57 protein-coding genes (1 of these 57 only partly in view) are annotated in these 55299 nt (G+C 65.9%); 26 read left to right on the forward strand and 31 right to left on the reverse strand.

Annotated features, from left to right (window positions below; translation table 11 throughout):
* Positions 1-78 precede the first annotated feature (78 nt).
* On the reverse strand, positions 79-699 hold the full coding sequence (locus ACFSCT_RS12440; protein ID WP_379143202.1) for an alpha-ketoglutarate-dependent dioxygenase AlkB: 621 nt from the start codon (positions 697-699) through the stop codon (positions 79-81).
* A 183-nt stretch (positions 700-882) separates the two neighbouring features.
* Between ACFSCT_RS12440 and dnaK the strand changes: the two genes are divergently transcribed.
* The 3 genes from dnaK to radC all read left to right on the forward strand — a co-directional run bounded on the left by dnaK (position 883) and on the right by radC (position 4990).
* Positions 883-2799 carry a molecular chaperone DnaK gene (dnaK, locus tag ACFSCT_RS12445; RefSeq protein WP_379143204.1) on the forward strand — a complete coding sequence of 639 codons (1917 nt, stop codon included), beginning with the start codon at positions 883-885 and terminating at the stop codon, positions 2797-2799.
* Positions 2800-2876: 77 nt separating this feature from the next.
* Positions 2877-4058, forward strand: a complete 1182-nt coding sequence (gene dnaJ / locus ACFSCT_RS12450) for a molecular chaperone DnaJ (RefSeq protein ID WP_379143206.1) — start codon at positions 2877-2879, stop codon at positions 4056-4058.
* Positions 4059-4171: 113 nt separating this feature from the next.
* Complete coding sequence (gene radC / locus ACFSCT_RS12455; RefSeq protein ID WP_379143208.1) at positions 4172-4990, forward strand: RadC family protein; 819 nt, start codon at positions 4172-4174, stop codon at positions 4988-4990.
* 267 nt (positions 4991-5257) lie between these two features.
* On the opposite strand, the gene ACFSCT_RS12460 is transcribed toward radC, so the two are convergent.
* Positions 5258-5452, reverse strand: coding sequence for a DUF1127 domain-containing protein (locus ACFSCT_RS12460; protein WP_379143210.1), 195 nt, complete (start codon positions 5450-5452; stop codon positions 5258-5260).
* 293 nt (positions 5453-5745) lie between these two features.
* Here ACFSCT_RS12460 and ruvC point away from each other — a divergent pair, with 293 nt between their 5' ends.
* The 4 genes from ruvC to ACFSCT_RS12480 are packed head-to-tail and all read left to right on the forward strand — an operon-like array spanning position 5746 to position 8409.
* Positions 5746-6237 carry a crossover junction endodeoxyribonuclease RuvC gene (ruvC, locus tag ACFSCT_RS12465; RefSeq protein ID WP_379143212.1) on the forward strand — a complete coding sequence of 164 codons (492 nt, stop codon included), beginning with the start codon at positions 5746-5748 and terminating at the stop codon, positions 6235-6237.
* The gene (gene ruvA, locus ACFSCT_RS12470) at positions 6234-6929 is read left to right on the forward strand and encodes a Holliday junction branch migration protein RuvA (protein ID WP_379143214.1); all 696 of its coding nucleotides are present in this window, start codon (positions 6234-6236) and stop codon (positions 6927-6929) included. The genes ruvC and ruvA overlap by 4 nt, the downstream gene beginning before the upstream one ends.
* Positions 6929-7990 carry a Holliday junction branch migration DNA helicase RuvB gene (gene ruvB, locus ACFSCT_RS12475; protein WP_379143216.1) on the forward strand — a complete coding sequence of 354 codons (1062 nt, stop codon included), beginning with the start codon at positions 6929-6931 and terminating at the stop codon, positions 7988-7990. The genes ruvA and ruvB overlap by 1 nt, the downstream gene beginning before the upstream one ends.
* Positions 7987-8409 (forward strand): PaaI family thioesterase, encoded by a 423-nt coding sequence (locus tag ACFSCT_RS12480; RefSeq protein WP_379143218.1) that lies wholly within the window; start codon positions 7987-7989, stop codon positions 8407-8409. Before ruvB ends, ACFSCT_RS12480 begins: the two co-directional genes overlap by 4 nt.
* A 12-nt stretch (positions 8410-8421) precedes the next feature.
* Here ACFSCT_RS12480 and ACFSCT_RS12485 read toward each other — a convergent pair whose 3' ends face one another.
* The 3 genes from ACFSCT_RS12485 to fsa are packed head-to-tail and all read right to left on the reverse strand — an operon-like array spanning position 8422 to position 10732.
* Positions 8422-9372 carry a tyrosine recombinase XerC gene (locus ACFSCT_RS12485; protein ID WP_379143220.1) on the reverse strand — a complete coding sequence of 317 codons (951 nt, stop codon included), beginning with the start codon at positions 9370-9372 and terminating at the stop codon, positions 8422-8424.
* Complete coding sequence (locus ACFSCT_RS12490; protein ID WP_379143221.1) at positions 9369-10079, reverse strand: DUF484 family protein; 711 nt, start codon at positions 10077-10079, stop codon at positions 9369-9371. The genes ACFSCT_RS12485 and ACFSCT_RS12490 overlap by 4 nt, the downstream gene beginning before the upstream one ends.
* Entirely contained in the window at positions 10079-10732 is a 654-nt protein-coding gene (gene fsa / locus ACFSCT_RS12495) for a fructose-6-phosphate aldolase (protein WP_379143223.1), read from the reverse strand. The genes ACFSCT_RS12490 and fsa overlap by 1 nt, the downstream gene beginning before the upstream one ends.
* Before the next feature lie 74 nt (positions 10733-10806).
* On the opposite strand from fsa, the gene ACFSCT_RS12500 reads away from it, so the two are divergent.
* The 8 genes from ACFSCT_RS12500 (at position 10807) to ACFSCT_RS12535 (ending at position 17865) form a co-directional block, all read left to right on the forward strand.
* A complete protein-coding gene (locus tag ACFSCT_RS12500) occupies positions 10807-13011 on the forward strand; it encodes a primosomal protein N' (RefSeq protein ID WP_379144365.1) in 2205 nt (734 codons plus the stop codon).
* Positions 13012-13094: 83 nt separating this feature from the next.
* A complete protein-coding gene (pgsA, locus tag ACFSCT_RS12505) occupies positions 13095-13724 on the forward strand; it encodes a CDP-diacylglycerol--glycerol-3-phosphate 3-phosphatidyltransferase (protein ID WP_379143224.1) in 630 nt (209 codons plus the stop codon).
* Complete coding sequence (gene moaD / locus ACFSCT_RS12510; RefSeq protein ID WP_379143226.1) at positions 13714-13965, forward strand: molybdopterin converting factor subunit 1; 252 nt, start codon at positions 13714-13716, stop codon at positions 13963-13965. The genes pgsA and moaD overlap by 11 nt, the downstream gene beginning before the upstream one ends.
* Before the next feature lie 4 nt (positions 13966-13969).
* Complete coding sequence (locus tag ACFSCT_RS12515; RefSeq protein ID WP_379143228.1) at positions 13970-14410, forward strand: molybdenum cofactor biosynthesis protein MoaE; 441 nt, start codon at positions 13970-13972, stop codon at positions 14408-14410.
* Complete coding sequence (locus tag ACFSCT_RS12520) at positions 14404-14913, forward strand: hypothetical protein (RefSeq protein WP_379143230.1); 510 nt, start codon at positions 14404-14406, stop codon at positions 14911-14913. Before ACFSCT_RS12515 ends, ACFSCT_RS12520 begins: the two co-directional genes overlap by 7 nt.
* A 54-nt stretch (positions 14914-14967) precedes the next feature.
* Positions 14968-16338 (forward strand): glutamate--cysteine ligase, encoded by a 1371-nt coding sequence (locus ACFSCT_RS12525; RefSeq protein ID WP_379143232.1) that lies wholly within the window; start codon positions 14968-14970, stop codon positions 16336-16338.
* A 90-nt stretch (positions 16339-16428) separates the two neighbouring features.
* The gene (locus ACFSCT_RS12530; protein ID WP_379143234.1) at positions 16429-17415 is read left to right on the forward strand and encodes a Gfo/Idh/MocA family protein; all 987 of its coding nucleotides are present in this window, start codon (positions 16429-16431) and stop codon (positions 17413-17415) included.
* A gap of 6 nt (positions 17416-17421) precedes the next feature.
* Positions 17422-17865, forward strand: coding sequence for a class I SAM-dependent methyltransferase (locus ACFSCT_RS12535; RefSeq protein ID WP_379143236.1), 444 nt, complete (start codon positions 17422-17424; stop codon positions 17863-17865).
* Here the strand turns inward: ACFSCT_RS12535 and plsY are convergent.
* The 4 genes from plsY to ACFSCT_RS12555 are packed head-to-tail and all read right to left on the reverse strand — an operon-like array spanning position 17862 to position 21276.
* The gene (gene plsY / locus ACFSCT_RS12540) at positions 17862-18467 is read right to left on the reverse strand and encodes a glycerol-3-phosphate 1-O-acyltransferase PlsY (RefSeq protein ID WP_379143238.1); all 606 of its coding nucleotides are present in this window, start codon (positions 18465-18467) and stop codon (positions 17862-17864) included. The genes ACFSCT_RS12535 and plsY overlap by 4 nt on opposite strands.
* Positions 18457-19734, reverse strand: a complete 1278-nt coding sequence (pyrC, locus tag ACFSCT_RS12545) for a dihydroorotase (RefSeq protein WP_379143240.1) — start codon at positions 19732-19734, stop codon at positions 18457-18459. Before pyrC ends, plsY begins: the two co-directional genes overlap by 11 nt.
* Positions 19731-20321 (reverse strand): hypothetical protein, encoded by a 591-nt coding sequence (locus ACFSCT_RS12550; protein WP_379143242.1) that lies wholly within the window; start codon positions 20319-20321, stop codon positions 19731-19733. Before ACFSCT_RS12550 ends, pyrC begins: the two co-directional genes overlap by 4 nt.
* Complete coding sequence (locus tag ACFSCT_RS12555) at positions 20314-21276, reverse strand: aspartate carbamoyltransferase catalytic subunit (RefSeq protein WP_379143243.1); 963 nt, start codon at positions 21274-21276, stop codon at positions 20314-20316. The genes ACFSCT_RS12550 and ACFSCT_RS12555 overlap by 8 nt, the downstream gene beginning before the upstream one ends.
* Before the next feature lie 98 nt (positions 21277-21374).
* Between ACFSCT_RS12555 and ACFSCT_RS12560 the strand changes: the two genes are divergently transcribed.
* Positions 21375-22208 (forward strand): uracil-DNA glycosylase, encoded by an 834-nt coding sequence (locus tag ACFSCT_RS12560; protein WP_379143245.1) that lies wholly within the window; start codon positions 21375-21377, stop codon positions 22206-22208.
* A 33-nt stretch (positions 22209-22241) separates the two neighbouring features.
* Here ACFSCT_RS12560 and ACFSCT_RS12565 read toward each other — a convergent pair whose 3' ends face one another.
* The 3 genes from ACFSCT_RS12565 to ACFSCT_RS12575 all read right to left on the reverse strand — a co-directional run bounded on the left by ACFSCT_RS12565 (position 22242) and on the right by ACFSCT_RS12575 (position 25381).
* Complete coding sequence (locus ACFSCT_RS12565; protein WP_379143247.1) at positions 22242-23195, reverse strand: cation efflux transmembrane domain-containing protein; 954 nt, start codon at positions 23193-23195, stop codon at positions 22242-22244.
* 194 nt (positions 23196-23389) lie between these two features.
* Complete coding sequence (gene groL / locus ACFSCT_RS12570) at positions 23390-25036, reverse strand: chaperonin GroEL (protein ID WP_379143249.1); 1647 nt, start codon at positions 25034-25036, stop codon at positions 23390-23392.
* 57 nt (positions 25037-25093) lie between these two features.
* Positions 25094-25381, reverse strand: a complete 288-nt coding sequence (locus tag ACFSCT_RS12575) for a co-chaperone GroES (protein WP_379143250.1) — start codon at positions 25379-25381, stop codon at positions 25094-25096.
* A gap of 164 nt (positions 25382-25545) precedes the next feature.
* Here ACFSCT_RS12575 and ACFSCT_RS12580 point away from each other — a divergent pair, with 164 nt between their 5' ends.
* The 8 genes from ACFSCT_RS12580 (at position 25546) to ACFSCT_RS12615 (ending at position 32167) form a co-directional block, all read left to right on the forward strand.
* Complete coding sequence (locus ACFSCT_RS12580; RefSeq protein WP_379143251.1) at positions 25546-26607, forward strand: TraB/GumN family protein; 1062 nt, start codon at positions 25546-25548, stop codon at positions 26605-26607.
* Positions 26597-26941: a DUF4440 domain-containing protein gene (locus ACFSCT_RS12585; protein ID WP_379143252.1), complete on the forward strand. Its 345-nt coding sequence runs from the start codon at positions 26597-26599 to the stop codon at positions 26939-26941. The genes ACFSCT_RS12580 and ACFSCT_RS12585 overlap by 11 nt, the downstream gene beginning before the upstream one ends.
* 88 nt (positions 26942-27029) lie before the next feature.
* Entirely contained in the window at positions 27030-27638 is a 609-nt protein-coding gene (locus ACFSCT_RS12590; protein WP_379143253.1) for a DUF1345 domain-containing protein, read from the forward strand.
* 113 nt (positions 27639-27751) lie between these two features.
* Positions 27752-28669, forward strand: coding sequence for a manganese-dependent inorganic pyrophosphatase (locus ACFSCT_RS12595; RefSeq protein WP_379143254.1), 918 nt, complete (start codon positions 27752-27754; stop codon positions 28667-28669).
* 68 nt (positions 28670-28737) lie between these two features.
* A complete protein-coding gene (locus ACFSCT_RS12600; protein ID WP_379143256.1) occupies positions 28738-29604 on the forward strand; it encodes a TIGR01459 family HAD-type hydrolase in 867 nt (288 codons plus the stop codon).
* Positions 29605-29757: 153 nt separating this feature from the next.
* Positions 29758-30687, forward strand: coding sequence for a bifunctional riboflavin kinase/FAD synthetase (locus ACFSCT_RS12605; RefSeq protein WP_379143258.1), 930 nt, complete (start codon positions 29758-29760; stop codon positions 30685-30687).
* The gene (locus tag ACFSCT_RS12610) at positions 30687-31127 is read left to right on the forward strand and encodes a YcgN family cysteine cluster protein (RefSeq protein WP_379143260.1); all 441 of its coding nucleotides are present in this window, start codon (positions 30687-30689) and stop codon (positions 31125-31127) included. The genes ACFSCT_RS12605 and ACFSCT_RS12610 overlap by 1 nt, the downstream gene beginning before the upstream one ends.
* On the forward strand, positions 31124-32167 hold the full coding sequence (locus ACFSCT_RS12615; RefSeq protein ID WP_379143261.1) for a threonine aldolase family protein: 1044 nt from the start codon (positions 31124-31126) through the stop codon (positions 32165-32167). Before ACFSCT_RS12610 ends, ACFSCT_RS12615 begins: the two co-directional genes overlap by 4 nt.
* 3 nt (positions 32168-32170) lie before the next feature.
* Here ACFSCT_RS12615 and ACFSCT_RS12620 read toward each other — a convergent pair whose 3' ends face one another.
* The 9 genes from ACFSCT_RS12620 to ACFSCT_RS12660 form a co-directional block, all read right to left on the reverse strand.
* Positions 32171-33676, reverse strand: coding sequence for an inorganic phosphate transporter (locus ACFSCT_RS12620; protein WP_379143263.1), 1506 nt, complete (start codon positions 33674-33676; stop codon positions 32171-32173).
* A gap of 63 nt (positions 33677-33739) precedes the next feature.
* Positions 33740-34201, reverse strand: a complete 462-nt coding sequence (locus ACFSCT_RS12625; protein ID WP_379143265.1) for an NUDIX hydrolase — start codon at positions 34199-34201, stop codon at positions 33740-33742.
* The gene (gene arfB / locus ACFSCT_RS12630; protein ID WP_379143267.1) at positions 34201-34623 is read right to left on the reverse strand and encodes an alternative ribosome rescue aminoacyl-tRNA hydrolase ArfB; all 423 of its coding nucleotides are present in this window, start codon (positions 34621-34623) and stop codon (positions 34201-34203) included. Before arfB ends, ACFSCT_RS12625 begins: the two co-directional genes overlap by 1 nt.
* Positions 34624-34676: 53 nt before the next feature.
* Complete coding sequence (gene pbpC, locus ACFSCT_RS12635) at positions 34677-36737, reverse strand: penicillin-binding protein 1C (protein WP_379144367.1); 2061 nt, start codon at positions 36735-36737, stop codon at positions 34677-34679.
* Between the two features lie 56 nt (positions 36738-36793).
* Positions 36794-37378 carry a GNAT family N-acetyltransferase gene (locus ACFSCT_RS12640; RefSeq protein WP_379143269.1) on the reverse strand — a complete coding sequence of 195 codons (585 nt, stop codon included), beginning with the start codon at positions 37376-37378 and terminating at the stop codon, positions 36794-36796.
* Complete coding sequence (locus tag ACFSCT_RS12645; protein WP_379143271.1) at positions 37375-37776, reverse strand: ketosteroid isomerase-related protein; 402 nt, start codon at positions 37774-37776, stop codon at positions 37375-37377. Before ACFSCT_RS12645 ends, ACFSCT_RS12640 begins: the two co-directional genes overlap by 4 nt.
* Before the next feature lie 103 nt (positions 37777-37879).
* Entirely contained in the window at positions 37880-43441 is a 5562-nt protein-coding gene (locus ACFSCT_RS12650; RefSeq protein ID WP_379143273.1) for an alpha-2-macroglobulin family protein, read from the reverse strand.
* Positions 43442-43713: 272 nt separating this feature from the next.
* Positions 43714-44520 carry an ABC transporter ATP-binding protein gene (locus ACFSCT_RS12655; protein ID WP_379143275.1) on the reverse strand — a complete coding sequence of 269 codons (807 nt, stop codon included), beginning with the start codon at positions 44518-44520 and terminating at the stop codon, positions 43714-43716.
* A 4-nt stretch (positions 44521-44524) separates the two neighbouring features.
* Positions 44525-45811 carry a KpsE/RkpR family capsule polysaccharide export protein gene (locus ACFSCT_RS12660; RefSeq protein ID WP_379143277.1) on the reverse strand — a complete coding sequence of 429 codons (1287 nt, stop codon included), beginning with the start codon at positions 45809-45811 and terminating at the stop codon, positions 44525-44527.
* A 76-nt stretch (positions 45812-45887) separates the two neighbouring features.
* Between ACFSCT_RS12660 and ACFSCT_RS12665 the strand changes: the two genes are divergently transcribed.
* On the forward strand, positions 45888-46715 hold the full coding sequence (locus ACFSCT_RS12665) for an ABC transporter permease (protein WP_379143279.1): 828 nt from the start codon (positions 45888-45890) through the stop codon (positions 46713-46715).
* Between the two features lie 2 nt (positions 46716-46717).
* Here the strand turns inward: ACFSCT_RS12665 and ACFSCT_RS12670 are convergent, their stop codons facing one another.
* The 10 genes from ACFSCT_RS12670 to ACFSCT_RS12715 form a co-directional block, all read right to left on the reverse strand.
* Positions 46718-49735, reverse strand: a complete 3018-nt coding sequence (locus ACFSCT_RS12670; RefSeq protein WP_379143281.1) for a calcium-binding protein — start codon at positions 49733-49735, stop codon at positions 46718-46720.
* 223 nt (positions 49736-49958) lie between these two features.
* Complete coding sequence (locus ACFSCT_RS12675; protein WP_379143282.1) at positions 49959-50555, reverse strand: hypothetical protein; 597 nt, start codon at positions 50553-50555, stop codon at positions 49959-49961.
* Positions 50556-50570: 15 nt separating this feature from the next.
* Positions 50571-51320, reverse strand: coding sequence for a flagellar basal body L-ring protein FlgH (gene flgH / locus ACFSCT_RS12680; protein ID WP_379143283.1), 750 nt, complete (start codon positions 51318-51320; stop codon positions 50571-50573).
* 11 nt (positions 51321-51331) lie between these two features.
* On the reverse strand, positions 51332-51778 hold the full coding sequence (gene flgA, locus ACFSCT_RS12685) for a flagellar basal body P-ring formation chaperone FlgA (RefSeq protein WP_379143284.1): 447 nt from the start codon (positions 51776-51778) through the stop codon (positions 51332-51334).
* Entirely contained in the window at positions 51778-52563 is a 786-nt protein-coding gene (gene flgG, locus ACFSCT_RS12690; protein ID WP_379143286.1) for a flagellar basal-body rod protein FlgG, read from the reverse strand. The genes flgA and flgG overlap by 1 nt, the downstream gene beginning before the upstream one ends.
* A gap of 12 nt (positions 52564-52575) precedes the next feature.
* A complete protein-coding gene (locus ACFSCT_RS12695; protein WP_379143287.1) occupies positions 52576-53292 on the reverse strand; it encodes a flagellar hook-basal body complex protein in 717 nt (238 codons plus the stop codon).
* Positions 53292-53561 (reverse strand): flagellar biosynthetic protein FliQ, encoded by a 270-nt coding sequence (locus tag ACFSCT_RS12700; protein WP_379143289.1) that lies wholly within the window; start codon positions 53559-53561, stop codon positions 53292-53294. Before ACFSCT_RS12700 ends, ACFSCT_RS12695 begins: the two co-directional genes overlap by 1 nt.
* 4 nt (positions 53562-53565) lie before the next feature.
* Positions 53566-53847 carry a flagellar hook-basal body complex protein FliE gene (fliE, locus tag ACFSCT_RS12705; RefSeq protein ID WP_379143290.1) on the reverse strand — a complete coding sequence of 94 codons (282 nt, stop codon included), beginning with the start codon at positions 53845-53847 and terminating at the stop codon, positions 53566-53568.
* An 11-nt stretch (positions 53848-53858) separates the two neighbouring features.
* Positions 53859-54251 carry a flagellar basal body rod protein FlgC gene (flgC, locus tag ACFSCT_RS12710; protein WP_379143292.1) on the reverse strand — a complete coding sequence of 131 codons (393 nt, stop codon included), beginning with the start codon at positions 54249-54251 and terminating at the stop codon, positions 53859-53861.
* Between the two features lie 5 nt (positions 54252-54256).
* Complete coding sequence (locus ACFSCT_RS12715; RefSeq protein ID WP_379143293.1) at positions 54257-54637, reverse strand: FlgB family protein; 381 nt, start codon at positions 54635-54637, stop codon at positions 54257-54259.
* A 90-nt stretch (positions 54638-54727) separates the two neighbouring features.
* On the opposite strand from ACFSCT_RS12715, the gene ACFSCT_RS12720 reads away from it, so the two are divergent.
* Positions 54728-55299, forward strand: partial view of a FliI/YscN family ATPase gene (locus tag ACFSCT_RS12720; protein WP_379143295.1) — the start only. The gene runs 781 nt beyond the window's last position; 572 of the gene's 1353 nt are visible here — the first part of the coding sequence; the start codon lies at positions 54728-54730; the stop codon falls past the right edge of the window.

A 55299-nucleotide genomic window follows, 5' to 3' on the forward strand; every position in this document is an offset into this window, starting at 1 on the left:
CAATCCTCCCTGATCAAAGGGAATCACGATCGACGCTTCTGCGGAAGCCAAAACGATTCAGGGTTGGGACGAAAAGCTTTAGACCGCCGCCCCCGCCATCCGCAGGGTCAGGTTGACCCGGCCGCCGCCGGGCACCAGATCGGAGCTATTGGGCCGGATGCGGTCGATGCCGTGAAAGGCTAGCCGCGCCGGGCCGCCCATGACCACCACGTCACCCGAATGCAGCCACAGGCTTTCGGTCGCGTCGCTGCGCCGCGCCCCGCCGATGCGGAACAGTGCCGCGTCGCCCAGACTGATCGAGACCACCGGCCAGCCGAAATCAGCCTCGTCCTTGTCCTGATGCAGACCCATCCGTGCCGTGTCGCGGTAAAGGTTGATAAGGCAACTGTCGGGGGTCGCATCCAGTCCGGTGACCTGCCGCCAAAGCTCCTCCAGCCGCCGGGGCATCGGCGGCCATGGCCGGCCATCGTGCTGTTTCGGCTCGTACCGGTAACCGCGGCCGTCGGTGGTCCAGCCAAGCGCGCCCGCCGCCGACATGGCGACGGACATCGGCTTGCCCCAGCGGGTCATCTGGCGCACCGGCGGCGCGGCGCGCCAGATCGCGGCGACATCCTCCATCAGCGCCGTTTGCGCCGCCTTGTCGAGATGCGCCGGGTGGATGACAAATCCGCGGATTTCCCGGGTATTCGCTTCGCGCATGCAATTGCCCTTTCTTATGCGGCGCTTTGTCGATGATAGCCGCGACGACGCTTGCGCGCCCAAAATCCGGTTCCTATATAGCCATTCGACGCCGGTCTTTCGCGCCGGCTGCAATCTGGGATTGGCCCGCGGGGGCCGCGAACGGACCCGCCGGGCCCATAATCGCCGCAAGAAAGGTTAGACATGTCCAAAGTTATCGGGATCGACCTCGGGACGACCAACAGCTGCATCGCCATCATGGACGGCAGCCAGCCCCGGGTCATCGAGAATTCCGAGGGCGCGCGCACCACGCCCTCGATCGTTGCCTTCACGGAAACCGAACGCCTGGTCGGCCAGCCCGCCAAGCGTCAGGCCGTGACCAACCCCGCAAACACCATTTTCGCCGTCAAGCGCCTGATCGGCCGCCGCCTGACCGACCCCGAGGTCGAGAAGGACCGCAAGCTGGTCCCCTATGCCATCGTCGACGGTGGCAATGGCGACGCCTGGGTCGAGGCCCGGGGCGATAAATATTCGCCGTCGCAGATCAGCGCCGTGATCCTTCAGAAGATGAAGGAAACCGCCGAAAGCTATCTGGGCGAGAAGGTCGATCAGGCGGTCATCACCGTCCCGGCCTATTTCAACGATGCCCAGCGTCAGGCCACCAAGGACGCCGGCAAGATCGCCGGTCTGGAAGTCCTGCGCATCATCAATGAGCCGACCGCCGCCGCGCTGGCCTATGGGCTCGACAAAAAGGAATCGAAGACGATCGCGGTCTATGACCTTGGCGGCGGTACCTTCGACATCACCATTCTGGAAATCGACGACGGTTTGTTCGAGGTCAAATCGACCAACGGGGACACGTTCCTTGGTGGTGAAGACTTCGACATGCGGATCGTCAATTACCTCGCCGAAGAGTTCAAAAAGGAACACGGCGTCGACCTGACCAAAGACAAGATGGCGCTGCAACGCCTGAAGGAAGCCGCCGAAAAGGCCAAGATCGAGCTGTCCTCCTCGAGCCAGACCGAGATCAACCAGCCGTTCATCAGCATGGACAAGGACAGCGGCACGCCGCTGCATATGGTCATGAAGCTGACCCGGGCGAAGCTGGAAAATCTGGTCGGCGACCTGATCAAGGCCACGCTGAAACCCTGCCAGGCGGCGCTGAAGGATGCCGGCCTGTCCAAGGGCGACATCGACGAGGTGGTTCTGGTCGGCGGCATGACCCGCATGCCCAAGGTCGTTCAGGAAGTGACCGAATTCTTCGGGAAAGAGCCGCATAAGGGTGTGAACCCCGACGAGGTCGTGGCCCTTGGCGCCGCCATTCAGGCCGGCGTTCTGCAAGGCGACGTGAAAGACGTGGTTCTGCTGGACGTGACGCCGCTGTCGCTGGGCATCGAGACGCTGGGCGGCGTGTTCACCCGGCTGATCGACCGCAACACGACGATCCCGACCAAGAAAGGCCAGATCTTCTCGACCGCCGAGGACAACCAGAACGCGGTGACGATCCGGGTGTTTCAGGGCGAACGTGAAATGGCCGCGGACAACAAGATGCTGGGCCAGTTCAACCTTGAGGACATCCCGCCCGCGCCCCGCGGCATGCCGCAGATCGAGGTCACCTTCGACATCGACGCGAACGGCATCGTCTCGGTCAGCGCCAAGGACAAGGGCACCGGCAAGACCCAGAACATCACCATCCAGGCTTCGGGTGGTCTGTCGGACGAGGACATCGAAAAGATGGTCCGCGACGCCGAGGCGAATGCCGAGGGCGACAAGGCCCGCCGCGAACTGGTCGAAACCCGGAACCAGGCCGAAAGCCTGATCCACTCGACCAAGAAATCGCTGGAGGAGCATGGCGACAAGGTCGATGGTTCCACCGTCGAAGCGATCGAACTGGCCATCGGGGCGCTGGAAGACGCGCTGAAATCCGACGACGCCGGCAAGATCAAGGGCGGTATCCAGAACCTGATGGATGCTTCGATGAAGCTGGGTGAGGCGATCTACAAGGCGCAGTCATCGGATGAGGGGGCGGCTGACGCCGGTGCCTCGGATGAACCGCGCGGCGTGGATGACGATATCGTCGACGCTGATTTCGAAGATCTCGGCGACGACAAGCGCAAGTAAGCGTCCCAGGACGGCAAGGCCGGTCCGCGTTGACGCGCGGGCCGGCCTTTGGCTGATGTAACGGAAAGCAAGAAGACATGGCAAAGCGCGATTATTATGATGTGCTGGGCGTGGCTCGGGGCGCTTCCGCCGAGGATATAAAAAAGGCCTATCGCAAGAAGGCCAAGGAACTTCACCCCGACCGCAACAAGGATGACCCGGACGCCGAAGCCCAGTTCAAGGAAGCGAACGAGGCCTATGACGTCCTGAAAGATGAAACCCGCAAGGCGGCCTATGATCGTTTCGGCCACGCAGCCTTTGATGGCGGCATGGGCGGGATGGGCGCCGGACAGCGGGGCGGTGGCGCATACGCCGGCGGCGGCGCCGATTTCGGATCGGCCTTCGCCGACGTGTTCGAGGATCTGTTCGGCGATTTCATGAACGGCCGGCAGGGTGCCGGCGGAGGCCGGGCCCGGGCAAGCCGTGGCCAGGATCTGCGCTACAACCTGCGCATAACGCTCGAGGAAGCCTATAGCGGGCTGCAAAAGTCGATCACCGTGCCGGGCAGCGCGACCTGCACCACCTGCAACGGCACCGGCGCCGAGGGCGGCGCCGAGCCGGTGACCTGCCCGACCTGTTCCGGCATGGGCAAGGTGCGGGCGCAGCAAGGGTTCTTTACCGTCGAGCGCACCTGCCCGACCTGCAACGGCGCCGGCCAGATCGTCAAGAACCCGTGCAAGGTCTGCCACGGGAAAGGCCGGGTCGAACGCGACCGGAATCTGTCGGTCACCATCCCGGCCGGCGTCGAAACCGGGACGCGCATCCGTCTGGCCGGCGAGGGCGAGGCCGGATTGCGCGGCGGCCCGCCGGGCGATCTTTATATCTTCATCGAGGTCCGCGACCACGAGATTTTCATGCGCGACGGCGTGACGCTGGCCTGCCAGATCCCGGTGGCCATGGTCACCGCGGCTTTGGGGGGCGAGGTCGAGGTTCCGACGATCGACGGCGGCCGCTCGCGCGTCAAGGTGCCTGCCGGCAGTCAGTCCGGCCGCCAGATGCGGCTGCGTGGCAAAGGCATGCCGCCGTTGCGGCACGGCTCGGGCGCGCAGGGCGATTTCGGCGATATGCTGATCGAGCTCAGCATCGAGACCCCGGTCAATCTGACCGCACGGCAAAAGGAACTTCTGACCGAGTTCCAGGAGATCAAGGCCGACAACAGCCCGCGATCTTCGGGGTTCTTCAAGAAGGTCAAAGGGTTCTGGGACGGCATGACCGGCTGACGGCTGGTCCGACCAGCACGGAAAGTATCGGGCGCGGCGGAAACATCCGCCGCGCCTTTGCTTTTGGGGATGCGTTAACCGAACCGAAAGGATTTATGGCGCAGCATCGGGGGATGAGCGCGAATCGATCCTTTGGCGAAGGCCCGTTGCCCCTGTTCGAACCCGACCCGGCGTTCGGCGATACCCCCGTGGACGAAGCGGCGGCTGCTGCCCTGATTCCGGCGGGCGCGGGGTCCGGCGCGCGCGGTGGCCCGCGCCTGCCATCCTATATCTCGGACCATCGGGCGCGGTTGCGTGAACGGTTCATGCAGGGTGGCGCCGGCGCCATGCCGGATTATGAACTGCTGGAGCTTGTGCTGTTCCGGGCCATCCCGCGGCAGGATGTCAAACCCCTCGCGCGGCGGCTGCTGGACCGGTTCGGGGATTTCAACCGGGTTCTCTCGGCCTCGAACGCGCGCCTGCTGGACGTCGATGGGGTTGGGCCTGCGGTCGTTCAGGAACTGAAGATCGTCGAGGCGGCGGCACAGCGCCTGTCGCGGTCGCGGGTCATCAACCGGCCGGTCCTGACCAGTTGGGATGCGCTGCTGGATTACTGCCACACCACCATGGCGCATGGAGAGATTGAGCATTTCCGGGTGCTATATCTGGACCGCAAGAACGTCCTGATCGCCGACGAAGAACAGTCACGCGGCACCGTCGATCACGTTCCGGTCTATCCGCGGGAAGTGGTGCGACGGGCGCTGGAACTGAATGCGAGCGCGCTTATTCTGGTTCACAACCACCCATCGGGCGATCCCACGCCTTCCGACGCGGATATCACCATGACCGCGCGGATACGCGATGCGGCCGAGGTGATGGGCATCGTCCTGCACGACCATCTGATCATCGGCAAATCGCGCGAGTTGAGTTTCCGGGCGGAAGGTTTGGTCTGACCGCGACGGGCTGGCTTTGGGCGCGAGGCGGTTCCGGACATGCACGGCGGCGATCACAGGCCGCGCTGGCGTGGTGCTGCCACCCCGATAGCGCGGTAGCCGATAACGCGATACTCGGAAGCGCGGTATCCGACACCGCGATACCCCAAAATGCGAAAAGGCCCTGCCCGAGTGACGGGTGGGGCCTTTGGCAAGACGCGAACAAGCCATCGCGTCGGCATGGGTCTTGAAGTGTACGGGTCTTGAACCGTACAGGTCTTGAAGCGTTCAGCCCCGGCGCGCGATACGCTCGATATCGCCACGGCACAGGCCGATGTCGTCCAGTTCACGGTCGCTCAGACGCGACAGCGATTTGCGGGTCACGCGGGCGTCGTTCCATTCGTTCAGCATGGCAACCAGCTTGCCGGCAAAACCGTTTCCGCGCGCGCCGGTGGCGGCGCGATTGATGTCGATTGCAGTCATTTTCGGTATCCTTACCACCTGTGCCCAGTCCTTGGGCGGCGTTCGTATGCGATGTATATAACCCGGGCAGCGTGCGAAAACCACGGTCTTAACGGCAATGCTGCTATGCAGCATAATCATAAGCATCCGTTTTTGTTGAACTTTTCATGACATCACGCCCGCGTCAGTCGCGCAATAAAATTACTTATGCCGAAACGTCAAAACTCAGACTCGGCAAGAATTTGCATTTTCCGCTGTCGGATGTTCTTGCTTCGTGCTAATTCCATGGAAAAGAAGAACGAATTGGGGGCGGCATGCGGGTTCTGGGGATTGATCCGGGTCTACGCAATATGGGCTGGGGCGTGATCGAGGTCGACGGCCCGCGTCTGCGCCATATCGCCAATGGAATCATCCACTCCGAGGGCAGCGACCTGCCTGCGCGGCTTTCCATACTGTTTCGCGGGCTGGCCGCGATCATCGCCAGCCACGCACCGACCGCCGCCGCCGTCGAACAGACCTTTGTCAACAAGGACGCGGTCGCAACGCTGAAACTGGGTCAGGCGCGCGGCATCGCGCTGCTTGCCCCGGCCGAAGCCGGACTCACGGTCGGGGAATACGCCCCCAACGCGGTCAAAAAGGCCGTGGTCGGTGTCGGCCATGCGGCCAAGCAGCAGGTCGAGCATATGGTGCGGATGCAACTGCCCGGGGTCGCGATCGCCGGATCGGACGCCGCAGACGCGCTGGCCATCGCGATATGCCACGCCCATCATCTTCAGGGGCGCCGCGCCATCCGGGTGGTCGCGTGATCGGGCGGCTGGCGGGAACCATCCTGCATCGCGCGCCGGATCATGTGCTGATCGACGTGCGCGGCGTGGGTTATATCGTTCATGTTTCCGAACGAACGGCGGCCGCGCTGCCGCCGGTGGGCCAGGCCACGGCGCTTTATACCGACCTTCTGGTGCGCGAGGATCTGCTGCAACTGTTCGGCTTCACCTCGATGCTGGAAAAGGAATGGCACCGGCTGCTGACCTCGGTTCAGGGCATCGGGGCCAAGGCATCGCTGGCGATACTCGGCACGCTGGGCGCCGAGGGGTTGGGCCGGGCGATCGCGCTTGGCGACTGGGCCTCGGTCAGAAAGGCGCCCGGCGTGGGGCCGAAACTGGCGCAGCGCGTGGTCCTGGAACTGAAGGACCGCGCGCCGGCGGTGATGGCGATGGGTGGCAGTCTGACGGTCGACACCGGCGATCTGGTGCTGCCGGATGACGCCGGCCCGGCGGCCACCGCGCCCGCCGCATCGGCGAAACCCGCGCCCGCATCCGCCGCGACCTTGTCGGCCAGCGCGACGGCGGACGCCATGTCGGCGCTGACCAATCTGGGCTATGGCCCGTCCGAGGCCGCCGCGGCCGTCGCCACCGTCAGCGGCCGCGATCCCGGCGCCGCCACAGCCACCCTGATCCGCGCCGCGCTGCGTGAACTGGCGCCGAAGGATACCGGCTGATGTCCGATTCCCCGCCCGATCCGATACCCGGCCCGAACCCCGGCCCCGACCCCGTCCTGCGCCCCGATCCGCTGCCCGAGGATGACCGGGCCATGCGTCCGCAGGCGCTGGCCGATTTCATCGGTCAGGCCGAGGCGCGGGCCAATCTGCGGGTTTTCATCGAAAGCGCGCGGATGCGGGGGCAGGCGATGGATCACACCCTGTTCCACGGGCCGCCCGGTCTGGGCAAGACCACGCTGGCGCAGATCATGGCGCGCGAGCTGGGGGTCAATTTTCGCATGACCTCGGGCCCGGTGCTTGCCCGGGCCGGCGATCTGGCCGCGATCCTGACCAATCTCGAAGCGCGCGATGTGTTGTTCATCGACGAGATTCACCGCCTGAACCCCGCCGTGGAAGAGGTGCTTTACCCGGCGATGGAGGATTTCGAGCTGGATCTGGTGATCGGCGAGGGGCCGGCCGCCCGCACCGTGCGGATCGAGCTTCAGCCCTTCACGCTTGTCGGCGCGACCACGCGGCTGGGCCTTCTGACCACGCCGTTGCGCGACCGTTTCGGCATCCCCACGCGGTTGCAGTTCTACGCGGTCGAGGAGCTCGATCATATCGTCACACGCGGCGCCCGGCTGATGAATATCCCGGCCGAACCCGAGGGCACGATGGAAATCGCCCGCCGCGCCCGGGGCACGCCCAGGATCGCCGGGCGGCTGCTGCGCCGCGTCGTCGATTTCGCGCTGGTCGAGGGCGACGGCAGGCTGACCCGGGCGCTGGCCGATAACGCGCTGACCCGGCTTGGCGTCGATGATCTGGGGCTCGACGGCGCCGACCGCCGTTATCTGTCGCTGATCGCCCGGCATTACGGTGGCGGTCCGGTGGGGGTCGAAACCCTGTCCGCCGCGCTGTCGGAAAGCCGCGATGCCATCGAGGAGGTGATCGAGCCGTATCTGCTGCAACAGGGGTTGATCGCCCGGACCCCGCGCGGGCGCATGCTGGCGCGCCGGGGCTGGCGGCATCTGGGATTGGCCGAGCCATCGCCGCAGACCCCGCAGCAGGAGCTGTTCGAATGAGCCTTGATCCCCGGGTCGAACAAAAGGTCCGCGACAGCTTTGCGCGTCAGACCATGATGCAGACGCTGGGCGCGACGATGGCGGCGCTTGGGCCGGGCACCTGCCGGATCACCGCCCCGATCCTGCCCACCTCGCTGCAACAGCAGGGCGCGGGTCATGGCGGCCTGAGCTTCTCGATCGGGGACAGTGCGGCGGGATATGCGGCGCTGACCCTGATCCCGCCCGAGGCCGAGGTGATGACGGTCGAGATGAAGATCAATTTCATGTCGCCGGCGCTGGGCGCGCGGCTGGTGGCCGAGGGGCGGGTCATCCGTCCGGGTCGGCGCATCATGGTCGTGGCGTCCGATGTCTGGGCCGAGGATGAAGCCGGCGCGCGCCGTTATGTCGCGGTGCTGCAAGGCACGATGATCCCGGTCTAGGCGGGCGCGGCCCTAACCGCCGCCGCCTCCGCGCGGATGGGCGTTGCGGTGGATTTCGACCAGTCGCGCATCGTCGACGCCGGTATAGATCTGCGTCGTGGCAAGGCTCGCATGGCCCAGCAGTTCCTGAATGCTGCGCAGATCGCCCCCGGCGGCAAGCAGATGTGTGGCGAAGGAATGGCGCAGCGCGTGGGGGGTCGCACTGGGGGGCAGCCCAAGCTGATGGCGCATCCGCACCATGGCCATGTTGATCAGCGCCGGTCGCAGCGGGCCGCCGCGTTTGCCGCGAAAGATCGGCTGTTCGGCGGCAAGCGGATAGGGGCAGAGCCGCAGATAGTCGGCGACCGCCTGCGCTGCCACCGGCAGCATCGGCACCCGGCGTTCCTTGCCGCCCTTGCCGCGAATGGTCAGCGCATCGCCGAAGGGCCAGTCGGCGCCGGTCAGACCAAGCGCCTCGGATATGCGCAACCCGCAACCGTAAAGCAGCGTCAGGACGGCGGTGTCGCGGGCGGCGATCCATGGTTCGTCATGGTTGTGTTCGGCCAGCGCCAGAAGATCGCGGGTCTGATCGCGGTCAAGCGGCCGGGGCAGACCCTTGGGGACGCGCGGGCCGCGCGTCGACAGCGCCGCCGACAGATCATAGCCCTGCCGGTCGGACAGCCAGCGCAGAAACGACCGTACCGCCGACAACCGCCGCGCCAGTGAGCGCGGCGACAGGCCGTCCTGACGCTGCGCGGCCGCAAAGGCGCGGATGTCACCCTGCCGCAGGGTGGAAAGACCGGCGGGCAGGGCGGGACTGCCGTGATATTCGCCGATGAAGGAAAGAAAGCTCAGAACATCGCCCTGATAGGCGCGGATGGTATGGTGGGACCGGTCGCGCGCGGCGGCCTCGATCCCCAGCCATTCCTGAACCGCCGCCGACATCGCCGGTGCAAGCGCCAGCGCCGGCGGCGTTTTCGTCACGGCGCCAGCCAGCGCACCAGCGCAAGCCGCGTGACCTGCCCCAGAAAGCGCAGCAGGTCGGTGCCCTGCGCGGGCGTGAACCGGCCCCGTTCGACCGAACCCATCAGCAGGATGGCGCGGCGATCGGGCCCGAGCTCCAGCGGCAACAACGCCTCGGACAGGATGGCGCCTTGCGCCGTGTCATGCAGCCGGGCGGTCGAATCACTGGCCCGGCGCAGCACGATATCATCGCCGCGTAAGGGGCGTCTGCCGGCCGACAGCAGCCCCTCGACCGTGCCGGGGGTCAGCACCTCGATCCCCGCGGCGGGGGCCGGCTCGCCCGGCGGCACCTCGGACAGCAGGCGCAGCGATTCGACCCGCAGAAGCGGTGCCACCCGCGCGCCGAGATTTTCGACGAAGCCGGCCAGATCCTGCGGTTCCAGCAGGCTGATCACCGCGCGGTGAATGGTGTTGGTGCCCGACAGGTTTTCATATGCGGCCGAGATCACGCCCTCATGCGCGGCTTCAAGCCGGTCCAGACGCGACTCCAGCGCCTCCATCGCGCGGCCACGGATGTCGATTACATTGCCGCCGACCTCGGAATCGCGGGCCAGCATGAGCGCGCGCATCAGTTCAAGGTCGGACAGGATCAGATCGGGCCGGGCGATCAGCTTCTGGCGCCATTCCGGCGCGATGCCGTCGCCTTCGGGTTTGGCGTTATCCGACATCAGCCGATCTTTTGCCCGGTTTTCGCCCAGTCGGCATTGAACTGTTCCAGCCCCCTGTCGGTCAGCACATGCTTGACCATGCCCTTGATGACCGCCGGCGGCGCAGTGATCACATCCGCGCCGATCTTGGCGCAATCGGTGATGTGGTTGACCGAGCGGATCGAGGCGGCCAGAATCTCGGTCTTGAAATCGTAATTGTCGTAGATCGTGCGGATATCCTCGATCAGCTCCAGCCCATCAAGGTTGATGTCGTCAAGCCGGCCGATGAACGGGCTGATGAAGGTCGCGCCCGCCTTCGCGGCCAAAAGCGCCTGCGCGGGGGAAAAGCACAGCGTGACATTGACCATATGGCCTTCGGATGACAAAGCCTTGCAGGCGGTCAGCCCGGCCCAGGTCAGCGGCACTTTGACCGCGATATTGGGGGCGATCTTGGCCAGCGTCTTGCCTTCGCGAATCATGTCCTTGGCGTCCTCGGCCACCACCTCGGCCGAGACCGGGCCGGCGACCAGATCGCAGATTTCCTTGGTGACCTCGGTGATGTCGCGCCCCGATTTCAGGATCAGCGACGGGTTCGTGGTCACGCCGTCCACCATGCCAAGGTCGTTCAGTTCCTTGATGGCGGCGACATCGGCGGTATCGACAAAGAATTTCATGGCGGCTTCCTTTCGCGGATTTGCAGAAGTGATACCGCAGATGCCGCCGGGCGGAAAGGCCGTGCATGGCTAGGATGACGGCCGAATTTGCGACGGGCGCGCGGATCGCGGTGCTGACCACCGAGGTCGTGGGCGTCCTTGACTATCTGGCGCCCGAGGGTGGCGTTTCGCCGGGCGCGCTGGTTCTGGTGCCGCTGGGTCCGCGCCGTGTGCTCGGCTGCGTCTGGGGCAAGGGGACGGGCGATTTCGATCTGGCCAAGCTGCGCCCGGTTGCGCGCGTGCTGGATGCGGCCCCGCTGACCGATCACATGCGCGAATTTCTTGAGCGTGTCGGCGACTATACCCTGACCCCCATGGGGCTGATGTTGCGCATGGCGACCCGCGCCCCCGATCTGGACCAGCCGCCCGCGCTGCGCCGGGTCATCCGGCGTGCCGGACCCGCGCCGGCGCGGCTGACGGACGCCCGCGCCGCGGTTCTGCGGGTCATCGACGATCACGGCGGCGCCGGCTTCGCCCCGGCCGAGCTTGCCGCGCTGGCGGGTGTCGGGACGAGCGTCGTCAAGGGTCTGGTCGCGGCCGGAACGCTGGTCGAGGAACAGGCCCCCCGAGATACGCCCTATCCCGAACTTGACCCCGATCTGCCCGGAAAACCCCTGGCCGAAGATCAGGCCGCCGCGGCCGCCAGCTTGCGTCAGGGGCTGATCGACGGCGGCTATGCCACCACGCTTTTGCGCGGCGTCACCGGCTCGGGCAAGACCGAGGTCTATCTTGAGGCAGTTGCCGAATGCCTGCGGCAGGGGCGGCAGGCGCTGGTCCTTTTGCCGGAAATCGCGCTGTCGGCCGAGTTTCTGGACCGGGTCGAGGCGCGTTTCGGTGCGCGGCCGGGCGAATGGCATTCCGGCGTTACCCGCAGCGAACGCCGGCGGCTGTGGCAGATGGCGGCCTCGGCCGGGGTCGATCTGGTGGTCGGCGCGCGCTCGGCCCTGTTTCTGCCATTTCGCGATCTGGGTCTGATCGTCGTCGATGAGGAACATGACAGCTCCTACAAGCAGGAGGACGGCGTTCTGTATAACGCCCGGGACATGGCGGTGCTGCGCGGCTCTATCGACGGGGCGCAGGTCGTGCTGGCATCGGCCACGCCCAGTCTGGAAAGCTGGGTGAACGCCGGCGCGGGCAAGTACAACCGGCTGGACCTGCACGCCCGCTGGGGCGCGGCGGACCTGCCCGACATGGGCGCCATCGACCTGCGCGATGCCGATATGCCGGCGGGGCGCTGGATCTCGGCCCGGCTAGCGGCCGAGGTCGGGGCGCGGCTGGAACGCGGCGAACAATCGCTTCTGTTCCTGAACCGGCGCGGCTATGCGCCCGTTACCGTGTGCCGCGCCTGCGGTTTTCAGATCGGCTGCGATCATTGCGATGCCCGCATGGTCGAGCATCGCTTTCAGAACCGGCTTGTCTGCCATCAATGCGGCACCAGCAAGCCCATCCCGACGGCCTGCCCGTCCTGCGGCGCCGAGGGCAGGCTCGCGGCGCTGGGGCCGGGGGTCGAGCGTCTTGCGGAAGAGGTGGTCGAGCGCTTTCCGCAGGCCCGAACGGTGGTTCTGTCCTCGGACCTGTTCGGCAGCGCCCGGGCCCTGAAGCAGACGATCACCGAAATCGCGGCCGGCGGGGCCGATATCATCATCGGCACCCAGATCGTCGCCAAGGGGCATAACTTTCCGTTGCTGACATTGGTCGGGGTGATCGACGCCGATCTGGGCCTGCAAGGTGCGGATCTGCGCGCGGCCGAGCGGTCCTTTCAACTGATGCGGCAGGTTGCCGGACGCGCCGGCCGGCACGGTGCCGGGCAGGACGGCCGGGCGGCGGGGCTCGCGCTTTTGCAGACCCACCAACCCGACCATCCGGTGATCCGCGCGATCCTGTCGGGCGATGATGAGGCGTTCTGGAATGCCGAGGTGGCCGCGCGTCAGGCCGCCGGGATGCCCCCGTTCGGGCGGCTTGCCGGAATCATCCTGTCCTCGCCCGATGCGACCGAGCTAAGCCGGTTCGCGCAGGAGCTTTCCCGCCATGCGCAACCCTTGCGCGACGCCGGCGCCGAACTGCTGGGACCGGCGCCCGCGCCCATCGCCCGCATCCGTGGCCGCCACCGCATGCGGTTTCTGATCCGCGCGCCCCGGCAGGCGCCGGTGCAGGCGGCGATCGCCGCGTGGCTGGCCTCGCTGCGGCCGCCGACCAACCTGCGCGTCGCGGTCGACATCGACCCGCAATCCTTCCTGTAAACAGTCCTTCCTGTAAGCAGTCCTTCCTGTAAGCCGCGTTTAAGGGGCTTTTCCACGGCGGGCAGAGTGACTAGCTTGTTGCCATGAAATGGACCTTGCCCAATGTTCTGACCGTGATCCGTCTGGTGGCCGCGCCGGCGGTGCCGCTGATGTTTCTGTATTTTCATCGGCCATGGGCGGACTGGGCGGCGCTGACGCTGTTTCTGCTGGCGGCGGTCACCGACTGGTTCGACGGCTACCTTGCGCGGCTCTGGAAACAGGAAAGCCGCTTTGGCGCGGCGATGGACCCGATCGCCGACAAGGCGATGGTGGTCATCGCGCTGGTCGTCATCACCGGCTATTCGGGCATGAACCCGTGGCTGATCCTGCCCGCGACGGTGATCCTGTTCCGCGAGGTCATGGTCTCGGGCCTGCGCGAGTTTCTGGGCGACGACGCCAAGCAGCTTAAGGTCACGAAGCTGGCGAAATGGAAGACCACCGCGCAGATGGTCGCGATCTCGGTCCTGTTTCTGGGCACCGGGCTGGCCTATGTCGAGAATGGCCGGCCGCCGCTTTTGGGCGAAGAGGGGTTGCCGGGCAATCTGACCTGGGCCGGGCTTGCGACATGGATGGGGCTTGCGCTGATGTGGGTCGCGGCGGTGCTGACCGCCATCACCGGCTGGGATTACTTCGACAAGGCCCGGCCGTGGCTGCGGGACAATGATGCGCGTTGACGTGCTATATTTCGCCTGGCTGCGCGAGCGGATCGGCCTGCCGCGCGAAGAGGTCGAGACCGAGGCGCGGACCCCGCGCGAACTTGCCGCGCAACTGGCCGCGATGGATGACTGGCATCGCGCCGCCCTGTCCGATCTGGGGGCGGTTCGTGTCGCACTGGACCAGACCCTCAGCGATTGGGACGCGCCTTTGGCGAATGCGCGCGAAGTGGCGTTCTTTCCCCCGATGACCGGGGGCTAGGGCAATGTCGGTTCTGGTGACGGGCGCGCCCTTCGACCCTGCGGCAGAGCTTGCTGCATTCGGCGCGCCCGGGGGCGCCGGGGCGGTGGTCAGTTTCTCGGGGGTGGTCCGGGCCGAGGCCGGCCGCGTCGCCAGCCTTCGGATCGAGCATTACCCCGGCATGACCGAAACCGCGATCACCGCATTCGGCGACGAGGCCGCGGCAAGGTTCAGCCTGTCAGCATGGCGGGTGGTTCATCGCCATGGTCAGCTTGCCGCGGGCGATCCGATCATGATGGTGATCACCGCCGCACCGCATCGCGTCGATGCGTTCCGGGCGGCGGAATATCTGATGGACTGGCTGAAATCCCGCGCACCGTTCTGGAAATGCGAGATCGGGCCGGACGGCGAAGCCCGCTGGGTCGACGCAACGGCCGAGGATGAGACGGCGCTGAGCCGATGGTGATCCGCGCGGAATTGCGGCCATGGGCCGAACCCGCGGGCGCCGCCTGCGCCGCGCTGGCCGGGCTTTGGCTGTTCGGTCTGGGCGGCTGGTTCTTCTGGCCGATCGGCGCCGCGCTGACCCTGCTGGCGCTGGGGTGGCTGGTGGTGGCGTGGCGGCGCATGGTCTTTCGCCGCGATGTGGCCGCGCCGGGACTGGTCGAAATCGACGAAAGCCGTATCCGCTATTTCGGGGCGCGGACGCTGGGCGGCGAGATGAATCTGCGCGATCTGGCCGAAATCCGGGTCATGACGTTGGATGGCAGGCTTTACTGGCGGTTGCGCAGCCTTGATGCTCAGGCGATGCTGATACCGCTGGATGCCGCCGGCGCCGCGGCGCTGCCCGACGCCTTTGCCGCGCTTCCCGGCGCCAGCCTGTCCGAGCTTGCGCGCGGGCTGGAATATGTTCAGACAAATGGCGGGTTCCGTTCGCTCTGGCGTCGGCCGGCCGAAGGCGGCTTGACTTAACCGGGCCGCATTGTCACCTCTGAAAACCTGAATACAACCGAAAGGCCCCCTCCCATGTCCATTCCCCAGCAGGGCGGCGGCCCCATCGAACGGTCCGAGCAGCTTGTCGAATATATCGCCAGCGGCGAGAAGCCGCGCGACGCCTGGCGGATCGGGACCGAGCACGAGAAATTCGGCTATACCACCGACGATCTGTTGCCGTTGCCCTATGACGGCCCGCGCTCGATCAAGGCGATGCTTGAGGGGTTGCAGCAGCGGTTCGGCTGGGAACCGGTCTATGAGAAGGAAAATATCGTCGGGCTGCATCGCGACGGCGCCAATGTCAGTCTGGAACCGGGCGGCCAGTTGGAACTGTCCGGCGCACCGGTCGAGACCATCCACCAGACCTGTGACGAGGTGAACCTTCACCTTTCCGAGGTGCGCGAGATCGCGGACAAGATGGGGGCGGGCTTTATCGGGCTGGGCGCGGCGCCGATCTGGCGGCAGGATCAGATGCCGATGATGCCCAAGGGCCGCTATCGGCTGATGACGGATTATATGGGCCGGGTCGGGGCGCTGGGCACCCAGATGATGTACCGGACCTGCACCGTGCAGGTGAACCTCGATTTCGGATCCGAGGCCGATATGGTCCAGAAACTGCGGGTGGCGCTGGCGCTTCAGCCGGTGGCGACGGCGCTTTTCGCGAATTCTCCGTTTCTGGACGGCAAGCCCAACGGCATGAAAAGCTGGCGCGCGCATATCTGGCAGAATCTGGACGACGCCCGGACCGGCATGCTGCCCTTCGCGTTCGAGGATGGCATGGGCTATCAGCGCTGGGTCGACTATGTGCTTGATGTGCCGATGTATTTTGTCTATCGCGACGGCAATTATATCAACGCCTTGGGGCAGTCGTTCCGGGATTTTCTGGCCGGCCGGCTGCCCGCGCTTCCGGGCGAGGTGCCGACGCTTTCGGACTGGGCAGATCACCTGACCACGGTTTTCCCCGAGGCGCGGGTGAAGAAATTCATCGAAATGCGCGGCGCCGATGGCGGTCCGTGGCGGCGGCTTTGCGCGCTGCCGGCGTTGTGGGTCGGGCTTTTGTACGATCAGACGGCGCTGGACGCGGCCTGGGATCTGGTCAAGGGCTGGGATCACGAAACGCGCGAGGGGCTGCGCCGCGCCGCCGCCCGCGAGGCCCTGCAGGGCAGCGCCAACGGCATTGGGCTGCATGATCTGTCCCGTCAGGTGCTGGAGATCGCCGAGCATGGCCTGAAAGCCCGCGCGAAATCCGGGGCCGGCGGCCTGATTGCGGATGAAACCCATTTCCTGAACGCGCTGCGCGAAAGTGTGGACAGCGGCAAGGTGCCGGCCGATGAGCTTCTGGAAAAATATCATGGTCCGTGGCATGGCGATCTGGACAAGATCTATGCCGAATATTCCTATTAGTCGCGGACGGTGCATCGGACCGGAACGGCGTTGCCAAGCCGGTCGCCTGCGGTAATCTGCCGCTCTCACCCGTGAAAAAGGAACGGTGCCATGCTGCGTTTCGGGATCATGTCGACGGCGACCATCGGACGGGATCACGTGGTTCCGGCCATTCAGGACGCCGAGAATTGCGTCGTGACCGCGGTAGCCAGCCGCGACCCGGCCCGCGCCCGCGCGATGGCGGACCGGTTCGGCGCGCCGCATGCCTTTGGCTCTTATGAAGACATGCTCGCCTCGGACGTCATCGACGCAGTCTATATCCCGCTGCCGACCGCGCAGCATGGCGAATGGACCATCAAGGCGGCGGATGCCGGCAAGCATGTCTTGTGCGAAAAGCCGATCGCGCTCAGGGCGGACGACATTGACGCGCTGATCGCGGCGCGGGACCGCAACAGGGTGCTGATCTCCGAGGCGTTCATGATCACCTATGCCCCGGTCTGGCACAAGACCCGGGCGCTGATTGCGGCCGGGGCCATCGGCAAGCTGCGCCATGTGCAGGGCGTGTTCACCTATTACAACGTCGATCCGCAGAACATGCGCAATCAGCCCGAGCTTGGCGGCGGCGCCTTGCCCGATATCGGGGTCTACCCGACGATCTCGACCCGTTTCGCTACCGGGTCAGAGCCGCTTCGCGTGCAGGCCGATGTCGAACGCGATCCGACGTTCGGCACCGACATCTATGCCAGCGTCCGCGCCGATTTCGGCGATTTCGAGCTGAGCTTTTACGTCGGCACCCAGCTTGCCGCCCGGCAGTCGATGGTGTTCCACGGCGACAAGGGGTTCATCGAGGTCAAATCACCCTTCAACGCCAATCGCTGGGGCCCGGAAACGCTTGAGCTGACCGATCGGAACCGCAGCGAAACCAGGGTTTTTCATTTTCAGGACAGCCGCCAATACCGGCTCGAGGCCGAGGCTTTCGCGCGGCAGGCGCTCGGCGGCAAGCCCGAGGTGGTCAGCCTTGAGGAATCAAAGCGGAACCAGACCCTGATCGACGCGATCTATCGCGCCGGCGAACAGGGCGGCTGGCAGCAGGTCTGACACCCGGTGCCGCGCGAGGTATCGCCCAGAATCGCCGCTTACGTCGCCGCCCTTCCGCTTGTGCCCGGAATGCGCATTCTGGAAATCGGCTGCGGTCCGGGTGTTGCCGCGCGGCTGTGCGCCGGGCGGATCGGCGACGGGAAGGTGGTGGCGATCGACCGCTCCGCCACCGCGATCCGGCAGGCGACCACGGGGTCCGCCGAATGGATCGCGCAGGGGCGGCTGGAATTCCGCTGCGTCGCGGTCGAGGATTTCACGCTCGATCCGAGCGAGGTGCGTTTCGATCTGGCTTTTGCCATGCGCGTGGGTGCTTTGGACGGGCGGCATCCGGCGCAGGGCCAAAAGGCATTCCTACGGCTGAAGGATGCGCTTAGGCCCGAAGGGCTGCTGTTTATCGACGGCCGGCCGCCTGTTTCGGGCAACCGGCTGGGCGCGGGGTCCGGGACCTAGCCGCGCCGGCCGATGCGCGGCTCGGTTCCCGCCAGCAGGCGCTGGATATTGGCGCGGTGGCGAATCAGGATCAGCACCGCCATGAAACCCACGCACCAGCCCAAGCCCGGCATGCCGATGACAAAGGCCAGCGGCACCGCCAGCACCGCCGCGACCAGCGCCGACAGCGACGAGATGCGGGTGATCAGCGCCGTCACCAGCCAGATCGCGCAGCCGGCAAGGCCGATCCGGTAATCAAGCGCCAGCAACGTGCCAAGGAAGGTCGCCACGCCCTTGCCGCCCTGAAAGCCAAGCCATACCGGAAAGCAATGGCCCAGAAACGCGGCCGCGCCCGCCAGCATCGCGGCGCTATCGCCGCCAAGCGCGCGCGCGATCAAGACGGCAATCGCACCCTTGCCGCTGTCCAGCAAAAGCGTGGCCAGCGCCGCGCCCTTGTTGCCGGTCCGCAGGACGTTGGTCGCGCCGATATTGCCCGAGCCGATCTGCCGCAGGTCGCCAAGGCCCAGCAGCCGGGTGATCAACAGGCCGAACGGGATCGAGCCAAGCAGATAGCCGAAAACCAGCCAGACGAGCGCGGCCGTGAAGGTCAGGTCACTTGGCATCCATATCTCCGAAAACAGGTTCGCCGCCGACGATGGTCGCGATCACGCGCCCCTCCATCCGCTGGCCGTCAAAGGGGGTGTTCTTCGATTTCGATTCAAGCGTGAACCGATCCAGCACAAAGGGCGTATCGGGGTCGAACAGCACCAGATCGGCCGGGGCGCCGGGGGTCAGGCGGCCGGAATCCAGCCCCAGACGGCGCGCCGGATTCAGCGACATGGCCCGCCACAGCGTCGGCAAATCCAGGCCCCCCTGATGATAAAGCCGCATCGCCGCCGGCAGCAATGTCTGCAATCCGACGGCGCCGGGTGCGGCGCTTTCGAACGGCAGGCGCTTGCTTTCCTCGTCCTGCGGGGTGTGGAAGCTGGCGATCACGTCGATAACCCCGTCGGCGACGGCCTGAACCATGGCCTGCCGGTCATCCTCGGATCGCAGCGGCGGGGTGAAGCGGAAGAAGGTGCGATAGTCGCCGACATCGAATTCGTTCAGCGTCAGATGGTGGATCGAAACACCTGCGGTCACGTCCAGCCCGTCTTTACGGGCGCGGATCAGTGCCGGCAGGCTGGCCGCGCAGGTGATCTGATCGGCGTGATAGCGCGCCCCGGTCATCCCGACCAGCGCCAGATCGTGGTTCAGCCGCATCTGCTCGGCGACGGGCGACACCGCAGGCAGCCCGTAAAGCGAGGCGAACTTGCCGCTTGTCGCCACCGCGCCCCGCGACAACCCGGGATCCTGAGGATGACCGACAATCAGCGCCCCGATGCCCCGCGAATAGGTCAGGCAGCGCGCGAACAGCTTGGAATTGGCGACCACGCGCACGCCATCGGTGAAGGCGATGGCGCCGACATCCTGCAGCAGCCCCATCTCGACCATCTCGGCGCCTTCGCGGCCCTTGGTCAGCGCCGCCATGTGGCGGATGTTGACGGGCGCGTCGGCGGCGCGCCGGGTCGCGAACTCCAGCGCTTCGGGGGTGTCGATCGGGGGCAGCGTGTCGGGCCGGACGACCATCGTCGTCACCCCGCCGGCCGCGGCGGCACGTCCGGCGCTGCGGAAACTTTCCTTGTGACGCTCGCCCGGCTCACCCACCTTCACGCCCCAGTCGACGATGCCGGGGGCCAGACATTTGCCGTGACAATCGACGATCACGGCGCCCTCGGGTGCCGTGCCGTCGCGGGCCATGATGCGCCCGTCCCCGATCGTCAGGCTGCCGGTGGCGTCGCTCAGCCCCTCGGGGTCGATCAGGCGGGCGTTGATGAAATGCATGGTCATGCGTTCGGGCTTTCCTGTGCTCCGGTCTGTCCGGATTGAAGCCGGCGGATGATCTGTCCGACTTCGGGCGCTTCCACGATATTCAGAAACCCGATGTCGCGCATGACCGGCTGGTAGTTGATGGTCATATTGGTGGGCTCGCGGTCGAAGATGATCGAGCCGGGCGAGCTTGCGTCGAATTCAAGGATCATGTCGGGCGTGATCGGCCAATGGCGGATGCGCGGCCCATCCGCGACGATCGCGCGCTTGTCGGTCAGGGCATAGCGCGCCTGCGCCAGCCGTTTGCGGGCGAATTGCCGCGGCAGCACGAAGCCGGCGCCGGCTATGGCCAGAAACAAAAGCCCGGTCGGCAGAAACACCATGCGGATGATCGGGTCCTTGACGAACACGCCGATCGGCAGAAAGATTGCCCCGACCACGCCGAAGATGCCGCCGAACAGCCGCCAGAAAAGCTGGTTCTGCACCGATTTCACCATGACGACGGGGCGGCCCTGCCAGATCACGCGCTCGCCCGGGTCAAGCGCGATGGTCAGTTCCTCGGGCGAGAAGACCTCGGTTCCCACCGCCGGGGCCAGCCGATCAGACATAGGTGCCGACCGCCTTGGCGCCGCGTTCCGCGCGCAGATTGCGCGCCAGAAGATCCATCGCCGCCATGCGCACCGCGACGCCCATCTCGACCTGATCCTGAATGACCGAACGGTTGATGTCGTCGGCGATGGTGCCGTCGATCTCGACCCCCCGGTTCATCGGGCCGGGATGCATGACGATGGCGTCGGGCGCGGCCAGCGCCAGCTTTTCGGCGTCAAGGCCCCAGCGGTGATAATATTCCCGCTCGGACGGGATGAAACCGCCGTCCATGCGTTCCTTCTGAAGCCGCAGCATCATCACCACATCGGCGCCGGCCAGCCCCTCGCGCATATCCTCATAGACCTCGCAGCCCAGATCGCGGGCGCCCGCGGGCATCAGCGTCGCCGGGCCGATCAGCCGCAGCCGGCTTTCCATCTTGCCCAGCAGCAACAGGTTCGACCGCGCCACCCGGCTGTGGGCGATGTCGCCGCAGATGGCCACGGTCAGCCGGTGCAGCCGGCCCTTGGCGCGGCGGATCGTCAATGCGTCCAAAAGCGCCTGCGTCGGATGTTCGTGGCGCCCGTCGCCCGCGTTCAGAACCGCGCAGTTCACCTTGGAGGCCAGCAGATTGACCGCGCCCGACATATTGTGCCGGACCACCAGCAAATCGGGATGCATGGCGTTAAGCGTCAGCGCCGTGTCGATCAGCGTCTCGCCCTTTTTGACGCTGGATTGCGCCACCGGCATGTTCATCACATCGGCCCCCAGCCGTTTGCCGGCCAGCTCGAAACTCGACTGGGTGCGGGTCGAGGCCTCGAAGAACATGTTGATCTGGGTCATGCCCGCCAGGGCATCGGCATGTTTGACCGTGCGCCGGTTCAGCTCGACATATTGTTCGGCCAGATCCAGCAGGGTGGTGATTTCGGCCGGGGCGAGTTGCTCGATTCCCAGCAAATGCCGTGCGCGAAACACCATCGTAACCCCCGCCTTTGCGTCCTTGGCCCATCCTATCGCAAAAGGGCGGCAGGGCGGCAAGCCTTGCGGTGGCGGGGCGCGCTGCCTAACGTGGCGCCATGACGGCGGACCCGGTGTGGAAGGGAATCGAGATCGACGCGGAAACCGCGCTGGCGATGCTGGCGTGGCAATCCGACATGGGCGCGGATGAGCCGATGCTGGACAATCCGGTTAACCGCTTTGACCAACCCCCGGCGCCCCAAGGGAACGGGCCCGGGCCATCGACGACCCAGCCGGGCCGGGCGGCGCAACAACCTGCCGCGCCCGACACGTCCGACGACGGCGCAGCCGCGCATGTTGCCGAGGCCGCGCGCCTTGCCCGGTCAGCCGGCGATCTTGCGGCGCTGGCCGAGGCGCAGGCCGGGTTCGACGGGATCGAGATCAAGCGCGGCGCCCGCAACTTCGTCTTTGCCGACGGCCAGCCCTTGGCCCGGGTGATGATCATCGGCGAGGCCCCGGGCGAGGACGAGGACCGTCAGGGCAAGCCTTTCGTCGGCCGCGCCGGTCAGTTTCTGGACCGGATGCTGGCCGCGATCGGTCTGTCCCGCGACGCCCCGGATCCGGCGCGCGCGGTCTATATTGCCAATGTCCTGCCATGGCGGCCGCCGGGGAACCGCCGGCCCGAGCCGCAGGAAATCGCCGCGATGCTGCCCTTTCTGCGCCGCCATGTCGAACTGGCTGGCCCGGATCTGATCGTTCTGATGGGCAATACGCCCTGCAAGGCCGCGCTGGGACAGGAGGGCATCCTGCGCCTGCGCGGGCAATGGACGACCGCTTTCGGCGTCCCGGCCCTGCCGATGACCCATCCCGCCTATCTGTTGCGCACGCCGATCGCCAAGCGCGAGGCATGGGCGGACCTTCTGTCGCTATCCGCGCGCCTGAACGGGGCCTGAACGGCGGCTGAGCGAGGGGCGGCGCGGGGGCGGTCAGCCCGGCCAAACCTCATCCGGCCAGCGCCGCGGATATTCGGTGATCACCAGCATGACGTCGGCACCGGGCAGCGCGCCGCGCAGGTCCCGCAGCATGCGCAGGTTCAGGCGGTCGGCCTGGGCCGCGGTGACCGGGCGGCCGGGATCGTAATAGACCATCACCTGATGGGTGCGGCCGATCTTGTTGACCGATAGATCGCTCAGCCGGCCGCCGTCCTCGGCAAGCGCTGGGCGCAGGGCGCGCCGCGCGACCGCGATCACGTCCGGCGAGGCGGTGACGCCGGCCAGTTCCGCCAGACCGCCGCGCAGGTCGCGGAAATAGCCGCCGACCGCGAAGGCGCAAAGTAAAAGCACGATGATCGAATCGCCGACCGGGGCAATCGGCGCCAGCGGGCCTTTGCCGAAGAAATAGATCGCGGCAAGGCCGAGGCCGCTTGCCACCGTGATCGCGCCGTCAAAGGCCGCCGCCTGACCTTCCAGTTTCAGCATGTCGCTGCTGCGGCCGGTCTTTACCCAGGCGCGGTAATGCAGCCACCACAGGCCGAAACAGGTCAGGGTGATGATCAGGTAGTAATAGGGCATCGCGCCGAAATTCAGCGGCGCCGGAACCTCGCCGCGCAGATAGGCGATGATGCGCTGGATCGAGGTGGTCGAGGCCGCGAGCACCAGCCCCAGCAGCGAAAGCGCGCGGAAGGTCACAAAGATCGCCTCGTCGGCGGCATAGCCAAAGGGGCGCAGCCGGTCCGGTCCGGCGGTGACCCGGCCGCTGATGCGCCGGGCCAGCAACAGCGAGACGAAGCCCACCATCGAGAACAGCCCGTCCATCATGATCGCGGCGGAATTGCTGAGAAACCCGGCCAGCACGCCGGCCGCCGCCATGAACAGGTTCCCCCACATCGCCACGATCAGCGACCGCGATTCGATACCCTGCCGGGATATTGCCTCTGTCACCTGTCACGCCCCTTGCTGTGTCCCTGCGACGAATATCGAAGATTATCGGCGCCAAGTCACGCCGCGGGCGAAAACACCACCGGCGGAAACACCACGGGCGGAAACACCACGGGCGGAAACACCACGGGCGGAAAACGAAAAAGGGCGCCCGCGGGGGCGCCCTTTCCGTTTCTGCCAAGAAGGCAGGGGGATGATTACATCATGCCGCCCATGCCACCCATGCCGCCCATGTCGGGCATGCCGCCGCCGGCGCCTTTCGGCTCGGGCTTTTCGGCGACCATGGCCTCGGTGGTGATCAACAGACCGGCGACCGAAGCCGCGTCTTCCAGCGCGGTGCGCACGACTTTGGCCGGGTCGATGACGCCGAACTTGAACATGTCGCCATATTCTTCGGTCTGGGCGTTGAAGCCGAAGGCCTTGTCGGTCGATTCGCGGACCTTGCCGGCCACGACGGCGCCATCGACGCCCGCGTTTTCGGCGATCTGGCGCATCGGAGCCTCAAGCGCGCGGCGCACGATGGCGATACCGGCTTCCTGATCCGAGTTCTCGCCCTTCAGCTTCTCCAGCGACTTGCCGCCCTGCACCAGCGCCACGCCGCCACCGACGACCACGCCTTCCTGCACGGCCGCGCGGGTCGCGTTCAGCGCGTCATCGACGCGGTCCTTGCGCTCTTTCACTTCGACTTCGGTCATGCCGCCGACGCGGATCACGGCAACACCGCCGGCGAGCTTCGCCACGCGTTCCTGCAGCTTTTCCTTGTCGTAGTCCGAGGTGGTTTCCTCGATCTGCTGGCGGATCTGGGTAACGCGGGCCTCGATCTCGGATTTCTCACCGGCGCCGTCGACGATGGTGGTGTTGTCCTTGTTGATCGAGACTTTCTTGGCACGGCCCAGCATGTCGATGCCGACGTTTTCCAGCTTCATGCCCAGATCTTCGCTGATCACCTGACCGCCGGTCAGAATGGCGATGTCCTGCAGCATGGCCTTGCGGCGATCGCCGAAGCCCGGCGCCTTGACGGCCGCGATCTTCAGACCGCCGCGCAGCTTGTTGACGACCAGCGTGGCCAGAGCCTCGCCTTCAACGTCCTCGGCGATGATCAAAAGCGGCTTGCCCGACTGAATGACGGCTTCCAGCAGCGGAACCATCGGCTGCAGCGACGACAGTTTCTTTTCGTGCAGCAGGATATAGGCGTCTTCCAGATCGGCGACCATCTTGTCGGGGTTGGTCACGAAATAGGGCGACAGGTAGCCACGGTCGAACTGCATGCCTTCGACGACTTCGACTTCGGTTTCCATGCCCTTGTTTTCTTCGACGGTGATGACACCCTCGTTGCCGACTTTCTGCATGGCGTCGGCGATGAAGCGGCCGATCTGGGCTTCGCCGTTGGCCGAGATGGTGCCGACCTGCGCGACTTCGTCGCTGTCGGTGACCGGGCGCGAGGCGGCCTTGATCGCTTCGACGACCTTGGCGGTGGCCAAATCGACGCCGCGCTTCAGATCCATCGGGTTCATGCCGGCGGCGACGGCCTTCAGGCCTTCCTTGATGATCGCCTGGGCCAGAACGGTCGCGGTGGTGGTGCCGTCGCCGGCCTCGTCATTGGTGCGGGCCGCGACTTCGCGGACCATTTGCGCGCCCATGTTCTCGAACTTGTCCGAAAGCTCGATTTCCTTGGCGACGGTGACGCCGTCCTTGGTGATGCGGGGGGCGCCGAAGGATTTGTCGATGACCACGTTGCGGCCTTTCGGGCCCAGCGTGACCTTGACGGCGTCCGCCAGAATGTTGACGCCTTTCAGCATCGCGTCGCGGGCAGAGGTGTTGAACTTGACGTCCTTACCAGCCATGTTGTCTCTCCTAGAATATCTTGTGAAATGAAGCGTTTATCGTGGGAAATAGGCCGATCAGCCGATGATGCCCATGATGTCGCCTTCCTTCATGATCAGCAGCTCTTCGCCGTCCAGCGTCACTTCGGTGCCCGACCATTTGCCGAACAGAACGCGGTCGCCGGCCTTGACCGAAGGTGCGATCAGCTCGCCCGAATCCTTGCGGGCGCCTTCGCCGACGGCGACCACTTCGCCCTCGGCGGGTTTTTCTTTGGCGCTGTCGGGGATGATCAGGCCGCCCTTGGTCTTTTCGTCCGACTGGACGCGGCGAACCACGACGCGGTCGTGCAGCGGTTTGAATGCCATTGGAACACTCCGGTTTTCAGGTTGCAGTGCTTTTATTAGCACTCACCTTCGGCGAGTGCCAGCAGGGCAGAGGTAGGAGGGGCGCGATGTTTTGTCAACCGACGCGACTGGTCCTGCAAGCGGAATCGTGCAAACCTTTCCGGGTTGATTCACAAGAGGTTCTGATGCGTGGTCTGAACTGGCTGTCAGCCCTTGTTTTTAGTGCCTTTTCCATGCCGGCAGCCGCCGAGGAATGCATCGGCAGGAACCTGCTTGACGCGATGCCGCCCGCGCGTCTGGCCGAGATTCGCGCCGCCGCCGATGCGGTGCCGTTTGCGCGCGGAAATTTCTGGCAGGCCGATAAGGGACCCAACCGGATCACCCTGATCGGCACCTACCATTTCGACGATCCGCGCCACGATCTTGCCACCGACCGGTTCCGCGACACCGTTGAACAGGCCGACGCCCTCCTGGTCGAGGCCGGCCCCGACGAAATGGTCAGGCTTCAGGCCGAACTGGCCAACCGGCCAGATCTGGTCATCCTGACCAAAGGCCCGACGCTGCGCGAGCGCATGACCGAAGAGGACTGGAAAAAGCTCACCGCCGTGATGAAGGCGCGGGGCATTCCCGAAATCATGGTCGCCAAGATGCAGCCCTGGTATCTGGCGATGACCCTGTCGGTCTCGCCCTGCCTTCTGCGCCAGATCCAGTCGGGCAAGAAGGTCGAAGGTCTTGACCAGAGGCTGACCGATATTGCTCTGGCAGCGGATGTGCCGATCAAGGCGCTTGAGCCATGGGACACCGCCTTCAAGCTGTTCTCGGACATGACCCCCGGGCAGGAGATCGAGATGATCAGGATGGCCATTCCGGCGGCCGAGCTGGCGGACGATTACACCGCGACCCTGGCTTACGCCTATTTCAGCGGCGAATCGCGGCTGGTGTGGGAGTTTTCGCGTTATGACGCCTATGAAAACTCGGGCCTGACCCGGGATCAGGTGGACAGTCAGGCGGCCGATACCGAGGAAAAGCTGATGAACCGCCGCAACGAAAGCTGGATCGCGCCGCTGGTTGCGGCTGCCGATGCGGCGGCGGAAAAGGATAAGGGCGTGGTTGCCGCATTCGGTGCGCTGCATCTGTCCGGTGAAAAAGGCGTGCTGCAACTTTTGCAGGATCAGGGCTATACATTGACCCCGCTGACGGTTCAGCCATCGGCGGCAGGGACGAAGGGGCAGGCAAATGGCGGATGACGCGATCTGGGCGGATGAAGAAGCGTTTTGGGTGCTGGGTGCGGCCGAGGCCGGCCGGCGGCTTGATCCGGCCTGCGTGATGGCCTTTCCGCAGACCGGCATCCTTCAGGGTCAACAGATTCTCGAGGCGCTCAGCCGCGCGCCGCGTTGGCAGGCCGTCGACATGACCGCCCGGCATTCGGCCGAGGGCGAGGGCGTGGTGGTGATCGGCTATCACGCGGTGGCGCGCCGCGCCGATGGCGAGGTCTATCGCGCCTATTGCACCTCGACCTGGATCAGGCGCGGCGAGGACTGGCGGCTAATCCAGCATCAGCAATCCCCGGCCGGGTTGTGACTTTGTGACCGGGCCGGAGCGTCCCGACGATCCGCCTTCGGCCCTGCCGCGGCGCTATATCCGCGCGGCGATATGGCGGCACCGGCGCATGATCGCGGCAGTTCTGCTTGGGCTTGCCGTCGGGGTTCTGGCCACGCCGCTGGCCTGGTCGGACCGGCTGCTGCTTGCCGCGAACACGTTCTTTCTGACCTACGTCGTCTCGACCATAATTTTCATATGGCATTTCCCCAACACCCATTGGCGCCGGCATTTCGAGGACAGCGACGAAGGCATGCTGATCGTCATCCCGATCAGCGTCGCGGTGGTGATCGGCAGTCTGGCGGCGATACTGGCGACCCTTTCCGAAGGGATCAGCGGCGGCTGGCTGCGACCGGCTTTGGTGCTGATCTCGGTTCCGCTGGGCTGGGTGACCCTGCATATGCTGGCCGCGTTTCACTATGCCAGCCTGTGGTACCGGAAGAACGGGGTCGACGACCTGAAGGGCCTTGCCTTCCCCGCCACGGACGACCCGGGGGTATGGGAGTTCCTTTACCACGCCTTCGTCATCGGCATGTGCGCGCAGGTGTCGGACGTGACCGTCCAAAGCCGCAAGATGCGGGCGACGGTGCTGGTCCATTCGGTGCTGTCGTTCTTCTATAACACCGTCATCCTTGCGCTGGCGGTGAACGTCGGCGTCGCGCTGGGTGGTTCATCCTAGCCCCGCAGCGCGCCGGAACCGTGCCCGAACCGCGCCGACCCCGGCGGCCGCGTGACAAGGCCGGGCGCCTGCCCTATAAGGCGCGCGACATTTCACTCTGCCAGAGGTTTCCCATGATCCAGGTATTTGGCCACAAGGCCCCCGACACCGATTCGACCGGCAGCCCCATCATCTGGGCATGGTATCTGTCCGATGTCCGCAAGACCCCCGCCAAGGCGGTCCTGCAGGGCGCGCCGAACACCGAAGCGGCGTGGATGCTGAAGCATTGGGGGCTCGAGACGCCCGAGATCATCGCCGATGTGGCGGCGGGCGATCAATGCGTGGTCGTCGATACCAACAACGTCGCCGAACTGCCCGCCGGCATCAACGAGGCCGAGGTGATCGAGATCATCGACCATCACCTGCTGGCCGGCGGGCTGAAAACCCGCACGCCGATCAACGTCACCATCCGCCCGCTCGCCTGCACCGCCACCATCATGCACGACCTGATGGGCGCCGATGCCGACCGCATGCCGCGCGGGATCAAGGGCGCGATGCTGACCTGCATCCTGTCCGACACGCTGGAATTCCGCAGCCCGACCACCACGCCGCATGACCGGGCGCTGGCCGAAAAGCTGGCCAAGGATCTGGGCGTCTCGATCCCAAGCTTCGCGGCCGAGATGTTCGCGGCCAAATCCGACGTATCGGCCTTTGCCGAGGATGCGCTGCTGCGTATGGACAGCAAGGAATACGAACTCGGCGGCAAGCAGCTTCGGGTTTCGGTTCTGGAAACCACCGCGCCGCATGTGCTGCTGGCGCGCAAGGATGCGCTGATGGCCGCGATGCCGGACGTGGCCAAGGCCGACGGCGCGGATGAGGTTCTGCTGTTCATCGTGGACATCCTGAACGAACAGGCGACGCTTCTGGTGCCGAACCCGTGGGTCGCGCAGGTGGCCGAGAAGTCGTTCGGCGTTCCGGTCAGCGGCGATACCGTCGTGCTTCCCGGCGTGATGAGCCGCAAAAAGCAGATCATCCCGGTTCTGGCGGCCTGAGCCCGCTTCTGCTGCGGGCGCGGCCCCGACCGGTCGCCGCCCGCATCCCGCTTTCCCGAGGAACCGATATGACCCGAGTCATTGCCCGGCTGGCCGACATTTCGTCGGATTACGACACCTTGTTCTGCGATCTCTGGGGCTGCCTGCACAACGGGCGCGAGCCCTATCCCGCCGCCGTCGCCGCCTTGCAGGGGTTTCGCAAGGACGGAAAGCGGGTCGTGCTGATGACCAACGCGCCGCGTCCGTCGCAATCCGTGATCGCGCAACTGGACCGCATGGGCGTGCCCCGCGATGCATGGGACATCGTGGTGTCGTCGGGTGATGCGGCGCAGGTCGCGATGCTGGACGGCTGGGCCGGGCATAATGTCTGGCATCTGGGCACCGGCAAGGATGACGGCTTCTTCAACGACCTGCCCGAGGACCGGCGCGATGCCGCGATCGTGCGGGTGCCGTTCGAGGTGGCCGAGGGGATCGTCAACACCGGGCCCTTCAACGAGACCACCGAAACGCCCGAGGATTATCGCAAGACCTTTCAGAAGGCGATCGCGCGCGACCTGCCGATGCTGTGCGCCAACCCCGATATCGTGGTGGATCTGGGCGATCGCCGGATCTATTGCGCCGGGGCGCTGGCCCAGCTTTACGCGGAAATGGGCGGTCGGGTCGCGCTGTTCGGCAAACCGCACGCGCCGATCTATGATCTGGCGCGAAAGCGGCTTGGCGTGGACAACAGCAACCGCACGCTGGCGATCGGCGACGGTATCGCGACCGACGTGCTGGGCGCGGCCGAGCAGGGCATTGATGCGCTGTTCGTGACCGGCGGTCTGGCCTTCGATGCTTTCGGCGACGACGTGGAAAACCCCGATCACGGCATGCTGACCGGCTGGCTGGACCCGCATAAACTGTCGCCCGAATTCGCCATCGGCAGGCTGCGCTGACGCGGGGATGACGGTCTTTGCGGCACTTGCAACAATGATCCGGGTGGGGGATACGGGATTGCCGGGCACGGTCAGGGGCAACCCCCGCATGGCGGCCCGGTTCTGGACCAATCCGGGCGTGTTCTGCGCGCCGTTTCCGGCCACGGGGGCAAGGTGAAAACGCATCTGCACTGGCGAGATCTGCCCCCCGATGCCCGCGGCGCCACCGTCGCTTTGGGCAATTTCGACGGGGTTCATCTGGGTCACGCCTCGATCATCCGCACCGCGGCGGCGGCTGTCGATGCGCCATTGGGCGTCGTGACTTTTGAACCCCACCCGCGAGAGCGTTTCGCCCCCGACGCGCCGCCTTTCCGGCTGATGAACCCCGAGGCGCGGGCGAACCGTCTGGCCCGGCTGAACGTCGATCACCTGTATGAACTGCCGTTCGATGCCGAACTTGCCGGGCTGACACCGCATGAATTTGCCGCGCAGGTCCTTTGCGCGGGGCTGGGGGTCGTGCATGTCACCGTGGGCGAGGATTTTCGCTTTGGCAAGGACCGCGCAGGCGATGCCGCGACGCTGACCGCGCTTGGCCAGACCCTGGGCTTCGGCGTCACCATCGCGCCGCTGGTCGGCCGTGACGGGCAGGATTTCAGCTCGACCGCGATCCGCACCGCGCTGGCCGAAGGCGATCCGCGCGGCGCGGCGCAGATGCTGGGCCACTGGCACCGGATCGAGGGCGAGGTCATCCACGGCGAAAAGCGCGGCCGCGAACTCGGTTATCCGACCGCCAACATGTCGGTCGACCGGCTGCACCTGCCGAAGCTGGGCGTCTATGCGGTTCTGGTCAATGTGCTGACCGGACCGCTGGCGGGCGAATATCACGGTGTGGCCAGCCTTGGCGTGCGCCCGATGTTCGGCGAGAACCAGCCCAATCTGGAAGTGCATCTGTTCGACTTTGACGGCGATCTTTACGGCCAGCATCTGTCGATCGCGCTGGTCGACTATCTGCGCCCCGAGATGCGCTTTGACGGGTTGCCGGCGCTTATCGAACAGATGGACCGCGACAGTCAGGCGGCCCGCGCTATTCTGAGCGGCCTTTGATGCGGGACCGGTTCTGGGAACTGCCGCTGGACGATCTGACCCAGACCGAATGGGAGGCGCTTTGCGACGGCTGCGGCAAATGCTGCCTGAACAAGATCGAATTCGAAGATACCGGCGAGGTTGCCTTTACCAACGTTTCCTGCCGTCTGCTGGACGGGGAAAGCTGCCGCTGCTCATCCTATCACAACCGTCACAAATTCGTGCCGGATTGCGTCGTCCTGACCCCGAAGAAGCTGCGTGAAATCGACTGGTGGCTGCCGGCGACCTGCGCCTATCGGCTTCGCGCGCACGACAAGCCCTTGTATGACTGGCATTATCTGATCTCGGGCGACCGGGAAACCGTGCATCAGGCGGGGGTTTCGGTGCGGGGCTGGACGGTCAACGAACTGACGGTCAGCGAAGACGACTGGGAAGACCATATCATCGAGGATCTGTCATGAATTTCGTGTCCGACAATTGCAGCGCCGTTCATCCGTCGGTCATGGAGGCGCTGGTCAAGGCGAACACCGGGTTCATGCCCAGCTATGGCGATGACGCATTGACGCGCGAGGCCGAGGACCAGATCCGCGAATTGTTCGAGGCGCCGAACGCCCGCGTGGCCTTTGTCGCGACCGGAACGGCGGCGAACGCGCTTTGCTGCGCGATGCTGTGCCCGCCATGGGGGCGGGTGTTCTGTCACAAGCACGCCCACATCGAGACCAGCGAGGCCGGCGCGCCCGAGTTCTACACCGGCGGGGCGAAGCTGGCGCTGATCGGGCAGGACGACGGCCGGATCACGCCCGACGATCTGGCCGAAGGGCTGATCACCTATGGCCGCGACAATGTCCACGCCGGGCAGAACGCGATGCTGTCGCTGACCAATGCGACGGAGTGGGGCACGATCTATGCCCCCGATCAGGTGGCGGCGCTGGCCGCGATCGCGCATGAGGCCGGGTTGGCGGTGCATATGGACGGCGCGCGTTTCGCCAATGCGGTGGCGGCGCTTGGGTGTTCTCCGGCCGATCTGACGTGGCGGGCGGGGGTCGATGCGCTGTCCTTTGGTGGCACCAAGAATGGTTGCATGGCGGCCGAGGCGGTCATTCTATTCAACGGCGAGCGGGTGGATGAACTGGATTTCCGGCGCATGCGCGGCGGGCATCTGTGGTCCAAGCACCGCTATCTTGCGGCGCAGATGGCGGCATGGACCCGGGGCGGGTTGTGGCTGGAACTGGCCGGGCACGCGAACCGCATGGCTGCGCTTCTGGGTCGCGGGCTGGCCGGCGTTCCGGGGGTGACCGTGAACCAGCCGGTGCAGTCGAACAGCGTCTTTGCCACACTTCCGCAGGCCGTCTATCAGGCCGGGATGGCGCGTGACGCCGGTTTCCGGATGTGGCCCGCGACGCAGGACGAACGCGCCGCGCAGGTTTCGGTCCGTTTGGTGGCAAGCTGGGCCACCACCGAGCAGGATGTGCAGAATCTGCTGGCGATTATCGGCGGCTAAGCCTTAGCCATTCGCCGACAGCGCGATGCTGATCGCGCAAAGCCCCGCCGCCAGCGCGGCCGAAATCGGTACCGTCACCACCCATGCGACCAGCATCGTCACCAGATGCGACCAGCGGACAAGGCGGCGGCGGTGAAGCTCTTCGGGGGGAAGCGTGTCTTTGCGGCGCGCGCTCGCGTCCCCCGCGTTTCGGCTTTCGTTGCGGCTTTCATTTCGGCGCGCGGTCTGGCGGCGGTCGTCACGCTCGCGCCAGTAACCGACGCCGAAAACGCCGCCGATGGTGATATGCGTGGTCGATACCGGCCAGCCCGCCCAGCTTGCGATGATGACCGTCAGGGCGGTGGCGCAGGCGATGCAAAAGGCGCGGATCGGCGACAGCCGGGTGATGCCGGTGCCGACCATGATCACCAGACGCCGCCCAAGGATCAGGATGCCGGCCGCCACCCCCAATGCGCCGATCAGCGCCACCCACAGCGGCATGGCGGCGAGTGGCGCGCCGAACCCCGTGGCGCGCAGGATCACCGACAGCGGTGCGGCGACGTTGGCCACGTCATTGGCGCCGTGGGCGAAAGAGACCAGGACCGCCGCCACCGCCAGCGGCAACCCAAGCGCCAGTTTCAGCGTCGCCTTGCCGGTGCCGCTGCTGGCGATCTGGCGCCGGATGACGGGCCGCGCCAACGCCCAGCAAACCGCGCCGCACACGAGCCCCGTCAGCAGGCTGAAAACCGGATGCCCGCGCCCGCCGCTGAGCAGCACCGACAGATAGCAGGCGAACAGCCCGGCCATGATCCCGATCATCAGCGGAATGCCCCGCCGCATCGCGCGGGTTCGGTCCGGGGCGCGTTCGATCAGTCCCTGCACGGCGGCAAGGATCGCGGCGGCACAGGCCGCGGCAAGGACCGGCGCGATCATCCAGACCAGCGCGATGTCGAACAGCATACCCCAGTTGACCGCATCGGCGCCAAAGCTGACCAGACCGGCGCCAAGGATGCCGCCGACCACCGCATGGGTGGTCGAGATCGGGACCGAGGCGAGGGTCGCCAGCATGATCCATGTCGCGGCGGCCAGAAGTGCCGCCATCATCATGCGTGCGGCGGCGGCGCCGGTCAGCATCGTCTCGGGGGTGATGATGCCGACGGTCAGCGTGTCCGTCACCGCCTGACCGCCAAAGACGGCGCCGGCGATCTCGGCCAGCGCGGCAAGGAACAGGGCCTGACCGACGCGCAAAGCGCCCGCGCCCACCGGCGGCCCCATCGCGTTCGCGACGTCGTTCGCCCCGATCGACAGCGCCATATAAAGCCCCGCCGCCAGCCCGAGGACCAGCGTCGCCATGCCCGTGACCGCGCCCGACAGGGCCATGGCGACCGTTGCGGCGATGGCCGCCAGAACCAGTGTCAGCCCGATTTTCACCAGGGGTCGCGCCGCGGTCGCGGTGGCCTGCTCGGCCATGGAAATGCGGGACAAGTCCTTGTCCAGCGTTTTCCATCGACGGTTCTGTTTGGTGGCCATGGCGCGATTCTAGCGCCGCGCCCGGCATATCCACAAGCGCGCCCGCTGGTTTCGGAACCGCCCCTAGATGCGATCCCGGTTCAACTGTTGCAGCAATGCGGCAAGCTCGGGCTCGGCGACCAGTTTCGCGGCCTCGTCGGGGGCGAACCACTTGCGGCGCCGCTCGCTGGTTTCGGGAAAATCGGTGGCGAGGTCATCGACGGTCAGCAGGAAAACCCTCACCTCGCATGGGACCGAAAAGCCGGCATCCTGCGCCTTGCCATAGTGATAGCGGCCGATCTCGGTCGCGGCCACGTCACCACGCACCCCGGCCTCTTCCCATGCCTCCTGCGCGGCAGCCTCGGCCAGCCCGCGCCCCTTCATCGGCCAGCCCTTGGGGATGATCCACCGTCCGGTGCCCCGGCTGGTGATCATCAGCACCTGCCGTTCGCCGCGCGTTCCGCGCACGCAAAGCGCACCCACCTGCATGCGCGGCGGACGGCGGCCGAACAGCATCGCCAGATTACGCCGCAGCCCAACGAACATCATTCTTCCTCGGACACGCGGCCGCGCAGAGTCTTGATCTCGCCGCGCTCGGTCTTGGATTTCAGGCGGCGCCGCACCGAGCCCAGCGTCGGGCGGGTCGCGATGCGGCGGCGGGGGGCGGTCAGCGCCGTTTCGATCAGTTGCGCCAGCCGCTCACGCGCGATTTCGCGGTTGCGCGCCTGACTGCGGGTTTCTTCGGCGCGAATGACGATCGCGCCGTCCAGCGTCCAGCGCCGCCCGGCAAGTTTCTTCAGCCGCCGCTTGACCGGTTCGGGCAGATGCGGCGAGCGTTCGGCCTCAAACCGCAACTCGACCGCGGTCTCGACCTTGTTCACATTCTGGCCGCCCGGGCCCTGTGACCGCGTGAAATTCTCGGAAAGCTCCCATTCCGCGATAGAAATCTGATCGTTAATATACAACATCGCCTGCACGTAGGGTTGATGCCTCCGGCTTGTAAGGGGCAGGGGGGCCAGATTCAGTCAAGTTTGACGCTGGCGCTGGCCGAAGCGCCGGTCGAATCGATCACCGTCACCCGCGCAAACCCGGGTGAGGCCGTCAGCAGCGCCTGCGTTCCCGGGCTGGCCACGACCGTTGCCGCGCCGTTCACCAGCCACGTATAGGGCGCTGTCCCGCCTTGCGCCTTGGCCAGCAGACCGCCGTCGCGGCCAAGTTCGATCTGAGCGCCCTCGGGGGGGAAGGTCAGTTGCAGCGCGTCGGTGCGGGCGCGGACCGGGGATGCGGCCTGCGCCGAGACCTCGCCCGGCGGCGAAAACCGCCGCAGCGGCAGCGGCAGTTGCGAGTTCGAGACGATCAGCGTGGCCGGCGGCGGCGGCGGCAGCGGCACGGTGTTGGCCGATATGGCATCGAACAGGTCGAACAGGAAAGGCGCGGCCAGTTCGCCACCGAAAGCGCCGGGAATCGGCGTGCCGTCGGGCCGCCCCAGCCAGACCCCCGCGACATAACGACCGTCGAAACCGACCGCCAGGGCATCGCGGTTGCCATAGCTGGTTCCGGTCTTATAGGCGATGCGGCCCGGGCGCTGACCCGTCGGCGGCGCAAGCTGAGACAGGATCTGCGTGACCTGCCATGCGGCGACACGCCCGAACATGCGCTGGCGCAGCTCGGTCGCGCCGCCGGGCAGGGCCGAGAGTTTCAGCCCCCGGCCGCCACGGGCAAGGCTGCCATAGGCCGTCACCAACGATTCCAGCGAAATCCCCGCGCCGCCCAGCGTGATCGCAAGACCGGGCTGATCGCCGATCACGATCAGCTCGCCGCCGCCGCGGGTGATCGCCTGCACGATGCGCGCCGGGCCGATCACCTCGGCCAGCCGCACCACGGGGATGTTCAGCGACTGGATCAGCGACTGGCGGATGCTGATCGTGCCGCGAAAGCGGCGGTCGAAATTCAGCGGCGCCCAGCGGCCGAAGGTCGCGGGACGGTCCTCGACCAGGGTTTCGGGATGGGCAAGGCCGTCGTCGAAGGCGAGCCCGTAGACAAAGGGTTTCAGCGTCGACCCGGGTGAGCGGATGGCGCGCGTCATGTCGACGAACCCGGCCGAGGGCGTGTTGGCCCACTCGGCCGCGCCGACATCGGCCAGAATCTCGCCGGTCCGGTAATCGGCAAGGATCATCGCGGCGGACACGGTTTCGGTCTGTTTGCGGGTCGCCTGCCTTGCCAGCTTTTCCGCCATGCGCTGCAAGCGCGGATCAATGGTCGTGGCGATCCGCACGGTGCCCGGGTTCTCGCGGCGCAGACGATCCGCCAGCAGCGGCGCAAGGGCCGGAAAGGCGCGGCGCATCGCCGGCACCGGCTCGGCGGCGGCCGAGGCGGCGGTTTCGGCGCTGATGATGCCGGCCGCGGCGGCGCGTTGCAGGACCCTGTTGCGGGCGGCGCGCGCGGCCTCGGGGAAACGGTCGGGGCGCCGCCCCTCGGGCGCCTGCGGCAGGGCCACCAAAAGCGCGGCCTGTGCGGCGGACAGGCGTTTGGGTTCTTTGCCGAACCACAACAGGCTGGCGGCGCGGACGCCCTCGACGTTGGAGCCATAGGGGGCAAGCCGCAGGTACAGCCCCAATATTTGGTCCTTGCGCAACTGTCGTTCCATCGCCAGCGCGACCCGCATCTGGCGCAGTTTCCCGTCCAGTCGACCGGTGGTGCCTTCCTCAAGCAGCCGTGCGGTCTGCATGGTCAGGGTCGATGCGCCCGATACGATCCGGCCGCGCGTCACCAATTGCCATGCGGCCCGCAGGATCGCACGATTGTCGACGCCGTGATGGCTGTAGAAGCGGCGGTCCTCCCACATGGTCAGCATGTTTATGAACAAGGGATCGACGTCGGACAGCTCGACATCCAGCCGCCAGCGGCCGTCCGCGACCTGAAAGGCGCGCAACAGGCTGCCGTCCCGGGCGACGACCTGCGTTCCGGTGGGGACAATGAAAAGCGGCAGGTCCGTGGTCGCGATCCAGCGGTCCAGACGGGCGCGGAAATCATCCGCCGTCCATGCGAGCAAAACACCCAGAAGGGCGACCAGCAAAGCCATGCGCAGCGGCGGCCAGTCGCGCCGTGGCTGACCGGGGTTCGCGGCACGCGGCGCGCTCACAACGCCCTGCTCCAGAATTGCAGTGATTTGCGGGTTTCCGAGGTCTCGCCCACGTCTTTCCAAGCCAGATGCGCGATAGCGCCGGGCAGGGGGGCATAGCCGCGTTTGCGCCAGAATTCGTCCAGCGGGCGGAAACCCGCCGGGCGCGCGGGGTGGTCGACGGGGCGCTGGACCGAACAGAAAGCCGACCATCGCTTGCCAAGCGCGCGGGCATGTCTCTCGCGCCCGTCAAAGAAGGCGTGACCCAGCCCCTGACCGCGATACTGCGGCAGCAGGACCGATTCCGCGCAATAGAAGATATCGTCGATCGGCTCGGGGCGGCCGGTGAAGGCGCATTCGAATTCATCCGCATGGCACCGCATCGGCATGCCGGTTGCCGCGCCGACAAGCTGCGTGCCATCGAAAGCCCCGATCACGATCGCCTCGGGTCGGGCATAGCCCGAGAGATAGCGCCGCTCATATGCCAGATCGCCGTCATAGAGATAGGGCCAGTCGCGGAACACCGCGATGCGCAGCTTTGCCAGATCGGGCAGCGCCGCGGCAAGCGCCTCGCCGGTCAGGGGACGGACCGAAACCTTCATGCGCTGACCTGAGCCACCCAGTCGGCCAGATTGTAATAGGTCGTCACCCGGTCGATGCGTCCACCCTTCAGCGTGAAGAACGCCCCCGCGGGCAGGACATAGGTCTGGCCGTGCGCCTCGGGCAGGCCGGGGTCGGTTTTCAGATAGGTGCCGTTGACGGTGAATTCGGCCGCCGCGCGGGTGCCGTCGGCATTGCCGAATACCACGATATCGGTCAGCTTCTCGCGGTAGCTGTCGGTCATATGGGCGTTGAATTCGGCGAACAGCGCCTTGCCGCGCCGAACCTTACCCTCGTTGACGTGATGGGCCACGTCATCGGTCATCAGATCCAGCATCGCATCCGTGTCGCCACGGTTGAACGCATCGTAATAGGCGGTGATCACGGCTTTCGCGTCCATCCCGAAATGTCCTTTCATCGTTCGTAGCCCGCCCCTGACGGGGCGGGAAATCCGGCGTGGGAAGATATGCTGCGGGGGCCCCGGGGGCCGCGCGCCCCGTGCCTTACGGCACGACCAGACTGCGCCCCGCAGCCGTCCAGGCACGGTATTCGGGCCGATACATATCCTCGACGCTGGCGGCGGGATGTTCGAACTCGCCCGGGGTGACCGCGCGCAGGATATAGGCCAGCTTGAAGGCCTCTTTGTCGCGCCAGTCGACCGCCGCGATAAAGCGATCCTGCAGGAACTGGGCCGATTCGACCGCGGTGATGCCGTCGATCCAGTCCAGCGCCGAGATATCGCCGGAACGCAGCAGGTTCGGGTTGTCGATTTCGAACCCGGCGGGCAGCGGATCGTTCACGATCAGCCGGCCACCGCCCATGTCGTCGAAGGGCTGCACCTCAAGCACGGCGACCATGCGCGTGCCCAGCGGCACCAGCGTGGGATCGGTCGGCTTGCCTTCCAGGGTGAAATACTGGCGCGTGATCGCATAGCCCTTGCCGCCGGCGGTAAGCGCAGGATCGGCCGGCAGACCGAAACCGGTCACCGTCACGATGGTCGGCTGCGATCCGGTATTCGCGACGGTCGATGACGTCGTCGCCAGATCGGGCAGGCGCGTGACCGCCTGTTCCATGGCCGCGCCGTTCAGCGTCACGCCCAGTTGACCGCCTTGCGCCAGACCCTGCGCCGCAAGCACCGTCCACAGGGCTTCCTGCGTCGACAAGCCGCCCCGGTTCTGGGCGCGCCGGTCCAGCTGGCGGGCCAGATCGGCCGTCATCGAAACCGCGTCGATCGCTTCCGACCCGGCTTGTGCGGCCAGCGCCAGAATCGCCGCCCGGTCGCGCATATTGGTGCCGTAATCATCGCGCCAGGTCTGGGGCTCGGTCAGCGGCACACCCTGCTTGTCCAGGGTCCGGGCGGCCTGCGAGAACATCCGGTCGGCGCGCTGCTGATCGCCATAGGCCGCCAGAGCCGAGCCAAGCATCGCCGCCGAAAGCGGCGTTTCAAACCGCGAGGCCGCTTCATCGGCGTAATAGCGCAGATCGCCGATGCTCGCGGCCCGCTCACGCGCAAGGACGTTCAGCGCATAGGCGAGACTGCTCATCTCCCATTTATCGGCATCCTGCGGGTCGCCGGCGCGGTTCACCGCCGATTGCAGGTTGGCGATGGCCGATTTGAAGGTGGCGTCGGGCACGTCGTAACCGGTGGCGCGGGCGCGCGACAGGAAATCGGTGGCATAGGCCGTCAGCCAGGTGTCATAGCCCGAATCCGCCGACCACAGCCCGAAAGCGCCGTCGCCGGTCTGGCGCGATGCGATGGTCGCGATCACGTCGTTGATCGACTTCGCGGTCTCATCGACCTGATCGCCGGTTTCCGGCCGCCCGGTCAGTTCCGACAGGGACGACAGGTACAAAAGCGGCATCGCGACCGAAGTCACCTGTTCGGTGCACCCGTAGGGATAGCGCCGCAACTGGCCAAGCGCGGCCGGCACGTCAAGCTGGGCAAAGGGACCGGCCGCCAGCGTGACCGTCGCCGTACCCGGCACCAGTTGCGAGATAAGCCCTGCGTCCAGCGACAGGCTTTGACCCGGGGCGAGTTCCTCGCGGGTCTGGACGGCGATCTCGGGCCGGCCCGAGCGGACCGGGATCGCGATATCCTTGGTCACCGCGGGGCCGCCTCCGGGCGGGGTCAGCGACAGGCGCACCTGCGCCAGCCCGGGGATCGTCGGCGCGGTGATCGGCAGCGTCATCCGGCCACGCGCCTTTTCGGCCAGCGTGATCGGTGCCGGCATGTCGCCCAGACCCAGCGCGATATTGCCGCCGTTGTCGGTGGCCGAGACGCTGACCTGCCCGGCGGGCGCCGAGACGTTGTCGAGCGCCAGCCCGATTTCCGCCTTGTCACCCGGGGCAAGGAAACGCGGCGCGGTCACGGTCATCACCACCGGATCGCTGACCACCGCTTTGCCGGTCGCCTGTCCAACCGCCTTGTCGGTCCATACCACCGCCATCAGCGCAATCTCGCCGTTGAAGTCGGGGACGGGCACCTGCACCTGCGCAGTGCCGTCGGGGCCAAGCGTGATCGGGCCCGAGAACCACGACATCAGCTTCTCGGTCGGCGGGGGGGCCTGAAAGCCGCCCATGTTCGCTTCACCGCCGCCGGTGCGGACCGCGCCATCGGGCGCGCCGCTGGGCAGGATCAGCCGGCCGTAAAGGTCGCGGATGCCAACCCCCAGCCGCCGCTGGCCGAAATAGTGCTTCGCCGGATCGGGCGATTTGAAGCCGGTCAGGTTCAGAATGCCCTGATCCACCGCCGCGATGGTTGCATAGACCGTCTGACCCTGCGTGCCTCCGTCCACGGCCAGCGTCACCGGCAAGTCGGCGCGGGGAAGCGCCTGTTCGGGCGCGGTCAGGGTGGCGTTCAGCTTGCGCGCACCGGGATCCACGCCGGCATGGACCAGCCCCAGCGCGCGGATCGGCTCCCGCTCGCCCGGCTTGAAACTGTCAAGCGGCCGGATCGTGGTGGCTGCGACATACACGCCGGCGCCCCATTCGTCGGTGACCGGCAGTTCGACCGTGTTCAACCCCGCCTTGACCGGCGTGGATTGCAGCGAGACCAGCCGGTTCGACATGACCGAAATGACCGCCACCCCGTCGCTGATCGCGTCGATCGTCACCTGCGCGGTGTCGCCGGATTTATAGGACCGCTTGTCAAGCGAAACGCTCAGCCGGTCGGGGGTCGGCGTGCCCGAGTTGGCCGGAGCGCCCCAGCCGGCAAAGAAGGAAACCGAGGCCAGCCCCACGCCCTCCGCCGAAGCCGCGCCGCCCGAAGGCTTGGCGATCAGTTCGTATTCGCCCCATTCAACCTGCGTCGTGATCTCGGCATAGCCGTCGGCGGCGACCGAGACGGTGCCCTCGTCCACCTTTTCGCGCCGGGTTAGGGGTTCCCAGTTCCAGCTTCCGCCGACCGCATACCACTGATATTCCGTGCGCACGCGGTTCACGGTCCATTTGACTTCGCCCGCCACGGGTTTGCCGTCGGGGCCGACCAGCGCCAGCCGGAACGCCGGCTTCGAGGATTCATTGACCGTATCATCCTCGAAGTCGGGTTTGATGCCGACGACGGGCGAACCGGGCATGACCAGACGCTTTTCGGTCCGTTCGACCGGACGGCCGGCGCCTTCGCGCACGCTTACGGCAATGGTCGCCTCGATCGGCACGGTGGCCAGTGAGGTGGTTTCGGGAATGGTGATGTCGGCCTGGAATTTGCCGGTCTCATCGGTTTCCCCGGTGGCGGCTATATTGGATTCGGCGCTGGCCCCCAGATCGTGCGGGCCGAAGCGGAAGTCCTTATAGCCTTCGACGGCGGTCGCGCGTTGAAGACCCAGCGTGACCTCGACCGGAAGGTTCGCGGCGGGGGCGCCGTAAAGCCAGCGCGCATCGACGCCGACCGGAATGGTTGCGCCCAATTCCTGAATGCCGGTCGGCACGTCCAGCGCAAAGTCGATCCGCTCGGGCAGGAAATCCTCGACCAGAACGCGGGTCGAGGCCAGCGCCGGACCGTCGGCCTCGGCCCGGACCTGCAACTGCCATGCGCCGCGCGGCGCGGTATCGGGCAATTGCAGCGACAGGATATAGCCGCCGGCACCGCTGTCGGTCAGGGTGGCGCGCTGCTGTTCAACCCCGTCGGGGCGCAAAAGCACCGCCGTCAGGGGCAGGTTCTGCAACGCCGCGACCTTGTCATCGCGGGCCAGAATGGTGGTGTTGACGGTCTCGCCCGCCCGATAGGCGCCGCGATCCGTGGTCAGGAAAACGTCGATCGGCGGCGCGGGCGGCTGCCCCTCGACGCCCCGGTCGGACAGATCGAACTCGGGCGAGATCAGGCTGAGGAAGGCCATGTCGGTGGGGGTGCCATCCGCCTCGCTGACGCTGGCGGTGACCAGTGCCGGGGCCGAGGTGCCTTCGCCCCGGGTCAGACCGGCGTCGAAACGCGCCACGCCCTGCGCGTCGGTGCGCGCGCGCCCCAGAACGCCGTTGGCGCGCGACATCAGCGCGACGTCGATCCCTTCACGCGGCTGCGCATCACCCAGCCCGCGCACGGCGACGGTCAGGCCATCGGCACCCAGATAGCTGGCCATGCCAAGGTCCGAGATCACGAACCACTGTGCCGCCACGAGCTCTTCGGAATCGGCGGCCACGCCCTTGGGCAGACGGGCTTGCAGAACGTAAACGCCGGGCTCCAGCGGACCCGCGACGCTGGTCACGTTCAGCCCCGTGGTCAGTTCCTCGTTGCGGTTTTCATCCGAGGCGCCGGCCACGTCGGCCGTTCCCTTCCAGACTTCCTCGGCCATATCCGAGGTGAAGGAATCGGATTCCCAACTGTCCATCGGATTGCCGAAAAGATCGTCGCGGAACGAACGGATCAGGTTGCGGTCGGACATGCGCAGAAGCGTCAGGTCGACCGACCGGGTGTTGATCGTCTTGATGTCGATGGTCTGGTTGCCGCCGCGCGGCAGCACATAGGCGCGGCCGGCGAAAGTGGCCAGCGGATTGCGGTCGCGGATAAAGGCCGAGACGGTGACATCCCGCTCGAGCTTCAGACCGCTTGCCGCCGGCAGTCCCCGGCGCAGCGTCAATTCGGCCTTTTCGCCATAGCTCAGCCCTTCGGCGCAAAGCTGCGCGCCGTTCGCCTCGATGCTGAGCCCGGTCTGCTGCGTGCGCACGAAGGGTGCGAAATCAACCTCCTCGGCCAAGGGTTCCGAGAAGTTCACGCAAAGCCCCGGGGCCGCGCCGCTGCTTGACACCTGATGGTCGGTGACGCGAAAGCCGTATTCACGGATCGCGGCCTCGTAAGCACTGTTCAACTGGTCCGACGGGGCCAGTTCCCGCGCAAGGCCCAGCACCGCGATCGAATCCTGCCCGGCGCCGATGCGCTGCATCGCGCGCGCCATCTGCGCCAGCGCCAGCGCGGCGTCATCATCGGTGGTCGCGCGAAGATAGCCGTTGATCGCCTGTAGCCGCGCGACCCGGGCCCGGCTGGTCTGGTCGTCGGTATAGCCAAGCAGGGTCCGCGCCATCGCCGTCCAGCCGGCGGAACTGTCGGTTTGCGCCGTCGCCGCGGCGAACAAGCGCATCGCGGCGCCCTGACTGCCGCTGTTCGCGGCTTGCTGGGCCTGCGACATCAATTCGCGCGGGTCCCCGGCGACCGGATCGTAAGAGGTGGCGAGCACCCGGGCCTGCTCCCGCGCCTCGTCAAGCTGGCTGTCGGTCAGCCATTTTGCCGCCTCGGCGCGCTTGGTCGCGGTGGCTTGCACGGCGTCCGGGGTGACCATCACCCGACCCGAAACGGCGCCGACGAAGGGCGTCGACTGCGCCCCGTCGCCCTTTGGGAAACAGGCGCGCGAACGCTGGTTATAGGTGATGGCCTTGCAATTCGCGTCCGCGAAACAGGCCTGAAGGCAGGCCTCGACAGAGGTGTCGAAAATCTTGCTCAGATCGCTGCCCGGCATGTCGGTGTCGGCGGTCAGGACCATCCGCTTTTCCGGTATCAGCTGCGTCTGGCCCAGAACCGGCCCAGCCAGGAACACCGCAAGAACCGAACCAACAATCGCCCCGGTCAATCTGCGCATAACAACTACCCCCGTTTACATATTGTTGCGGAAGTGTGCCCCAGAGTGCCGGTTTCTACAATCGGCATCAGGACAAACGCCGGTGCGGTCGGGCAAATAATCAGCCCCGCCGGTCACATGCGCCGGCAGGATGATGATACGCGGGTATCCCGACAGGGTGATGACACAACCCTGAATTGGGGGGGCTTGCGCCGAAGCAGAGGCGGTTGCGTCACCGGTGTCGCGCAGCCGAACCGAAACGGGATTCGCGGATGCGCCGAATTTCGGCCGACCTAGCCTGTGGCGTTGCCCGTCGGGCCGGTGCCCGCATTGGCCGCAGGTGGCGCAGCGGGGCGGGGGGCGGCGGGTCGGGGCGCGGCGGGCTTTGCCGCCCCGGCGGGTGGCGGCACCGCTGCGGCGGGGGCAACGGGGCGGCGACTGGGGGGGACGCCCATCAGCACCTCGTGCCGGGCAATCGCTTCTTCGATGTCATCGAACAGTTGCAGATTCCCGTTCGAAAGCACCGCCCCCATCGTACACATGCGGCGCACCATCGGCATGCTGTGGCTGACAAAGATCGAACTCGCGCGCTGCATCCGCTCGGTAAAGACCAGTTCGGAGCGGGCGCGGAACTCCGCATCCCCGACCGAGGTCACCTCGTCCACCAGATAGGTATCAAAGTCGATGCCCATGCTGGTCCCCATCGCCAGCCGCGACCGCATCCCCGAGGAATAGGAGCCGAACCGTTGGTCGAAATGCCCCCCCAACGCGGCGAAATCACGGACATAATCGACCAGTTGATCGGTATCGACGCCGTAGATGCGGGCGACGAAGCGGACATTCTGCGCGCCGGTCAATTCGGGGTGAAAGCTGCCCGCAAAGCCCACCGGCCAAGAGATCGTTCCATCGCTGACGATGCGCCCCGACGTCGCGTCCATCGTCCCCGCGATCATCCGCAGCAGGCTGGATTTCCCGGCCCCGTTGCGCCCCAGCAATGCGACTGACGCACCGGTCGGGAACACCGTGTTCAGGCAATCGGCGACCGTGGTGCGAACACCTTTCACGCTATAGACCTTGGTCAGGTTTTCCAGCCTGATCATGTGATTATCGCCGGTCGCGAACGCTGTAATAAATCAGGATCAGGGTTCCCCAGCTCAGCAGCGCCAGAATCGAAATGATTAAAAGCAGCATCGGACGGTCCGGTTTGCGCGAGCTTTCGGGCATCGTCGGTTCGATATGGGCGGCCAAATAAAGCGACTGCCGGCGTGCCTCGGCGACGGCGGCCTCGTGGCTGACCCGCGCGGCGCGATAGGCGCCCTCGGCGAATTCCCGGTCGACGGAGAGTTTCTCGTATTCGGCCATCAGGGTGGAATAGCTTTGGCCGCCGGGCCCCTCGCCATCGGGGCCGAATTTCTTCCGCTCTATCTCGATCCGCGATTCGATGGCCGCGATGCGCTGCTTTGACTGAATGACGCGCGGGTCGTTCTCGCGTGCGTTTTCAAGCAGCAGGTCATGCGCCACCAAAGCCTCGGCAAGCTGGGTCTGCAATTGCGTGAGCACCCCCATCTGCGCGGCCAGATCGGCGGCCGGATCGGCAATCTGGGTGCGCATCTTGAAAGCGGTGATATCCTGCCGGGCCTGGGTCAGATCATCGCGCGTCTTTTCAAGCTCTTGCCGGGTGAAGCGGGTGGCATCCTCACGCGCCGCCTCGGACAGCTTGTTGATCATTTGCGTGCTTTCGGCGAAAATCGCCACGGCCAAGGCATGCGCGTCCTCGGGCGAAAAGGCGCTGACATCCAGCGTCAGGATGCCCGAACTGCTGTCGTTCGAGACCTTGACCTGACGCTGCCAGTATTCGGTCAGATCCTCGATCGTGCCGCTTGGATCATAGGCGAACACGAAATCGCGTGGCCAGTTGGCCGAGAACATCTTGCGCAGGTTCATCTTGGTATCAAGCCGCTGCACCATGTCCTGGCTGCGGATGAATTCGAACAGGATATCGGCGTCCGAGGCCGAGCCGGAGCCGGTCAGCTTGGTTATGCCGCCCAGAATGTCCAGCGAGGCCTGCGATTCCTCCTTGCGGACCGAAAACGCCGTCGAGGATACGTATTGGTCGACCGCGCGGGTCCAAAGATAGACGGCGCTGGCCAGTACCGGCAACACGACCAGCAGCAGGAATGAGATGACCAGCATCCAGTGCCGCCAGCGTGGCCGCGCCACGCCCGCCGGCGCGCGGATATTCTGCGGTGCCTGATCCGACGGGGCCGGTGTTCCCGGGCGCAGGGGCACCTGAACCGGGGTCACTGCGGCGGGGCGGGCTTCGGGCGGTTGGGGTGCCGGCCGGCCGGGCGGATTTTGGGGCATCTGGGTCACGTCGCCTTGGTCTTTCACTTGTTCCCGGGCGAGTCGCGTTCTACAGAAGGGCGGGCCGCTGCGCCAGCGGCTAGTGCGCGACCGGCCGGAACCGATGACCAACAGCAACACGAATATGGAACTCCTGCGCCCGGCACAGCGACCGGGCCGGCCTCAACCCCGCTTTCAGATGTTGCGGGTGATCGTGGCGCTTATGCTGCGCGAGATCTCAACGACCTATGGCCGGTCGGCCGCCGGCTATCTTTGGGCCATTCTTGAGCCGCTGGCGGGCATCGCCTTCTTTTCGCTGATATTTTCGCTGATCCAGAACCGCCCGTCCCTGGGCACGATCTTTCCGCTTTTCTATGCGACTGGCGTTCTGCCGTTCATGATGTTCAACGAGCTTTCGGTCAAGATCGCCCAATCCATCCGGTTTTCGCAACCTTTCATGGCCTATCCCAACGTGACCTGGGTCGATGTCATCCTGGCGCGGCTGATCCTGAACGTGCTGAAGGACCTTTTGGTATACGCAATTGTTATCGTTAGTATTTTCGTCATCTATAACGCGACCGAGCAGGTGGACATGCTGGCTTTGCTCGGCTCGGTCGGGATGATCACCTTTCTGGCCGCGGGCGTGGGCACGCTGAATTGCTATCTGATGACGGCTTATCCGGCCTGGGAGCGGATTTGGGCGATTCTGACCCGGCCGCTGTTTCTGATGTCGGGGGTGTTTTATCTTTACGGCACGATGCCGCGCGAGGCGCAGAACGTTCTTTGGTATAACCCCTTGATTCATATAGTCGGGCAAATGCGGCACGCGATCTATTCGACCTATGATGCCGCTTACGTCAGCCCGTTCTATGTCTGTGCACTGAGTAGTGTGACGTTGTTTTTCGGTGTGCTGCTGCTCAGTCGGCATTTCCGCCTGCTCATGGAAAAGTGATCTCAGCACAGGATGTTGTCGGCGGTCAGCGGACCGTTCGTGGACAGATAGACGGCGAAATCCGGATTGCGGTCACCATCAAAATCGGCAAGCAGCATATAGCCGTTTTCGGCCGGTCGAATGGCAAGCTGATCGGGCGCGGTAAACGTGCCGCTGCCGATCATCGTCAGACCCAGCGCTCTCAGGTCCACGACATCGCATGTCACATCGAAATCCGAGATATAGTCGGTCTGGTCGCCCATTGGGGCGTCGTTGCGCGCGTCGAAAATGAACACATCCGCACCGGCCCCGCCGGTCAGCGTGTCGATGCCGGCGCCGCCCCTGATCAGATCGTCCTGATCACCGCCGGACAGAAGATCACGGCCTGAACCGCCGCTGAGCGTATCGGTGCCATCACCGCCGACCAGCACATCGTCGCCGGCGTTTCCGTCGATCCGGTCATCGCCGGTTTGACCGTTGATGGTGTCATTGCCGCCCTCACCGGCGATGACATCGTCGCCGCGGCCGCCGATGATCGCGTCATCACCGTTCCGGCCCTGAATCGTATCGTTGCCGTCATCCCCCAGAATATAGTCACTGTCGTGGCCGCCGGCGATCCTGTCATGACCCGGGCCGCCCTGGACGGTGTTATTGCCGGGGCCGCCGTCGATGATGTCGTTGCCCTCGCCGCCGACCAGCCGGTCGCGTCCCGCGCCGCCGATCAGCCGGTCATCGCCGGAACCGCCGAACAGCGTGTCATTGCCATCATCACCGTAAATGATGTCATCATCCGGCTGACCGTCCAGCCAATCATCGCTGCCGCCGCCATATATCGTGTCGCGGCCAAAGCCGCCAAAGCTGCGGTTGACGCCGGTCCCGCCGATCAGCCGGTCGTCGCCATCGCCGCCATATATCGTGTCCTGCCCGGATTTGTCGCGGACTATGTCGTTGCCGGCGCCGGCCAGAATGCGGTCGTCACCCGCACCGCCGAACAGTGTGTCCGCGGCCGGGCCGCCCCAGATGCTGTCATTGCCCGCGCCGCCGTCCTGCCAACCGGCGCCGGTCCCGCCCAGCATCTTGTCGTTGCCGGCATCGCCCCGGATGGTGTCGATTCCGCCGCCGCCCAGCAACAGATCGTCGCCCTCGCCGCCATATATCATGTCGCCATGGGCGCCGCCGCGGATAGTATCGTTGCCGGCGTCACCCTGCATGCGGTTGCGGCCGCCCGGGTCGCGCAATTCGTCATTGCCGCTGCCGCCGAGCAGCCGATCGTCACCCTGATCGCCAAGCAGCAGATCGTCACCCCCGGCGCCGGACAAAAGATCGTTGCCCGCGCCGCCGATCAGCGTGTCGTGCCCCTCGAGCCCGAACAGCGAATCGTTGCCGGTCCCGCCGTTCAGCAGATCCTCGAGCCCGTTGCCGCGCAGGCGATCATTGCCGCCCATGCCGTAAAGCGAGCCGCCTTTGAGCGGGGCGAGCATGACCTCGTTCCGGTACGAGCCCATCAGCACCACCCGCACCGGGATGCCCTGATAATGCGCGGCGGGGAACAGCCAATCGCCGAAATAGCTGCCGGCAATCGGACCCGCCGGATAGCCCCGCACATCAATGACGAGGCCGTTGTAACTGATGATCGCACCCGCCGCGGTGGCGCGGATCGTCAGTTGCGCCGTGCTGTGCAGCATCGGGATCTGCGACAGGTCGATGCTGTCCAGTCCACGCTGGAAATCGGTGATCAGCACCTTGCCGCGACCCGGGGTCACGACGAATGTATCGCCGCCGCCCCCGCCGGTCAGCTTGATCGACCCGCCGCCGGTGATCAGAATGTCGTCGCCCGGCCCACCGCTCAGCGCCCCGACCTCGCGTCCCGACGCCTCCAGAAGATCGCCGCCGCCGGTCGCCGGCACGCCTGAAATGCCGACGCGTCTGGTCACCCCGATCGTCCCGGGATCGAAGACCAGTTGGGTAAGACCGTTTTCGGTAGCGCTGGCGACGAAAAGTGCGATCCTGCCGTCGATCGCCACGGCCTTCAGGGCCGATACGCTGGCCAGCGTAATGCCGTCCGCGTCCGCGATGGTGCGCAGATGTATCAGCCGCCCGCTGGGCGAGATGGTGAATACGGTGATGCCGTCGTCCGCGCCGCCCACGAACACGAAACTGCGCCCGTCGATGGTCACGACATCCATGGCGGTCGCGCCTCGGAAGCGCGTGTCGAGTTCATCAATGACGTGATCGACCGCGACCATGTTGCCCCCGGGCAGCAGGCGGATCGTGGTCAGCGAGGAGCTTTGCCCCGACGAGACCACCAGATAATCGGTGCCGTCCACGCCGACGACCTCGACCGCGCGCGGCTGCGAAAACCCAGACCCGGCCCGGGTATCAAGGACACGAGTGTTCAGGATGGTGCCATCGCCGCCGATCGTCGACAGGGTAATGAAGTTGCCAAGCGTCGAGACGCCGGCGACATAGGCGCTGTTCGGTCTGGTGACGACCGAAAGATGGTCGATCTCGGCATTGCGGAAGCCGCTGCTTTCGGGGATGACGGTGCGGGACACGGACACGGGCGCACCGCTGGCGCCCTGCCGATAGATGGTCAGACCGGCGGTGCCATCGCTGGTTCCGGCCAGAAACGTACGGCCGCCGATCGAAAAGCTTTCAAGCGCGACGAGCCTGCCGAAAACGCCGTTCGGAACCGACAGGTTGGTCCAGTTTCCAAAACCGCCCGCCGGGTCCAGAGATACCGCCCGCGAGATCGCGTTGGTCAGCCCAGATTGCAGCAGATATTCCCGCCCGCCCATGTCGACGACGCCAAGCTGGGGGCTGTCGAAATGGGCCAGGCCGTTCGGATAGGCCGCGCTGGAGATGCGCGCCGCCATCTTGTCGACAGCGTTCAGCCGATAGGCCTGTATCCCGCCGCCCTGATCGGTCGCGCTGTAGATCGTCCAGCCGCGCGTGCCGTAATGCGCCTCGAGATCGGTGATATTGGTCGTCAGGCGCTTGTCCGGCCCGGTATAACGCGCGACGACTTGGAACCCGATCATCTGAATCCCCGGCTGGCTGAATCGATGGTCCCAGCCTAGCGGTCAAATATTAACCAATCGTTCCTTTGGCCGAACGCGCCGGAAAATTTTCGCCCCTTTTTCGCCCGATCCCGAACCGGATGGGGCGGGGTAATCGGTCGATCGTCGCCCCCGCCCCGCGTCGGCCAAGGCAGGCGACAGCGCGGCGATGCCTCAGTCTGCGGGCGGGGGCGGGACCCGTCCCCTATGACCCCGATTGCCGCGCGATATCCTCGATCAGGATGTTCCGGATATCGTCGCCGGCGGTCTTGCGGGCGGATTTCAGCAGATTGCCGCGCAGCCGGTTCATCTGCGCGTCGGTGGTGAAGTTCCCTTCAAAGGCGCCCGTATTCGCTTCGATCAGCAGACTGCGCAAAAGGGCGTCGCGCAGCCTGAATTCCTGCGCATTCACCCGTTCCTGCGCAGTTTTCGGGATCTCCAGCGTCAGGGTCATCACCATGACGAAGCCGAGCGTTCCGTCCCGGACCACCGGAACGAAGAACTGGGTCGGAAAGCGGAACCACGCCAGATCGTCATAATTCGCGGGTTTTTCAGCTTTGACATCAGCCTCGCCGCCAGCACCCGCGGCGACATCGGGTGCCGGCGGCGCGCCTTCCGCGCCGGACTTTTCGGCCCCGTCCCGCGGCGGCGCCATCGTCCCGGTTTCGGCATGTTCGGTCTGCGCCGCGCCTTCGGCCCCGATCAGGGCCGGGTCGGGAACGGGGCGCAGGACCATGCCGATCGCGGCGCCCCCCAGCAGACCCACAAGCGGGATCAGAACGATAAGCAGCTTTTTCAGCATTGCTCGCCCCCGGGCTCAGAACGGCGCGATGCGGTCGACGATCTGCTGACCATAGCGCGGCTGCTGGGCATCGGTGATCTGACCGGCGCCGCCATAGGAGATCCGCGCGCCGGCGATGCGGTCATAGGCGATCTCGTTCTTGCGGTCGATGTCCTGCGGGCGGACAAAGCCGCTGACGGTCAGAACCCGCATCTCGAAGTTGACGCGCACTTCCTGCGTTCCGCTGATGTGCAGAACGCCGTTCGGCAGCGTCTCGATCACCGTCGCGGCGACACGCAGCGTGACCTTGTCGCGGCGCGAGATATTTCCGGTTCCCTTGAAGGTGGACGCGGATTTCGTGGCGACCAGCCGGTCCATGCTGGCGCCGTCGGGCAGCCGGGCGGCCAGACGTTGCGGGATACCGGCAAGCCCGTTCAGGCTGACATCTTCCGCGCCGGTCCGGCTGCGCCCCGAGCTGTTCGACATTTCGGCCTTGTCGTCGATCTCGATCACCACGGTCAGGATATCGCCCCGGGACTGCGCCCGCTGATCGCCGATGAGCGAGCGCGACCGCCCCGCCCACAGCGATGCGTTGCCGCCGCCGGTTTCCGGCAGAACCGGTACCTCGATCTGGGGGTTGGTCATGGCCACGAACTCGGCCGATTCGGCGGGCTCGGACATGGCGGGCGGACGGCCCAGCGGTGCGCTTGCACAGCCGGCCAGTCCGGCGACCAGCGCCGCCGTCAGCGGCAGGTTCAGCGCAATTCGGTTGTTGAGGTGTTTCATCGGCATATTCCTTAATTGGCCAGCACTTCGACGCGCCCCTGCGCTGTCACGCGGGCGGATACGGCATTCTTCGAGGCGAGATTCATCACCCGGATGACATCGCCCTGACCGCCACGGCCAAGGGCGCGCCCTTCGGTCGATATGGTCAGGCCGCCGGTCGCGAAATCCATCGTCACCAGATCGTTCCGGCCGACCAGCGTCGGCGGCCCCAGATCCTCGGCGCGGATCGCGCGGCCGGCGTAGATGGTGACGCGGGTCTCCTTACCTTCGATCTCGAGGGGATCGGACAATCCGCCGATGACCTCGGCGTCCAGACGCAGATCCGACAAGGACAACAGCGTGCCCGCCGGCAGCCGGCGCGCGGCGACGATGCTGTCGGCGGCGGCTTCGGTGAACGTCAGACCTGCGGCCGACGCGAGTGCAACGAGCAGAAGGCGAAGTGCAGCGGAGTGTTTCATCAGCGCACCTGTACCGTTGCGCCCAGCATCTGATCTGCGGCGGTGATGACCTTGGAGTTCAGCTCATAGCCGCGCTGAGCCTTGATCAGCTCGGTGATTTCACGGACCGGATCGACGCTGCTTTCTTCAAGATAGCCCTGCCGCAGCGTGCCCATGCCGTCCTCGCCGGGCATGGCGACCTGCGGCGGCCCCGAAGCGGCGGTTTCCAGAAACAGGTTCGAGCCGGTGGCCTCCAGCCCCTTTTCATTGGTGAAGCCGGCCAATGAGATTTGCCCCAGAAGCTCGGCCTCGGCGCGGTCCTGAAAATAGGCGTATACCTCGCCATTGCCGTTGATGGCGACGGCGCGGGCATCTTCGGGAATGGTGATGCCGGGAACCACCGGAAAGCCGTCCGAGGTCACGATCTGCCCTTCGGCCGAGCGTTTCAGGCCGCCGTCGCGCGTATAGGCCGATGTGCCCGAGGGCAGCGTGACCTCCAGATAGCCGGACCCGTCTATCGCGACGTCCAGATCGCCGCCGGTGCTGAGCAGCGTGCCCTGCGACAGGTTGACGGAAACGGCCGTGGGGCGCACACCCATGCCTAGCTGGACACCGGCGGGGATCATCGTGCCGTCGGTGGCGGCGATGGCGCCGGGGCGGACCGCCTGTTGATAGGCGAGATCGGCGAATTCGGCGCGGCGGGCGTTATAGCCGGTGGTCGACATGTTCGCGAGGTTGTTGGAAATCACGTCCACGCGGGTTTGCTGGGCGCTCATCCCGGTGGCGGCGATCTGAAGGGCGCGCATCGGATTCTCCTGTTATCGCGTAAGACTGGTGATGGCGGTGCGGATGCGTTCGTTCTCGCTGTCCAGAAAACCCTGGCCCAGCTCATAAGCGCGCTGCACCTCGATCATGCGGCTGATCTCGGCCACCGGATCGACATTGGATTCCTCGACGAACCCCTGCCGGATCCGGGCGTTTTCCGCCGGTTCGGCGGCTCCGGTCGCTGAGAACCGCGTGCCCCCCTGATGCAGGATCGCGGATTGATCGGCGACCTGAAACATGCCGATCCGCGCGATCGGCTCGCCATTGGCCGAGATGGTGCCGTCGGGGGCCACTGCGATGTTGCGCGCCTCGGGCGAGATCTGGATCGGAGCTTCGCCTTCGTCGAGAACGCGGTAGCCGTCGGGCGTCAAAAGCTCACCCTCGGCCGAGGGGATGAAGCTGCCCGCGCGGGTAAGCTGGTTGCCCTGCGGGGTTTCGACCATGAAGAACCCGTCACCCTCGATCGCCATGTCGAAAGTGGCGTTGGTCTGGCTCAGGCCGCCCTGTTTCAGGTCGACAAGGCGGCCGCGGGCGTTGGCCATGGACAGCGTGTCGCCGCCCGCGTTCAGCGAAACCATGTATTCCGAGAACACCACACCCTCGCGCCGGAAGCCGGTCGTCTGGGCATTGGCGATATTGTTGGCGACGACGCGCATTTCGCGCATCAGCCCGGATTGGCGGGTCAGCCCGGCATAGATCGCGTTATCCATCAGCGCCCTCCGGCGATCATCGGGATCAGAAGATCGGTGAAGAACGACGCCAGCGTGCCGGTCATGAAGGTCATCGACACCCAGAACACCGCCAGCATCAGGCCGACCTTCGGCACGAAGGTCAGCGTCATCTCCTGCACCGAGGTCAGCGCCTGAAACAGGCCGATCACCACACCCGCAACCAGCGCCACGATCAAAAGCGGCGCGGACAGCTGAACCGAGATCAGCAGCGCCTGCCGGGTCACGTCGAAAAGCACGTTTTCATCCATGGCGTCAGATCGGCATCCGCAGGATTTCCTGATACGCCTCGACCACCTTGTCGCGGATGGTCACCGCCGTATCCAGCGCAAGCTGCGCCTCGGAAACCGCCTGCACCAGGCTCTGCGTATCGGATTTTCCGGCCATCGCCGCGGTGGCGGTCTGGTCGGCGGCGGCCATCACCTGCGAAAAGGCGTCGATCCCGGCCGCGATCCGCGTCGTGGGGCCGGGTGCAGATGCGGCTGCGGGTGCGACCAGATTGCGCGCCTGCGTGTAAAGATTGGTTGCGGAAATCACGGTTTTACCTTTCAGCGGCGAAGAAGATCAAGAAGTGCCGCGGACATCTGCCGCGACTGATCGAAGACTTTCAGATTGGCCTCATAACTCCGCTGCGCCTCGCGGGCGTCGGCGACCTCGATGATCAGATCGACGTTCGAGCCGGCGTAATAGCCGTCCTCTCCCGCCAGCGGATTCGACGGGTCGAAGATCTGCGGCAGGGATGATTGATCAAGCTGGACCCGGCCGACCCGGACAGCGCCGGTGTCGCGGCCATAATCCTGATCGGGCTGAAACGTGACCAGCTTGCGGCGATAGCCGGGCGTATCGGCATTGGCGATGTTTTCCGAGATATGGCGCAGACGCTCAGCCTGAGCCCGCAGGCCGGATGCCGAAATCGCGACGGGACTTGCGATCCTGTCCATCGGACTTACCGCCGCCCAAGCCCGGCGCGCAGCAGACCAAGCGCCGATTTATAGACCGTCAGCGACAGGTTGTGTTCGCGGCTGATGTCGGCCGCCCGCATCATTTCGTCCTCAAGCGAGACGGTATTGCCGTTGGGCGACCTGCCCCCGGTCTCGGTCAGGATGGGCGCGGCAGCCATCGCGCCGCCCGAGAAATGCCGGGCATCGGTCGCGCGCATGGCGAGATCAAAGCCGCTGCCGGCGGTGTCGGTGAATTTGCCCAAATCCCTGGCCTGATAGCCCGGCGTATCGGCGTTGGCGACGTTCTGCGCCACCAAAGACTGTCGCATCATGGCATGCGCGCCCATGTTGCGGGCCATTCGGATCGTGTCGAAGTTATCGAACATTTTCGAGGATTCTCCTCTGCGGCGATAACCCCGTCTTAACCCTGAATGGTTTAGAAACCGTTTCGACTGATCGGGAAGCTGAGGCGCGGAATGGATAAAATTTTATCGGCAGTGGCGCGGATCAATGAATTGCGGATGGTCCGCGTCTTTGGTCGCGTGGCCTGGGTTCAGGGCGGCCTGATCGGGGTGCGCGGCCTTTCGGTCCACGCCTGCGTCGGCGACAGGCTATTGTTTTCAATCCCTTCCGGGCGCGAGCTGGTGGGTGAAATAATCGGCCTGTCGAACGATATCGCGCATGTTCTGGCCGAGGGTCCGCTTGAGGGTGTGGCGATCGGGGTCGAGACCGAACTGTTGCCGGCACCGCGAATCGCGCCCTGCGATGGCTGGATCGGGCGCGTCGTCGATCCGCTGGGGCGACCGCTGGATGGGACGCCCCTGCCGCAGGGTGATCGGCGTCGCGATTATCGCGCCGCGCCTCCGCCGGCGGCGCAAAGGGGGCGGCTCGGCGGGCGGCTGAACTCGGGTCTGGCGGTTTTCGACACCATGCTGCCGATCGTGCGGGGCCAGCGCATCGGGCTTTTCGCGGGCTCGGGCGTCGGGAAATCGACATTGCTGGCGGCGCTTGCGCGTGGCGTGGCGGCCGATGTCGTGGTCATCGCGAT

The organism is Paracoccus pacificus (genome assembly GCF_042680785.1).
Taxonomy (GTDB): Bacteria; Pseudomonadota; Alphaproteobacteria; order Rhodobacterales; family Rhodobacteraceae; genus Paracoccus; species Paracoccus pacificus.

Excerpts from the sequence above, each read along its gene's own strand:
- ACFSCT_RS12440 (WP_379143202.1), bottom strand. The coding sequence starts at position 699 with ATGCGCGAAGCGAATACCCGGGAAATCCGCGGATTTGTCATCCACCCG.
- dnaK (WP_379143204.1), top strand. The coding sequence starts at position 883 with ATGTCCAAAGTTATCGGGATCGACCTCGGGACGACCAACAGCTGCATC.
- dnaJ (WP_379143206.1), top strand. The coding sequence starts at position 2,877 with ATGGCAAAGCGCGATTATTATGATGTGCTGGGCGTGGCTCGGGGCGCT.
- radC (WP_379143208.1), top strand. The coding sequence starts at position 4,172 with ATGAGCGCGAATCGATCCTTTGGCGAAGGCCCGTTGCCCCTGTTCGAA.
- ACFSCT_RS12460 (WP_379143210.1), bottom strand. The coding sequence starts at position 5,452 with ATGACTGCAATCGACATCAATCGCGCCGCCACCGGCGCGCGCGGAAAC.
- ruvC (WP_379143212.1), top strand. The coding sequence starts at position 5,746 with ATGCGGGTTCTGGGGATTGATCCGGGTCTACGCAATATGGGCTGGGGC.
- ruvB (WP_379143216.1), top strand. The coding sequence starts at position 6,929 with ATGTCCGATTCCCCGCCCGATCCGATACCCGGCCCGAACCCCGGCCCC.
- ACFSCT_RS12480 (WP_379143218.1), top strand. The coding sequence starts at position 7,987 with ATGAGCCTTGATCCCCGGGTCGAACAAAAGGTCCGCGACAGCTTTGCG.
- ACFSCT_RS12490 (WP_379143221.1), bottom strand. The coding sequence starts at position 10,079 with ATGTCGGATAACGCCAAACCCGAAGGCGACGGCATCGCGCCGGAATGG.
- fsa (WP_379143223.1), bottom strand. The coding sequence starts at position 10,732 with ATGAAATTCTTTGTCGATACCGCCGATGTCGCCGCCATCAAGGAACTG.
- ACFSCT_RS12500 (WP_379144365.1), top strand. The coding sequence starts at position 10,807 with ATGACGGCCGAATTTGCGACGGGCGCGCGGATCGCGGTGCTGACCACC.
- pgsA (WP_379143224.1), top strand. The coding sequence starts at position 13,095 with ATGAAATGGACCTTGCCCAATGTTCTGACCGTGATCCGTCTGGTGGCC.
- moaD (WP_379143226.1), top strand. The coding sequence starts at position 13,714 with ATGCGCGTTGACGTGCTATATTTCGCCTGGCTGCGCGAGCGGATCGGC.
- ACFSCT_RS12515 (WP_379143228.1), top strand. The coding sequence starts at position 13,970 with ATGTCGGTTCTGGTGACGGGCGCGCCCTTCGACCCTGCGGCAGAGCTT.
- ACFSCT_RS12520 (WP_379143230.1), top strand. The coding sequence starts at position 14,404 with ATGGTGATCCGCGCGGAATTGCGGCCATGGGCCGAACCCGCGGGCGCC.
- ACFSCT_RS12525 (WP_379143232.1), top strand. The coding sequence starts at position 14,968 with ATGTCCATTCCCCAGCAGGGCGGCGGCCCCATCGAACGGTCCGAGCAG.
- ACFSCT_RS12530 (WP_379143234.1), top strand. The coding sequence starts at position 16,429 with ATGCTGCGTTTCGGGATCATGTCGACGGCGACCATCGGACGGGATCAC.
- plsY (WP_379143238.1), bottom strand. The coding sequence starts at position 18,467 with ATGCCAAGTGACCTGACCTTCACGGCCGCGCTCGTCTGGCTGGTTTTC.
- pyrC (WP_379143240.1), bottom strand. The coding sequence starts at position 19,734 with ATGACCATGCATTTCATCAACGCCCGCCTGATCGACCCCGAGGGGCTG.
- ACFSCT_RS12550 (WP_379143242.1), bottom strand. The coding sequence starts at position 20,321 with ATGTCTGATCGGCTGGCCCCGGCGGTGGGAACCGAGGTCTTCTCGCCC.
- ACFSCT_RS12555 (WP_379143243.1), bottom strand. The coding sequence starts at position 21,276 with ATGGTGTTTCGCGCACGGCATTTGCTGGGAATCGAGCAACTCGCCCCG.
- ACFSCT_RS12560 (WP_379143245.1), top strand. The coding sequence starts at position 21,375 with ATGACGGCGGACCCGGTGTGGAAGGGAATCGAGATCGACGCGGAAACC.
- groL (WP_379143249.1), bottom strand. The coding sequence starts at position 25,036 with ATGGCTGGTAAGGACGTCAAGTTCAACACCTCTGCCCGCGACGCGATG.
- ACFSCT_RS12575 (WP_379143250.1), bottom strand. The coding sequence starts at position 25,381 with ATGGCATTCAAACCGCTGCACGACCGCGTCGTGGTTCGCCGCGTCCAG.
- ACFSCT_RS12580 (WP_379143251.1), top strand. The coding sequence starts at position 25,546 with ATGCGTGGTCTGAACTGGCTGTCAGCCCTTGTTTTTAGTGCCTTTTCC.
- ACFSCT_RS12585 (WP_379143252.1), top strand. The coding sequence starts at position 26,597 with ATGGCGGATGACGCGATCTGGGCGGATGAAGAAGCGTTTTGGGTGCTG.
- ACFSCT_RS12590 (WP_379143253.1), top strand. The coding sequence starts at position 27,030 with ATGATCGCGGCAGTTCTGCTTGGGCTTGCCGTCGGGGTTCTGGCCACG.
- ACFSCT_RS12595 (WP_379143254.1), top strand. The coding sequence starts at position 27,752 with ATGATCCAGGTATTTGGCCACAAGGCCCCCGACACCGATTCGACCGGC.
- ACFSCT_RS12600 (WP_379143256.1), top strand. The coding sequence starts at position 28,738 with ATGACCCGAGTCATTGCCCGGCTGGCCGACATTTCGTCGGATTACGAC.
- ACFSCT_RS12610 (WP_379143260.1), top strand. The coding sequence starts at position 30,687 with ATGCGGGACCGGTTCTGGGAACTGCCGCTGGACGATCTGACCCAGACC.
- ACFSCT_RS12615 (WP_379143261.1), top strand. The coding sequence starts at position 31,124 with ATGAATTTCGTGTCCGACAATTGCAGCGCCGTTCATCCGTCGGTCATG.
- ACFSCT_RS12620 (WP_379143263.1), bottom strand. The coding sequence starts at position 33,676 with ATGGCCACCAAACAGAACCGTCGATGGAAAACGCTGGACAAGGACTTG.
- ACFSCT_RS12625 (WP_379143265.1), bottom strand. The coding sequence starts at position 34,201 with ATGTTCGTTGGGCTGCGGCGTAATCTGGCGATGCTGTTCGGCCGCCGT.
- arfB (WP_379143267.1), bottom strand. The coding sequence starts at position 34,623 with ATGTTGTATATTAACGATCAGATTTCTATCGCGGAATGGGAGCTTTCC.
- pbpC (WP_379144367.1), bottom strand. The coding sequence starts at position 36,737 with ATGGCTTTGCTGGTCGCCCTTCTGGGTGTTTTGCTCGCATGGACGGCG.
- ACFSCT_RS12640 (WP_379143269.1), bottom strand. The coding sequence starts at position 37,378 with ATGAAGGTTTCGGTCCGTCCCCTGACCGGCGAGGCGCTTGCCGCGGCG.
- ACFSCT_RS12645 (WP_379143271.1), bottom strand. The coding sequence starts at position 37,776 with ATGGACGCGAAAGCCGTGATCACCGCCTATTACGATGCGTTCAACCGT.
- ACFSCT_RS12650 (WP_379143273.1), bottom strand. The coding sequence starts at position 43,441 with ATGCGCAGATTGACCGGGGCGATTGTTGGTTCGGTTCTTGCGGTGTTC.
- ACFSCT_RS12655 (WP_379143275.1), bottom strand. The coding sequence starts at position 44,520 with ATGATCAGGCTGGAAAACCTGACCAAGGTCTATAGCGTGAAAGGTGTT.
- ACFSCT_RS12665 (WP_379143279.1), top strand. The coding sequence starts at position 45,888 with ATGACCAACAGCAACACGAATATGGAACTCCTGCGCCCGGCACAGCGA.
- ACFSCT_RS12670 (WP_379143281.1), bottom strand. The coding sequence starts at position 49,735 with ATGATCGGGTTCCAAGTCGTCGCGCGTTATACCGGGCCGGACAAGCGC.
- ACFSCT_RS12675 (WP_379143282.1), bottom strand. The coding sequence starts at position 50,555 with ATGCTGAAAAAGCTGCTTATCGTTCTGATCCCGCTTGTGGGTCTGCTG.
- flgH (WP_379143283.1), bottom strand. The coding sequence starts at position 51,320 with ATGAAACACCTCAACAACCGAATTGCGCTGAACCTGCCGCTGACGGCG.
- flgA (WP_379143284.1), bottom strand. The coding sequence starts at position 51,778 with ATGAAACACTCCGCTGCACTTCGCCTTCTGCTCGTTGCACTCGCGTCG.
- flgG (WP_379143286.1), bottom strand. The coding sequence starts at position 52,563 with ATGCGCGCCCTTCAGATCGCCGCCACCGGGATGAGCGCCCAGCAAACC.
- ACFSCT_RS12695 (WP_379143287.1), bottom strand. The coding sequence starts at position 53,292 with ATGGATAACGCGATCTATGCCGGGCTGACCCGCCAATCCGGGCTGATG.
- ACFSCT_RS12700 (WP_379143289.1), bottom strand. The coding sequence starts at position 53,561 with ATGGATGAAAACGTGCTTTTCGACGTGACCCGGCAGGCGCTGCTGATC.
- flgC (WP_379143292.1), bottom strand. The coding sequence starts at position 54,251 with ATGGACAGGATCGCAAGTCCCGTCGCGATTTCGGCATCCGGCCTGCGG.
- ACFSCT_RS12715 (WP_379143293.1), bottom strand. The coding sequence starts at position 54,637 with ATGTTCGATAACTTCGACACGATCCGAATGGCCCGCAACATGGGCGCG.